The organism is Pseudomonas sp. NCHU5216 (assembly GCF_052156495.1).
Classification (GTDB): Bacteria; Pseudomonadota; Gammaproteobacteria; order Pseudomonadales; family Pseudomonadaceae; genus Aquipseudomonas.
The window spans coordinates 1-45,052 of the sequence record NZ_JBQLIX010000041.1 but is presented as its reverse complement, the minus strand read 5'-3'; the positions used below and the strand labels follow the sequence as shown (position 1 = coordinate 45,052).

The window sequence follows — 45,052 nt, the reverse complement described above, 5'->3', positions numbered from 1 at the left end:
TGGTTGCGGGAGCAGGATTTGAACCTACGACCTTCGGGTTATGAGCCCGACGAGCTACCAGACTGCTCCATCCCGCGTCTGTGGGGCGGCATTCTACAGTCAGTGGCGCATCTGTCAACCGTCGATTGCGATAAAAGTGTTTTCAAGTCAGGTGCTTAGCCTCAAACACCTGTTAGACTTCAGCGCTCCAGGCCAGGCCGGGCGAGGCTTTCGAGGGTGTCGTGCGCAAGATTATCCATATTGACTGCGACTGCTTTTACGCCGCAATCGAAATGCGCGACGACCCGAGCCTGGCCAATCGGCCGCTGGCGGTGGGTGGCTCGGCCGAGCGGCGTGGGGTGATCGCCACCTGCAACTACGAGGCGCGTGCCTATGGCGTGCGCTCGGCGATGTCGTCACGGCACGCTTTGAAGCTGTGCCCGGATCTGCTGATCGTCAAACCTCGTTTCGAGGTGTACCGCGCGGTTTCCCGCGACATTCACGGCATCTTTCGTCAGTTCACCGACCTGATCGAGCCGTTGTCGCTGGACGAGGCCTACCTCGACGTCAGCGAATCGCCACATTTCGCCGGCAGTGCGACGCGCATCGCTCAGGAGATTCGCCGACGTGTGGCGCAGGAGCTGCACATCACCGTGTCTGCCGGGGTGGCACCGAACAAGTTCCTGGCCAAGATTGCCAGTGACTGGCGCAAGCCCGATGGCCTGTTCGTGATCACTCCGGATCAGGTGGACGATTTCGTTGCTGCCTTGCCGGTGAGCAAGCTGCATGGGGTGGGCAAGGTCACCGCGCAGAAGCTGGCGCGCCTGGGCATACGCACCTGCCTGGATCTGCGTGACTGGAACAAGCTGGCGCTGGTGCGTGAATTCGGCAGCTTCGGCGAACGCCTGTGGAGCCTGGCGCGGGGTCTGGACGAGCGCTCGGTGAAGGTGGACAGCCGCCGCCAGTCGCTGAGCGTCGAGCACACCTACGACCAGGATCTGCCGGATCTGCAAAGCTGCCTGGACAAGTTGCCGACGCTACTGGAAGAGATGAACGAGCGCCTGCAGCGGCTGGATGCCAGCTACCGGCCGGACAAACCCTTCGTCAAGGTCAAGTTCCACGATTTCACCCAGACCACTCTGGAACAGGCCGGTGCCAGCCGTGACCTGGACAGCTATCGGCAGTTGCTCAGCCTGGCCCATGCCCGCGGCGACAAGCCGGTGCGTCTGCTTGGCGTCGGCGTGCGTCTGCATGACCTGCGGGGGCAGCAGGAGCAATTGGAGTTGTTCGGTTAGCAGGGACAGGGGGCCTCAAAGGCATAAGTGCGAATTTATGGGGTATCGCATTTTTAGGGGAGATACCGGACTGGCAAGCTTGTGTGTTGGGTTGCTGGTTGTCCGGGAGCTTGTTCCGAATTGCCGCGTTTTTGCTGATGTTTTTGGTTTCGCCCTCCCGTGCGAGTCACTTTTGCGGGCAAAAGTAACCAAAACCTCCGCCCTTTCATCCGGCCCCGGCTGCGCCGGGGTTCGCTCACTCCATCGCCGCTCCAGAGGCCCGCCACGGTGGGCCATCCCTGGCCCATCGCGGCTCTCGGCTTTGGCATCCTGCGTCGCTCTACCTCCTGCATCCATGCAGTCGTCGCGACATCCATGTCGCTCGACCTCTTCCACGACGATTGCGTTCGCCCTCCTGGGCGGGCTCTGCACGCGCCTGAAGTTTAGGTAACCCCCTGCCCCAACGGCGTACTGCTTCGCGAGTACGCCCTACGCCGATGCTTAGCAGCCGTAGGGCGGACTCAGGAGCGCCAGCGAACAGTCCGCCGGGCCATGCCCAGTTCGGCACCACAACCTACGCCCAATACTCCCAACGGCGTACTGCTTCCGAGCGGCCAGCGTACCGGTACGCCCTACGCGAATAAATTCACTTCTTCGGGGGGCAGCAGCGGGGGCAATCCATTGCGGATTGCCCCCAAGGTTTCAACGTATTTTGCCGCGACTTAGCTTTAGTTCTTCCTTGGCGAAGTCGTCGACGTCGATCACGCGGCGGCGTGCTGCTTCGGCGGCTTGCAAGCGTTCGCCCTGTTCGCTGTCGAGGATGCCGGCGGCTACCGCCGCGTCGATTGCATTCTGGCCCGGTGCCGGTTGCAGGCTGCCGTCCTTGAGCGCCTTGTGCAGGCGTTTGCGTGCATCCTGGCTGGCTTGCACCAGGTTGATGGCATGCTGCAGCGCGCCCACGGGATCCTGTTCGTCCTGCGGGCGGTAGCAGCCTTCGAGCACCGACTCCAGTGCCGGGTCGCCGGCCGGGCGGCCGATGATTTCGGCCACTTCGGCGTCCAGGGCATCGCTGGGGCCGCGATGGCGACGGCCCAGCGGGAATACCAGCACCTTGAGCAGGCAGCCGAACAGGCGGTTGGGGAAGTTACCGAGCAGCTCGGCCAGGGCGTTTTCGGCTTGGTAGAGGTTTTCCTCCATGGCCCAGCGCAGCAGCGGACGAACAGCTTCCGGGTAGTCCAGATCGTGGTAGCGCTTGAGCGCGGCGGAGCCCAGGTAGAGGTAGCTGAGCACGTCGCCAAGGCGAGCGGAGAGGCGCTCGCGGCGTTTCAGGTCGCCGCCGAGCAGCATCATGCTGCTGTCGGCGCACAGGGCGAAGGCGGCCGCCAGGCGGTTGAGGGCGCGGTAGTAGGGCTGGCTGAGGTCGTCGCCAGGCACGGCGCCCAGACGACCCAGGGTCAGGCCCAGCAGCAGGCTGCTGGCGGCATTGCCGACGGCGAAGCCGATGTGCCTCATCAGCAGCTCGTCGAACTCGGCCAGGGCCTGATCCTTGTCGTCACGGTCGGCCAGGGCCATTTCCTTGAGCACGTACGGATGGCAGCGGATGGCGCCCTGGCCGAAGATCATCAGGTTGCGCGAGAGGATGTTGGCGCCCTCGACCGTAATGAAGATGGGCGCACCTTGCCAGGAGCGGCCCAGGTAGTTGTTCGGGCCCATGATGATGCCCTTGCCGGCGTGCACGTCCATGGCGTGGCCAATGCACTCGCGGCCGCGCTCGGTGAGGTGGTACTTGAGGATCGCCGACAGCACCGAGGGCTTCTCGCCCAGGTCGACGGCATTGGCGGTAAGGATGCGCGCGCTGTCCATCAGCCAGGCGTTGCCGCCGATGCGTGCCATGGCTTCCTGGATGCCCTCGAAGGCGGCCAGCGGCACGTTGAACTGTTCACGTAGCTGGGCATATTGCCCGGTGGTGAGGCTGGTGAACTTGGCGGCGCCGGTGCCGACGGCGGGCAGCGAGATGGAACGGCCCACCGACAGGCAGTTCATCAGCATCATCCAGCCTTTGCCCAGGTATTCCTGGCCACCGATCAGGTAGTCGAGGGGGATGAACACGTCCTTGCCCCAGTTCGGCCCGTTCATGAAAGCGGCGCCCAGCGGCAGGTGGCGGCGGCCGATTTCCACACCGGGGGTATCGGTGGGGATCAGCGCCAGGCTGATGCCCAGCTCTTCCTTGTCGCCCAGCAGATGGTCGGGGTCATAGGCCTTGAAGGCCAGGCCGAGCAGGGTGGCCACGGGGCCCAGGGTGATGTAGCGCTTTTCCCAGTTCAGGCGCAGGCCGATGACTTCCTCGCCGTTCCACTGGCCCTTGCAGATGATGCCGTTGTCCGGCATGGCGCCGGCATCGGAGCCGGCCAACGGGCCGGTGAGGCCGAAGCAGGGGATGTCTTCACCGCTGGCCAGGCGTGGCAGGTAGTGCTGGCGCTGCTCATCGGTGCCGTAGTGCAGCAGCAGCTCGGCCGGGCCGAGGGAGTTGGGCACCATCACGGTGGAGGCCAGGTCGCCGCAGCGGGTGGCCAGTTTCATCGCCACCTGCGAGTGGGCATAGGCGGAGAAGCCCTTGCCGCCATATTCCTTGGGGATGATCAGGGCGAAGAAGCCGTGTTGCTTGATGTGCTGCCAGGCCTTTTCCGGCAGATCCATCTGTTGGCCGACCTGCCAGTCGCTGACCATGGCGCAGAGTTCTTCGGTGGGGCCGTCGATGAAAGCCTGTTCTTCTTCGGTGAGCTTGGCCTTGGGGTAGGCCAGCAGCTTGTCCCAGTCCGGTTTGCCGCTGAACAGCTCGCCATCCCACCACACCGTGCCGGCTTCGATGGCATCACGCTCGGTGGCCGACATGGGCGGCAGTACGCGCTGGAACCAGGTGAACAGGGGCTTGGTGAACCACTGCCGGCGTAGATCGCCGAGCAGGATGAAGACCGCCACGGTGCCGGTAACGACCCACAGCAGCAGTTGCAGCCAGCCGGGTACAGAACTGAACAGGGCCATGGCCAGCAGGTAGGCCGCGGTGATGCCGAGAGCCGGGCGGGCGGCAGTGCGACTATGGGCCAGGTAGGCGACCCCGATCAGTAGAACCAGCAACCAGATGACAGGCATGTGCATTTCTCCATGATTCGTGCGGGTGACGTCTTCGAGCATAGTCATGAATGACGTCGAAAAGTCCAGTCAGGATGCAATCGTCTGGGCTCTGTGCAAGTGACCGCCCCGCTTGGGGCGAGTTCGCCCCAACCTTTTGCCGGGTGTATCGACGCAGTCGATAATCAAGATTGGCGCGCCGGCCTTTTCTCGGCGCGTCCGGGTCGGTAGGGTGCATGCCAACGCCAGAGGGGGTGACACACGCGGTTGCAAACCGGCGCGCTCGCCCTCATCTATGAACATCACATCTTCGTGCGGGAAATCCCTTCTTCATGAGCAGCGCTCTGTCCATTCGCCAGTTGACCAAGACCTACGGCAACGGCTTCCAGGCTTTGCACGGCATCGATCTGGACGTCGCCGAAGGTGACTTCTTCGCCTTGCTCGGCCCCAATGGCGCCGGCAAGTCCACCACCATCGGCGTGCTCTCCACGCTGGTGAACAAGAGCAGCGGCACGGTCAATGTGTTCGGTCATGACCTCGACCGCGAACCCTACGCGCTCAAGCGTTGCCTGGGCGTAGTGCCGCAGGAGTTCAACTTCAACCAGTTCGAGAAGGTGTTCGACATCGTCGTCACTCAGGCTGGCTACTATGGTATTCCGCGTTCCATCGCCAAGGAGCGTGCCGAGCAGTACCTGACCCAGCTCGGCCTGTGGGACAAGCGCGACGTGGCCTCGCGCGAGCTGTCCGGTGGCATGAAGCGGCGTTTGATGATCGCCCGTGCCCTGGTGCATCAGCCGCGCCTGCTGATCCTCGATGAGCCCACCGCCGGGGTGGACATCGAACTGCGCCGTTCGATGTGGGGCTTTCTCACCGAGCTGAACCGGCAGGGCATCACCATCATCCTCACCACCCATTATCTGGAAGAGGCCGAGCAGCTCTGCCGCAACATCGGCATCATCGACCACGGCCGCATCGTCGAGCTGAGCAGCATGAAGGATCTGCTGAAGAAGCTGCACGTCGAGACTTTCCTGCTCGATCTCAAGGATTCCTACAACGAGGCGCCGAACCTGGCCGGTTACCCGGTGCGCCTGGTCGACCACCACACCCTGGAGGTGCAGGTGGAGAAGAGCCAGGGCCTCAATGCGCTGTTCCAGCAACTGGCGCAGCAGCAGGTGCAGGTGCTCAGCCTGCGCAACAAGACCAATCGCCTGGAGGAGCTGTTCGTCTCCCTGGTGGAAAAGAACCTGGCCAAGGTGGCGCAATGAATACCCAGTATCTGAACAGCGAATTCGCCGCCAACCTGGTGGCCCTGCGCACCATCGTCCATCGCGAAGTGCGCCGTTTCGTGCGTATCTGGCCGCAGACCCTGCTACCGCCAGCGATCACCATGGTCTTGTACTTCGTCATCTTCGGTAACCTGATCGGCCGGCAGATCGGCGACATGGGCGGCTTCAGCTACATGGAGTACATCGTGCCGGGGCTGATCATGATGTCGGTGATCACCAACAGCTACGGCAACGTGGTGTCGAGCTTCTTCGGCAGCAAGTTCCAGCGCAACGTCGAGGAACTGCTGGTGTCGCCGGTCTCGCCGCACACCATCCTCATCGGCTTCGTCATCGGCGGCGTGCTGCGTGGGCTGGCGGTAGGGGTGATCGTCACCTGCCTGTCGCTGTTCTTTACCCATCTGCAGGTGCATCACCTGGGCGTGACGGTGCTGGTGGTGCTGCTGACCGCGACCATCTTCTCCCTTGGCGGGTTCGTCAACGCGGTATTCGCGCGCAACTTCGACGACATCTCGATCATCCCCACCTTCGTCCTGACGCCGCTGACCTACCTGGGCGGGGTGTTCTATTCCATCACCCTGTTGCCGCCGTTCTGGCAGGCGGTGTCGCTGGGCAACCCCATCCTGCACATGGTCAATGCCTTCCGTTACGGCATCCTCGGCGTGTCCGACATCCGCATCGGCGTGGCCATTGGCTTCATGCTGCTGGCCACCGTGGTGCTCTACACCCTGTGCATCCGCCTGCTGGTCAGCGGTCGCGGCATGCGCCAGTGACGGCAGACTTTCGCTTCTGTAGGCGCGGGCTGATTCGCGATTTTCGCAGGCAAAGCTACGATCCGTCGGATAGCTGATCGTTTTCGTAGGAGCGAGCTCTGCTCGCGAATGGTTTGGCCGCCACAAGCCTCGCGAGCAGAGCTCGCTCCTACAGGTTGTCTGCAGGGTGCTTGATGCGTGCGGCGTGGCGGTCAACCCGCTAAACTCGCCGAGTTTTTTGCCAACCCGGACTCCCCGTCATGCAGCACCCCGCCGAACATTCCCCGCTGGGCAAGTCCAGCCAGTACATCGCCGAGTACAGCCCGGAGCTGCTGTTTGCCATCTCGCGCAGCACCAAGTGGGCGGAGCTGGGCCTCGATGGCGCCAACCTGCCGTACTGGGGCGTGGACTACTGGAACTGCTACGAGCTGTCCTGGTTGCTGCCTTCCGGCAAGCCGGTGGTGGCCATCGGCGAGTTCGCCATCCCTGCCGACTCGCCGAACATCATCGAGTCGAAATCCTTCAAGCTCTATCTCAATTCGCTGAACCAGACGGTTTTCGCCACCTGGGGCGAGGTGCAGAGCACCCTGGCGCGGGATCTCTCGGCTGTGGCCGGCAAGCCGGTGACGGTGCGTCTGCGTTCCTTGGTGGAGGTGGCGGATGAGGGTGTGGCGAGGTTGCCGGGGCAGTGCATCGACGCGCTGGACGTCAGCGTCAGCCAGTACGACCACCCGCAGCCGGAACTCTTGCGTTGCGACGCCGGGCGCGTGGTGGAGGAGAGCCTGCACAGCCATCTGCTCAAGTCCAACTGCCCGGTTACCGGTCAGCCTGACTGGGGCAGCCTGGTCGTGCAGTACCGCGGTGCGGCGCTGGATCACGCCAGCCTGCTGGCCTATCTGGTGAGCTTCCGCCAGCATGCCGACTTTCACGAACAGTGCGTGGAGCGCATCTTCCTCGACCTGCAGCGCCTGCTGCAGCCGCAGTCATTGACCGTCTACGCCCGTTATGTGCGCCGCGGCGGGCTGGACATCAACCCGTACCGCAGCACCGAGGCGATCACGCCGGAAAACGCCCGCCTGCCCCGCCAGTAGAGGCATGGCCCAGGGGTTTGGCTTGCAGCTTGAAGCTTGAAGCTTGAAGCTTGCCGCTCAAATTCCCATATTGGCCAGGCTTTGCATGATGTTGCGCAGTGTACCGGCGAGGGTGGGGTGGCTGGCCTCGAAACGTTCCACCGCCAGGTTGACGCCGTCGACCAGGGTGGCGTCGGGGGCTGCAGCGGCTTCGCGGGCCAGCTGCACTTCGATCTCCTGGGTCAGCAGGTAGAGCGATGCCCGCTCTTCTTCACTGAGCGGCGTGTCCTGGGCCAGGTGTTGGTGGAGGGCTTCCAATTGCTGCTGCAGATCGTTTGCTGGCATAGAGTGCTCCTTGTCCAATGGGCTTAGGCATTGACCCCAGGCGATGCCGGAAGGTTTCAGCCTGCCCTTCAAGGGTAATCCAAGCGCGGTAGCTTTGCCTGATTCGGGTCAAGCCTTCAGAGCCTTTGCATTGGCTCTCAGGGCTTTTCGCCCTTGCTCCGGCGTAGGCCGATGTCTTCCAGGCTGGCGCCGATTTCGCCCAGGTGATCCACCACCGAATGCACGCCCAGGCGATAGAGTTGCAGCGTGGCTTCGGCACGCAGGCGCTCCTGCTCGCTGGCCGACAACGCTTGCCAGTCGCTGGGGGCCTGGCCGCACAGCGGGCCACTCACAGCCAGACCGATGGTCCAGCAGCCGGCGTTGAGACCGGCCTGCAGCAGCAGGGGATGGCTGCCGATGAGGATGCAGCCGTCCAGACGCTCGACGCCCAGTTGGCTCAGCGCTTGCCAGCAACTGTCCGGCGCTGGCCAAGGCCTTGCCTGGCGCATCGACACGGATTTGATGGAGGTCGGCAAGTGTTCGGCCAGCAACAGGCTGGCATCGCCAGGCAGGGCATCGAGCCAGGCGCAAGGAATGTCGCTTTCATCCAGGCCTTGCAGCAGCTCTTGGCTGCCTGGGGTGAGTTGGGCATAGGTGCCAGCCGCTTCGCTGAGGGCCTGCTGCAGGGTCTGCAGTTGTGCGGTCGTCGGTGGCTGACCGAGCAGCTCGGCCAGAGCCCGTTCTGGCGTGCTTGCAGGGCTGGGCACTGTGTGCTCCGGGTAGAGGCGCTGCAGCGCGGTTGGCAGGGTGCGGGCGCCGAAGTCGACCAGGCAGCCGGAAAGCTCGAACAGCAGAGCGGTAGGGGGGGAATGTGGCATGAGAGCATCCGTGACAGTGGCCAGGATCACTCTAGCCCTGCCGGATGACTGAAATGTGACGGTCAGATGACTGCGAGCAGGGCGCGCAGATGTTCCGGCAGTGCGATGGGGCGGGCGCTTTCGTGATCGACCCACACCAGCTTGCAGTAGCCTTCGCCATAGAGCGTATGCGGGTCTTCCAGGGTGCTCAGGCGATGTTCGATGACCAGGCTGCTGCGCCCCACGGTGCCGGCGCGCAGTTCCACCAGCACGGTAGCCGGGTGTACCACGGGTTTCAGGTAGGTGTGCTGGGTTTGCAGCACCACCGGGCCTTGCGCCGCGCCACTCATGGGGATGCAGACACGCTCGAACCAGGCGACCCGGGCTTCTTCCAGGTATTGCATGTAAAGGATGTTATTGACGTGCCCATAGCTGTCCATGTCGCCCCAGCGCACGGGAATCGTGGCGGTGTGCAGTAGTGGCTTATCGCTCATCGGTATCTCCGCTATGCTGCCCAATCTGGGCTTCAGGTTTTATACTGCGCGGCTTTCGGGCCGCTGGTGCGGTTACCTTTTCCTCAAGGAGAGAATCAATGCATGTGAACGGTGCTCACTGGATCGCGCGCCTGGGCAGCCTGATGCTGCTGGTCGGTGCGCTGCTGCCTGGCATGGGCCAGGCCGCCACGGAAGAAGACCCCTGGGAAGGCTTCAACCGCGCCATGTTCCGCTTCAACGATACCCTCGACACCTATGCGCTCAAGCCTGTGGCGCAGGGGTATCAGGCCGTCACGCCGCAATTCCTCGAGGATGGGGTGCACAATGTCTTCGGCAATATCGGCGATGTCGGCAATCTGGCCAACAACCTTTTGCAGGGTAAGTTGCATGACGCCGGCGTCGATACCAGTCGTCTGATCTTCAACACCACTTTCGGCCTGCTGGGTTTCTTCGATGTGGCCAGGCACATGGGCTTGGCCAAGAGCGACGAGGATTTCGGCCAGACCCTGGGCGTCTGGGGCGTCGACAGTGGCCCGTATCTGGTCATTCCCTTCCTCGGCCCGAGCACCGTGCGTGATGCGGGGGGGCTTGTGCCGGAGGCCTTCCTGACGCCCTATCCCTACATGGATCACGTCCCCACCCGCAACGTGACGCGTGGCGTGGAGGTGATCGATACCCGCGCCAGCCTGCTGAAGGCCGAGCGCCTGATCAGTGGCGACAAGTACACCTTCATCCGCAACGCCTACTTGCAGACGCGCGAGTTCAAGGTCAAGGATGGGCAGGTCGAAGACGACTTCTGATTGCTGCGAACATGAAAAAGGCGGCTTCGAGCCGCCTTTTTCGTTGCCGGGAATTTCAGCTCATCGAGATGATGGCCAGGCCCAAGGATTGCCGGCCGTCACCCAGGTCGCTGACGCGCACCACCTCGGCCTCGGCATCCAGGCCTGCTAGCTCGTTGTGGTCGGATGGGATGTGCACACGCACCTTGTTGCCCATGGCGAGCTGCACTTCGGCCTCGATTTGCATGCCGGTACTCGACAGATCCAGGCACATTGCTGGTGTTTCACCGCCAGCATGGTGCAGCGTAACCGGTGTTTCCAGCCGCATGCGGATGAAGTCGCGCTTCTCGCTGTACGCTCGATCGTTCTGACTCATGGACGCTGCCCTCTGCTTGTGTTTTGTCCTACCGGCCCTTATAACCCCCGCCGATTTACCCTGTAAAGCCACCGAACGACGACCGGCACCGGCTTGAATCGCCCGGCGGATGGGAGTACCGTCTGCCCCTTGAAATTGCCCTGGCACCCCTTTCGCGGCGCTGCGCCTTGGCTGCAATCCTATTGCTCCGGCGCAGTTTGCCTGGATGACCCATGCTCAAAACCAGTGCCACTTTGCTGATCATCGACGACGACGATGTCGTGCGTGCAAGCCTCGCGGCCTATCTCGAAGACAGTGGTTTCGAGGTATTGCAGGCCAACAACGGCCTGCAGGGGCTGGAAGTGTTCCAGCAGGCCAAGCCCGATCTGATGATCTGCGACCTGCGCATGCCGCAGGTCGATGGTCTCGAACTCATTCGCCGCATCAACGCCATGGGCGTCGAGGTACCGGTCATCGTGGTATCCGGTGCCGGTGTGATGAGCGATGCGGTGGAGGCGCTGCGCCTCGGTGCGGCCGATTACCTGATCAAGCCCCTGGAAGACCTGGCCGTGCTCGAGCACTCGGTGCGCCGTGCGCTCGACCGCTATCGCCTGCGCCAGGAGAACCAGCGTTACCGCGAAGAGCTGGAAGCGGCCAACCGGGAGCTGCAGGCCAGCCTGCATCTGTTGCAGGAAGACCAGAACGCCGGGCGCCAGGTGCAGATGAACATGCTGCCGGTGACGCCCTGGCAGGTCGATGACCTGAACTTCGCCCACCAGATCATCCCGTCCTTGTACCTGTCCGGTGACTTCGTCGACTACTTCCGCATCGACGAACGGCGTATTGCCTTCTACCTCGCCGACGTTTCCGGGCATGGCGCTTCCTCGGCCTTCGTCACCGTGCTGCTCAAGTTCATGACCACGCGTCTGCTCTACGAGTGGCGCCGCGGCGGCACCTTGCCCGAGTTCAAGCCCTCCGATGTGCTCGGGCACATCAACCGTGGCCTGATCAACTGCAAGCTGGGCAAGCACGTGACCATGCTCGGCGGCGTGATCGACCAGGAGAAGGGCACGCTGACCTACAGCATCGGTGGGCATCTGCCGCTGCCGGTGTTGTTCGAGAAGGGCCAGGCGCGCTACCTGGAGGGCCGCGGCCTGCCGGTCGGGCTGTTCGAGGAAGCCGAGTACGGCGATCTGGTGATGGAGCTGCCCGAGGCCTTCAGCCTGACCTTGCTCTCCGACGGCATCCTCGATCTGTTACCGGGTGCTACGCTGAAAGAGAAGGAACTGGCGCTGCCTCAACTGGTTAGCCAGGCCGGCGGTACCCTGAGCGGGCTGCGTCAAGTTCTCGGTCTGGCCAATCTGGGCGAGATGCCGGATGATATCGCCTTGCTGGTGTTGAGCAGGAACCTTGCATGAACCCTGGGATGAGCCCCGGTCGTATCCAATTCGCTGAGCAGGATGGCACGTTCGTCCTCAAGTTCGTCGGGGAAGTTCGTCTGACGCTGTGCTCGGCACTGGATGCCACGATTGAAAAGATTTTTACCGCGCTGAATTTTTCGGCCATCGTCATCGACCTGACCGAAACCCGCAGTATCGATAGCACCACCCTTGGTCTGCTGGCCAAGCTGTCCATCCTGTCGCGGCAGAAAGTGGGCCTGCTGCCCACCGTGGTGACCACTCACGACGACATCACCCGGCTTTTGCAGTCCATGGGCTTCGATCAGGTATTCAATATCGTCGAAGGCCCTGCGCCCTGTCCGGAGTGCCTGGACGATCTGCCCTCGCAGGATCAGTCCGAAGACGTGGTGCGCGCCAAGGTGCTGGAAGCGCACCGTATCCTCATGGGCCTCAACGATTCCAACCGCGCCGCCTTCCACGATCTGGTCAACGCGCTGGAGCGGCACTGATCCTTCCCACGTAGGGTGCGCTGTGCGCACCGCTTCTTGTGCAGAGAGGAGTGGTGCGCACGGCGCACCCTACGGAGTTGAAAAAAGGGGCGTCAGCTTGGCTGACGCCCCTTTTTCGTTCAGGCCTTGGCGGTGAGCAGGGCTTCGAGTTTTTCCTGATCGCGGGCGAACTGGCGGATGCCTTCGGCCAGCTTTTCGGTGGCCATGGCGTCTTCGTTCAATGCCCAGCGGAAGGCGCTTTCATCCAGGCTCTGGCGCGGTTCGCCGGCCGCCCCCGGCGCGAGCTGGCGCTCGAGCGTGCCTTCGTCCTCGGCCAGTTTCTGCAACAGTTCGGGGCTGATGGTCAGGCGGTCGCAACCGGCCAGCGCTTCGATCTGGCCGATGTTGCGGAAGCTCGCGCCCATCACCACGGTATCGTAGCCATTGGCCTTGTAGTAGTCGTAGACGCGCGTGACCGATTGCACGCCTGGATCCTCGCTGCCGGCGAAGTCGCGGCCTTCGGCTTTCTTGTACCAGTCGTAGATGCGGCCAACGAACGGCGAGATGAGGAACACCCCGGCATCGGCGCAGGCCTGGGCCTGGGCGAAGGCGAACAGCAGGGTGAGGTTGGTCTGGATGCCGGCCTTCTCCAGTCGTTCGGCAGCGCGGATGCCTTCCCAGGTCGAGGCGATCTTGATCAGCACCCGCTCGCGGCCGATGCCGGCCTTCTCGTACAGGCCGATCAGGCGTTCCGCGCGGCTCAGGGTAGCGCTGGTATCGAACGACAGGCGCGCATCCACCTCGGTGGAGATACGCCCCGGAATGACCTTGAGAATTTCCTGGCCCACGGCCACGGCGAAATGGTCGCAGGCCAGGCCGAGGTCACCCTTGCCGGCGCCGACCGCCTGGCTCAGCAGGTCGGCGTAACGGGGCAGGGCAGCGGCCTTGAGCAGCAGCGAGGGATTGGTGGTGGCGTCCACCGGCTGCAGGCGGGCGATGGCGTCGAGATCGCCGGTATCGGCGACCACGGTGGTGAATTGCTTGAGTCGTTCCAGCTTGGAGGTCATGACGGAGCCTTGTCGTTGCGGATGCACTGACCATACCCGAGGCGCTGCGCGCGCTCAACGGTCAGCCTGCCGAGGAAATTCATCGATGCCGATGGGGTTTTGGGCCTGCTCGTTCGTCTTTCTACAAGACAGTGCATGAAATGCGCCTGGGTCGGCGGAGCCGACCTCCAACCTACAAGCCAGGAGCCCGAACATGTCGACCCAGACCCCGCCTTCTCGTTCCATCGCCAGCGTGCCGGACAACCAGCGCTGTCGGCAATGGCTGCAGGCCGCCGGGCTGCGCTTCAGCATGCCGCGCCTCAAGGTGGTGGAGATGCTGCATGGGGCCGGCGAGCAGGGGCTGCCCAGCCGCGAGCTGCATCGCCGCCTGAGCGAAGCGGGCGAGCCCTTGTCGCTGGTCAGCGTGCGCCAGGTGCTGCGGCGCATGCAGACGCACGGCCTGGTCGAGGCTACCGGACGTAGCCGCTACCGCCTGAGCCTCGCCTATCAGTGCCCGCGCAGCAGCTCGGCGGCCTGATCGAGCAGGCCCAGCGGATCCTGCACCTTGTTCAGGTCGGTCGACAGCAACTGACGAAAGCGCCGCGCGCCGGGAAAGCCCTGGGCCAGGCCCAGCACATGACGGCTGATATGGTGCAGGTTGCCGCCCTCGCGCAGGTGCTGCTCCACGTAAGGGCGCATGGCGAGCAGGGCGTCCAGGCGGGTGATGCCGTTGCCTGCCGCGCCGAACAGGCGCTGATCGACCTGCGCCAGCAGATAGGGGTTGTGGTAGGCCTCGCGGCCGAGCATCACGCCATCGAAGGTCTGCAGGTGCTGCTCGCATTCCTCCAGGGTCTTGATGCCGCCATTGAGGATGATCTCCAGATCGGGGAAGTCCTGCTTGAGCTGTGCCGCCACGTCGTAGCGCAGTGGCGGAATCTCGCGATTCTCCTTGGGCGACAGCCCTTCGAGGATGGCGATGCGCGCGTGCACGGTAAAGCTGCGGCAGCCGGCCTCGCGCACCTGGCCGACGAAATCGCACAGCTCGGCATAGCTGTCGCGGCCATTGATGCCGATGCGGTGCTTGACCGTCACCGGGATGTTCACGGCGTCCTGCATGGCCTTGACGCAGTCGGCCACCAGCGCCGGGTGGCCCATCAGGCAGGCACCGATCATGTTGTTCTGTACCCGGTCACTGGGGCAGCCGACGTTCAGGTTGACCTCGTCGTAGCCATGTTCCTCGGCCATCTTCGCGCAGGTCGCCAGATCCTGCGGGTTGCTGCCACCCAGTTGCAGCGCCAGCGGGTGTTCGCACTCGTTGTAACGCAGGAAGCGCTCACGGTCGCCATGGATCAGCGCGCCGGTGGTGACCATCTCGGTGTAGAGCAGGGCATGGCGCGACAACTGACGCAGGAAGTAACGGCAGTGGCGGTCTGTCCAGTCCATCATCGGCGCCACGGAAAAGCGGCGGGACAGGGCAGGGCGCGTGGTAACGGGGAGGAGGGCTGATTCTGGGAGCATTCTGGTAAGTCTGATGTAAGGCAGTCTTCGCCCGTTTTGCTTTCCTGCCTGTGTCAGGCCAGGTGGCGACGGTCAGGAAGGGCGTAGACCCGCATGAGGTGCGATGGCATGCAAGTCTAACAGGAAAGCCTGGCATTCGATCGGCAGCAGAGGGCCAGGGCCTCTAGGCTGCCGACCAGATGCACTCTCTTCACCCTGTGCTGATGGAGCTAGCACTCCTGTCGTTTTCGGCTGTCTCGTTGCTGCTGCCGCCCTGTGGGTAGATGCGCGCCACGCAGAAGGCACATAGCGCCAACACTGCCGGGCACAGGGCCAGTATGGCGAAGCTTCTGACCACCGGCAGACCACTGTTGAGTACATAGGCGCCCAGCAAGGGGCCGAGGATCGAGCCGATCTTGCCCACCGAGGCGGCCCAGCCCGCGCCATTGGCGCGAATCGCACTGGGGTAGAAGATCCCGGCGATACTGGTGATCCCGTAGTGGCTGCCTTTGACGAAGATCGCCCCGATCAGGCTGAGTGCGATGAAGGCGTTGCCCTGCAATCCAGTGATCCCCAGTACCAGCAGGAAGGGCAGCGACAGCAATGGGTAGACCATCACCGCATAAGGTCCCTTGCGGTCGACGAAGCGCATCAATACCAGGCCGGCCATGGCTCCGCTGAAGGATGCGAAGGAACTCACCCAGGAGGCTGTGCCGCGATCGAAGCCGGCGTAGGTGTAGACCAGCGGACTCCACGAGGCGAGAAAGTACATGGCCATGGAGCTGACCCCGAAGCCGATCCAGAGCATCGGGGTGACCCATTTCAGTTTTCCGGCGAATAGCTGGCTGACCCGAAACGAGCGCTGGCCGAGATCGACTTCGTCGCCAAGGCTGTAACGGTCATCCGCGCGCAGCTCCAGGTCGGGATCGAGACGCTTGAGAATGTTCGCGACCTGCTCCGGCTGTCGCTGTTTGCTAACCAGAAACCGCACTGACTCGGGCAGGGTGAACAGAAGCAGTACGGCAGAGGCCAGGGTGGCACCACCGCCGAGCAGGAACACGCTTTGCCAGCCGAGCCGCGGTGCCAGCCAGACGCTCAGCGGGCCAGCCATGGCGCCGCCCAGGCTGAAACCGACCATGATGACGGTCACCACCGTGGCGCGATAGCGCTTCGGCACGAACTCGATGTTCAGTGCCCAGCACAGGGGCAGCATGGCGCCGAGCGCGAAGCCATTGCAGAAACGCAGAACCAGCAATGCCTCATAGCTGCTGGCCAGCGCGAACAGCAGCGTCAGGAAGCCGAAGGAAAAGGCCGAGAGGATGATGGTCGGGCGGCGACCGATACGGTCGCCCAGATAACCGAAAAAGAAGCCGCCAAGCATCATGCCGAACAGGCCAATGGAAAACACATTGCCCAGTTGCAGCTTGCTCAGGCCGATGTCATCGGCCATGTAGGACGCGGTGTGCGACAGCATCAGCAGGTCGAAGCCATCGAGAAAGGTGATCAGTATCGAGACGGCAATCACCCTGTAATTGAAGCGCGTGAGTGTGCGGCCCTCGAGCAGGGCGGCGACATCGATGGTGCGTGGAGTTGTCATTGTTGTTCTCCGTAGGTGCCTGGCTCTGCGTGGGCGGAGCCAGGCGAATCGATCACCAGAATTTCAGGGTGTAGGCGACGATCAGGCGGTTCTCGTCCAGGCTCTGGGTCAGGCCGTTGCCAGAGCGGAAGGTGACGTTGCGCCAGCGCATGTTGACCCCCTTGAGCGGCCCGCTCTGGACGATGTAGGCGATGTCGGTGTCGCGTTCCCATTCGCGGCCGTTGCGTACCGCACCGCTGTGGATATCACTGCCGGCGACGTAGCGCGTCATGAAGGTCAGGCCGGGAATCCCCATGCCGGTGAAGTCGTACTCGTAGCGCAGTTGCCAGGATTTTTCGTTGATCTTGGTGAAGGGGTTGTAGGTCACCAGATTGGCGACGTAAGGCGTGCCGGTATCGATGACCGGGAATGCGCTGTCACCGGAAAGCTGTTGGAAGGCGGCAGCAAAACGGTGGAAGCCGACGCTGAGGGTGAACATGCCATTGACGTTGCGGTTATCGATCCTGCCTGCCTTGCTGGCGCCGATATCGCGGCTGTCGAAGTAGCGAAGATCGGTTTTCAGGCTGATGCCGTCGCTCAGTGGCAGGGTATGCACGAGCCCGGCGAACTGCTGGCGATAGATGTCGTCGAGTTCGCCGTGGTAGTAGCGCAGGGTCAGGTTCGGCTGCAGTTGGTAATCGCCGCCGAACAGATCCAGGTGCGAGCTGCGCTGGCCGGCATGGCTGATGTCATCGTTCCCCGATGAGTCGCGGCCATTGGCGTGGGTCAGGCGGCCAGCGGTGAAGGTCAGCTTGTCGATTTCCTGAGAGGTCAGCAGTGTGCCGGTGAAGGTCGAGGGCAGCAGGCGGGTGTCGCTGTAGTAGGCCAATGGCAATACCGGCAGCAGTGTGCCGACACGTAGCTCTGTTGCCGAGAAACGCATCTTGCCGGTCAGGCCCAGCTCACTGTAATCGTCTACCGGCTCCTGGCTGTTCGGCCCGAAGGGCAGCAGGCCCGTGCCTCGTCGTCCACGACCGGAGTCGAGCTTGATGCCCAGCTCGGCCAGCGCATCGACCCCAAAACCGATGCGTCCTTCGCTGTAACCCGAGTTGAATTGCGCGATGAAGCCTTGCGTCCATTCTTCGGCTTTTGCCTGGGCTGCACCGCTTTGGCGGAAGTCGCGGTTCAGATAGAAGTTGCGCGTGGTCAGACTGGCCGTGCTGTCTTCGATGAAGTCGGCGTTGGCTGGCAGCGCGATGCTGAGCAGAGCGCTGGTAGCGAGGCTCAGAGCGGGGGCTGAGCGCATCATGTTCCTGATCATTGTTTTTGGTCTCCAGGAGTTGTCGGGGTGAAACACGGGCATGAGCGCTCCCGCTCGCGCCATGGCGACGCGATGCGAGAGCGAACTTGGGTTTGCCGGAAGAGGCCGGCGCGGGACTCAGGTGTGCGAGGCTGCCGAGAGCGGCTGGGCAGGGGGATGCCTGTCGACGATGCGTCCGACGATGAAGGCGCACAGGGCCAGGATGGCCGGGCAGATCGCCAGGATCAGGAAGCTCTTGACCACCGGCAGGCCGCTGTTGAGCACATAGGCACCGAGCAATGGGCCGAGGATCGAACCGATCTTGGCGATCGACGTGGCCCAGCCGGCACCATTGGCACGGATGGCGCTGGGGTAGAAGATCCCTGCGATGCTGAGAATGCCGTAATGGCTACCTTTGACGAACACCGCGCCGACCATGCTGAGGATCAGGAACGCGCTGCCCTGCATACCCGTGATGCCGAGCACCAGCAGGAAGGGCAGGGCAAGCAGCGGGTAGATCATCACCGCATAGGGGCCACGGGTATCCACGAAGCGCATCATGACCAGGCCTGCCATGGCCCCCGTGAACGAGGCGATCGAGCTGACCCAGGAAGCCGTCGCGCGGTCGAACCCGGCGTAGGTGTAGACCAGCGGGCTCCAGGAGGCGAGGAAGTACATGGCCATGGAACTGGCCGAGTAACCGATCCAGATCATCGGCGTGATCCACTTCAGCTTGCCGAGAAACAACTGGCTGACGCGGAAGTTCTTGCTGCCCACGTCGACTTCGTCGAGCAACACGAAATGATCATCGGGGCGCACGTCAACGTCTGGATCCAGGCGCTTGAGAATGCCGGCGATCTTGGCCGGGTCACGCTGCTTGGTGGTCAGGAAGCGCACCGACTCAGGCAGGGTGAACAGCAGCAGGATGCTGGCCAGCAGGGTCAGAACGCAGCCGAAGACGAACACACCCTGCCAGCCGATGTGCGGCGCCAGCCATACCGTGAGCGGCCCGGCCATGGCACTGCCAAGGCTGAAGCCGACCATGATGATGGTGACCACCGTGGAGCGATAGCGCTTCGGCACGAACTCGATGTTCAGCGCCCAGCACAGCGGCAGCATGGCACCCAGCGCGAGACCGTTGAGAAAGCGCAGCACCATCAGTGACTCGTAGCTGTTGGCCAGCGCGAACAGCAGGGTCAGCACGCCGAAGGAAGCAGTGGAAAAGATGATGGTGGGGCGGCGCCCGATACGGTCGCCCAGGTAGCCGAAGAAGAAGCCGCCGAGCATCATGCCGAACAGGCCCACGGAGAAGATCTCGCCAAGCTGGAGCCTGTCCAGGCCGACTTCATCGGCGATGTAGGAGGCGGTATGCGACAGCACCAGCAGGTCGAAACCGTCCAGAAAGGTGATCAGCACCGATACGGCGATCACCACATAGTTGTAACGCGTCAGCTTGCGGCCCTCGATCAGGGCGGCGACATCGATTGTGCGTGGTTGTGACATTGTTATTCTCCACAGCGCTGCGATTTTGTTGTTTTTAAGGCCCGGCAGCCAGGCTGCCGGGCGTCAGCCGTTACTGCAGGTTGAAACTGAGGCGTTCGCTCAAGACCTCCGCCGGTACATCGCTGACCTTGCCGTGGCGACCCGCCAGATCCAGGGCATGTGCGGCAGCGGCCCCCATGGCGATGCAGGGGCCCATGACCCGGATGCTGGACAACGCAGCGGCATCGGCGTCCACGCAGCGCCCGGCCACCACCAGGTTTTCACTGCCTTCTGGCAGCAGGCTGCGCAGTGGCACGCTATGCACGTGATCATCGCCGAAAGGCTCCCACTGATAGCCGCTGGCATCGCCATGCAACTCCACGGGCCAGGAAGTCAGCGCGACCGCATCGGGGAAGCGCGTGGCAGCCCGCACCTCATCGCAGGTCAGATGATGCTGGCCGACGATCCAGCGGGTCTGGCGGATGCCCGGCAGCGCGTAGGCGCGAACCCGCGCCTGACCATAAACCTCGGGGTATTCGGCCTTGAGAAAGTCGATCACCTTGTCCACCTGCCGGCGCCCCTCGATGGCCACATGGGAGGCGGCCACCGGGTCGAGTGGCGTTTCGATGTGGGTCATGTTGAAGGCGGCCGTGCCGCGTCCGGGGAACTGGAAGAACAGGCCATCGTCGCGCTCGATGCCGTAGGCCCTGGCGCGTGCCTTGACCCGCTCGGTGAAGGCTTCGCGGCTGGGCAGATGGGTTTCGTCGATGTGCTCCATGACGAACATCTGCGTGCCGTAAATGGGGGTGTCGGGTTCGCGGCAGGCGAACCCTGCATTCCAGGTCAGGGCGGCATCGCCACTGGCATCGACGAAGCCGTCGGCCTCCACCTGAACATCGCCATAGCGCGTGGCTAGCTGTACCTGGCACAGGCGATTGCCTTCACGCACCACATCGCGCAGCACCGCCCCCAGCACCACGGTGATGCCGGCATCGAGAATCTGCTGGCCGATCCAGCGGCCCAGCGCCACCTCGTCGTAGTAAACCACGGTGGTCAGTGGCCCGACCTTATGGTGCAGGTCACCGCTGGCGCCGAGGTCGCGCAGGATGCCATCGGCGATGCCGTGGGTCAGTTGCCGACGATTCGGGCCATTGGAGAACAGGCCGCAGAAGGTGCCGATGATCGAGCCGACAGCCTGGCCGCCGAGCATCGGCAGGGCATCAAACAGGACGACGCGCTTGCCCAGGCGGGCCGCTTCGAGCGCGGCGGAAATTCCGGAAATCCCGGCGCCGGCGATACAGATGTCGGCCTTGAGGCGTTGCGCCTGCGGGGCCTGGTCACGGCGAACCGTGCGAATGATATGAGCCATGAATACCTACCTTGCACTGAAAAAAGAGCAGCCGAACCCGTCACCTGGGCAATGCCGGTGAACAAAGGCGATGAAGGGTTGCAGAGCCTTCAGGGTTCCGTGTTGGCGCGTCGAGGCGCCTGGTTTTCTCGCTGAGTGTCCAGGTGTCGTGGGATGACCTCGACGGTGCCGGCGTCGGCGTCTACCCGTACCCAGTCGCCGGTGCGGATGCGGCGTAGCGGATCGTCATCGAAATCGGTCAGTGCAGGGGCGTGTACCACCACCGCGCCAAGGGCCATCTTCGCCGTCATTTCGTTGAACAGCATGGCGCCAGGCGCCATGCCGGCGAGGCGGGCAATGTGAAACTGCGACGACCAGCCCGAAGAGCCCTTGGCCCCGGGAAACACCAGCACCTTGCCGGCAAAGCTGATGCCCTTGAGCTCATGCCGGGTCTCTATCACCGTGCCGCTGCGTGGGTCGATGCCACCCCAGCCGGAGATACGGTCACGGGTCACCAGGGCTTCGCCCTCGAAGATGCCGCCGACCACCCTGCGGCCCTTGAGCGTGAAGGAATCGGTCATTTCAGTACTCCTCTCCAACGCCCTTCGATGGCAGCCTGCACGCACTCGGCCGTGCTGCCGAACCAGGTTTCGATGCCCATGATCGCCGGCAGGTAATGCGCCTGCTTGGCCGAGTCCACTGCCGCCACCCGGGTGCCTTGAGGGATCACCCGACCGATGGCCGAGCAGGTATCGGTCATCAGGTGGCCGCCGGCGGCTTCGATGGTGGCCGTGTAGCCAGCCTGGTCGGCGAGCTGTTTGATCGAGGCGGCGGTGAAGATCCAGAGCTCGGTGTTGACGCTCAGGCGCTGGCCTTCGAGCAACTGACAGACTTCCCAGATCTGCTCCAGGCTGTAGTGCGGGCAGCCGAGCATGACGAAATCCACCTGTGCGTTACGTGCGGTGATATTGACCTGCTCATAAGCCCAGCGCCGCTGCGCTTCGCCGAAGCGCAACACCGACTCGATCCGGCGCGTGCCGAAGGCTTCCTCGCGGGTGCGGGCTTCCGGGGTGACACCGACCAGGTGATACATCTCCACGCCGCCGCTGGAGGCGGCCGCCGCGCCGAAGTGCTTGAGCCGTGCCAGATTGGGCTGATGGCGGATACCCTCGATCACCGGGATTCGATCCTGTACCTGCTCGCCCACCCAGTAGCCGAACAGGCCCCAGTCCGCCGTGCTGCTGAGGTCGATATCGAGCTGGATCAGGTGGCTGCCACGACGATTCTCATCGATATGCAGGCCCCAGTAGGGAATCTTGCCGGTGAGCATGGCCGCGCCGGTGCTTTCCCGGCCCTCGGCATTGGTACGCGCGCCGAGCACCGAGTTGATGTAGATCACCGCCGAGGATTCCATCCAGGCGCAATGCTCGCCTTTGACCGGCACGTTGCCGACCTGATAGGGCGTGCAGGTATTCAGCGGCTGCACGCCCAGGCCGCTGCTGTAGGCCTGGCCTTTTTCATAGATGCGCACCACATCCTCGCTGACACCCTGCCGCGCCGCCTGCCTGGGATCGATGCCCTGCTGCAGATGGCTGCTGAACACCTTGACCTTGGGGATGGGCACGACCTCGGCACTGTCCAGGTTGAACTCGCTGAACACCGCATCCATGCCGCCGTTGCGATCGCCATATTGGCGCAAAAAGGGGGTGGTGGCTCCGATGGTGCCGGCGACGTTGCGGGTGTCCACCAGGCATTCGGCGCCCAGGGCTTCGCCATAGCGCAGCAGCAGATCCATGGCCTTGCTCACGGCCGGGCCCTGAGCGCCATCGAGCATGGCCTTTTCATCGTCGCGCAGTCTCATCGGCCAGCCTCCTGCTCATCGCTGATATCCAGCGGCTTGATCAGAACGGCTCCATGCTCCATGCCGCTGACCGCACCGCGGTAGATGTCCAGCCAGCCGCCACCGAACTGCGCCGGTTGCGCCTTCCAGCGCTCGGCGCGTGCCTGCAGCTCGGTGGACGCGATACGGGCATCGAGGCGAGCCTCGTCCAGGTCGATGTCGATGATGTCGCCATCGACCAGCAATGCCAGCGGGCCACCGACGGCGGCTTCCGGCGCCACTTCCGCCACCACCAGGCCCTTGCACACCAGGCCGGAAAGATGACCGTCGGTGAGCATCGCCACCTGGTCGCCGAGGCCCGCGCCATCGATGGCGAACACCACGCGCGACGCGCCGCCGCCCATGGCTGGGCCACCACGGACGCCGGCGCCGCGCATCACCACCACATGGCCGGGTTTGATGCGCCCCTGCTGCAAGGCCGCGAGGGCATCGGCCGAGCGCTCGAAACAGATCGCCGGCCCGCTGAAGCGGCGCATCTTGCCGGGATCGATGCCGTACTTGACGATGCCCGCCTGGGGCGCGATGTTGCCGTGCAGCATGACGATCGCCGGTTGAGTGGCGAAGGGCCGTTGCAGCGGCCGAATCACCTGATCATCGGCGACGACGACGCCCTGCAGGTTGTCGCTGAGGCTCTTGCCGGTAACGGTCAGGGCGTCACCATGCAACAGCGGCTCCAGACTCTTGAGCAGGGCACGGCCGCCTCCCGCTGCTTCCATCTGTTCGATGCTGTGCTCGCCCACGGGCCTGACACCCACCAACACCGGCACACGCTTGCCCAGCTCGCGGAACAGGCCATAGATATCGACATCGATGCCGCCTTCGGCAGCGACCGCCTGCATGTGCTTGATGCAGTTCACCGAGCCGCCGGCGGCCAGTACCACGCTGACCGCATTGGCAAAGGCGCCGGGGCTGAGGATGTCGCGCGGCTTGAGGTCTTCTTCGACCATGGCCACGATGCGCTGCCCGGCCTGGCGCACGAAATCGAACATCTGCGGGCTGTTGGCGGCGATGGGCGAGCTGCCCGGCAAGGCCATGCCCAGCGCCTCGCAGACCAGATGCATGGAGTTGGCCGTGCCCATGCCCGAACACACACCAGGGCCTTTGATGGCGTTGCGCGCCATGCCCACCAGCTCGTCCACCGGCAGTTTGCCGGTGAGCGCATGCATGGAGCCGATGAAGACGTCCTCGATATCGACGTGCTGGCCGTTGTACTCACCACTGGGCTGGTAACCACAGACCACCACCAGCGTCGGTATGTTCAGGCGGGCGGCGGCCATCAGTTGGCCGGGCACCGTCTTGTCGCAGGAGGCCAGGCAGATCATGCCGTCGAGCTGGGCGCCCTCCACCGCCACCTCGATGTCGTTGGTGATCAGGTCACGTGCGGCCAGCATGTAGGCGCCGCCAGCACCGGCGCCGGTAATGAAGTCGCTCGGCGCGGCGGTACGAATCTCGAAGGGCAGGGCGCCGGCATCGCGGATCGCCTGCTTGAGCTCGGCGGCGATGCCATCCAGATGACTGAAGCAGATGGCCAGGTTGGACGAGGAGTTGACGATGGCGATTTTCGGTTTTTCCAGTTCGCTTTCGTCGATCCCCAATGCTTGCCACTGTGCGGCGCGTACGGCCCACAGGTAAGAGCCATAGGGGAAATTGCTTCGCAGCTTCTTGGGCATTGTGTGCTCCGTTGTTCTTATTCTTGCAGCCAGGCCGTGTTTCACGGATGTCTTGTGGCGAGTCTAGGAGGATGCCTAGAATCCGAAAACCTAATTTCGCTTATATGTGAAATCCAAAATATGGATATTAGAGACGTCGACCTGAACCTGCTGAAAGTCTTCGATGCGCTGCGCCGCAAGCAGAGCGTGACCCAGGCCGGTGACCTGATGGGGCTCAGTCAGCCGGCCATGAGCTTTGCCCTGTCCAAGCTGCGCACCCTGTTCGATGACCCCTTGTTCGTGCGCACCTCGCGGGGGATGCAGCCTACGGCCAGGGCCTTGCAGATCGCCGAGCCGGTGCAGCGCATTCTGGAGCTGGTCAGCAACGAGGTGCTGCCATCCTCTGGATTCGTCGCCGAGCATTCGGAGCGTCAACTGGTGCTGTGCATGTCCGACATCGGCGAGATGGTGTTCTTGCCCAAATTGATGCGGGTACTCGACGAGCGTGCACCAGGCTTGCGTATCCGCACGCTGGCGCTATCTCCCGAGCAGTTGGAGGAGGGACTGGACGCCGGTGACGTGGACGCGGCCATCGGTTACTTCCCGCGCCTGCTCAATTCGTCGATCCGCAATCGCGCCCTGTACAGCCACAGGTTCGTCTGCATCGTGCGGGAAGATCATCCGCACATCGCCGAAGGTTTGAGTGCGGAGCAGTACCAGGCGGCCGATCATGTCGCCGTGCAGGCCGATGGCCGTGGCATGGGCGTGCTGGATCGTGAACTGGCGCTGCGTGGCGTCACCCGGCGTATACGCTTCAGCCTGCCGCGCTTCATGGGCGTGCCGTTTCTGGTGGCCGAATCCGACATGATCGCCACGGTTCCTTTGGCGGTGGGGCGCCGCTTCGCCGAGATCGCCCGGGTTCGCCTGCTGCCTCTGCCCTGGGACATCACCGGCTACGACATCCATCTGCACTGGCACACCCGCTTCCATCACGATTCGGCCAACCGCTGGCTGCGGGAAACCCTGATCGAACTGCTCGCCGACTTTCCGTCGTTACGCACCCTCGAATAGCGAGCCAGGGCGAGCGCCTGGCGAATGTGCCAGCAGGCCTATCGCTCGGCGCTCAACTGGTACGGGGCCAGCAAGGTTCTTTCGTGGTCGGGGACGCGCATCGGTTTGCGCGTCTCGCCATCCAGGGTGACGATGGTGGTGCGGGCCTGCACGCAGCACTGATCGTTCTGCCACAGCTCCTGAACGAAGCGGATGGAGCTGTTGCCGATGCGTTCGACGGCGGTGCGCACCGTGACGGGCGCGCCCCAGTGCAGCTCCAGGCTGAAATCCACGTTCAGGTTGACCACCATGGTTGGCACCCGGGAGCCGAGCTCTTCACGAAACAACGCCGCGCGGCCGTCGGCCAGCCACACGGGAATCACGGTGTTGTTGATGTGGCCGCGCATGTCGGTCTCGCTGAAGCGAGGCTTGATCGAGGCGTTGAAGAAAGGACTCATGACCCTGCCCTGGATTGGCCTGAAGGATCCGGCTGCAAGCGCGTTGTCAGCCGGATGATAGAGGGCGTTGCTGGCGGCTTCAGAGCCGCTCGATGATCAGGGCCACGCCCTGGCCGACCCCGACGCACATGCTGCACAGCGCATAACGGCCCTGCTGGCGCTCCAACTGGTTCAGCGCGGTGGTGACCAGCCGCGCCCCGGAGGCGCCCAGCGGGTGGCCGATGGCGATGGCGCCGCCGTTGGGGTTGACCCGCGGGTCGTCGTCCTGCAGCCCCAGGCGGCGGCACACGGCGATGGCCTGCGCGGCGAAGGCCTCGTTGAACTCGATCACGTCCATCTGCCCGATGTTCAGGCCGCTCAGGCGCATGACCTTTTCCACCGCCGGTACCGGGCCCATGCCCATCAGGCGCGGGGCGACACCGGCAGTAGCCATGGCCACGACCCGGGCGCGTGGCTTGAGGCCGTGTCTGTCGACAGCTTCGCCATTGGCCATCAGCAGCGCACAGGCGCCATCGTTGATGCCCGAGGAGTTGCCGGCGGTCACCGTGCCATCGGGCTTGACCACGCCCTTCAGGCCGCCGAGCGCGTCGAGCGTGCTGTCCGGGCGCGGGTGCTCGTCCTGGCTGACGATGCGCTCCGGCTTGCGCGGCTGGGTGATGGTCACCGGCATGATTTCCCGCTCGAAAAAGCCCGCTTCCTGAGCGCGTTGCCAGCGTTGCTGGCTGCGCAGGGCAAAGGCGTCCTGATCGGCACGCGATACGCCTTCTTCCTCGGCCACGTTCTCGGCGGTCAGGGTCAGGGCATCGACGCCGTACAGCGCCTTCATCTTCGGGTTGACCAGGCGCCAGCCGATGGTGGTGTCTTCCAGTTGCTGGCCGCGGGCGAAGGCCTGCTCCGCCTTGGCCATCACATAAGGGGAGCGGCTCATGCTTTCGACGCCACCGGCGATCATCAACTGCGCCTCGCCGCAGCGCAGGGCACGGGCGGCGCTGCCCACCGCGTCGAGGCCGGAGCCGCACAGGCGGTTGAGGGTCGCACCGGGTACCGAGATCGGCAGGCCCGCCAGCAGCGCGGCCATGCGCGCGACGTTGCGGTTGTCTTCGCCGGCCTGGTTGGCGCAGCCGTAGATCACGTCATCGATCAGGCTCCAGTCCAGGCCAGGGTTGCGCGCCATCAGCTCGGCGATGGGCAGGGCGGCCAGGTCATCGCTGCGAACCGAGGCCAGGGCGCCATTGAAACGGCCGAACGGCGTGCGAATCGCATCGCAGATATAGGCTTCTGACATTTTCCTCACTCCTTCTCTGCTTGGGTGTCAGCGTCCAGCAGGGTGGCATCGCCGCGCTCCTGGCCTTTGCCGGAGGCTTCGACGAAGCCATCCAGGGCGGCATTCAGTTCGCTCGAACCCATGCTGCGGGCAATGAACACCGCCCCGCCGCGCCAGCGCGGGAAGCCGTAGCCGTGGACGAGAGCGATATCGATATCCTCGGGGCGCTGGCAGACCCCTTGCGCGAGCAACAGCAGGGCTTCGTTGATCAGTGCCAGCACGGCGCGCTGCTGGATTTCCTGATCACTGAAGGCTTTGGCTGCGATGCCTTGTTCACGGCGATAGCCGGCGATGAGCCCGGCGACTGCGCTATCGGTCTGTGGCTTGTTGTCTTCGCCATAGCGGTAGTAGCCCTTGGCCGTCTTGCGGCCGAGGCGACCGGCTTCGCAGAGCAGATCCGGGATGCCGACGTAGCGCCTCAGGTGCCGTGTGGCGGCGGTCTGCTGGCGCATCCGCCAGGCGATATCCAGGCCCGACATGTCGGCCACCTTGAACGGGCCCATGGCGAAGCCGTATTGCTCCAGAGCCGCGTCGATCTGCTCGGGGCTGGCGCCTTCTTCGAGCATGAACTCGCACTGGCGACGATAGGCCGCATACAGACGGTTGCCGACGAAGCCCCAGGCGTTGCCGACGACGATGGCCTTTTTCTTCAGGCGCTCGGCGAATTTCAGCGCCGCGCACAGCGCTTGCTCGCCGGTCGAACGGCCGCGCACCACTTCCAGCAGGGCCATGCGGTGTGCCGGGCTGAAGAAATGCAGGCCGAGTACGCGCTCGGGGTGAGGAATGCCTTCGGCGATCGCGTCGATGTCGAGATAGGAGGTGTTGGTCGCCAGCAGGGTGTCGCGGCTCACCTGTGCGGCGAGTTGCTGGAACAGCGCCTGCTTGGCCGCCATGTCTTCGATGATCGCTTCGATCACCAGGTCGGCTTTGGCGACGGTCTGGATGTCCTGAATGGCGGTGAGGCGGGCGAGGATGGCATCGCGCTTGTCGGCGCTCAGACGTTGGCGCTCCACATCGCGCGCCAACTCGTCTTCGATGCGCTTGACGCCTGCTGCGAGTGCTTGCGCATTGAGTTCGAGCAGATCCACCGTGCAGCCGGCCTGCAGTGCGCACAGGGCGATACCGCTGCCCATGGTGCCGGCACCGATGACCGCGACCCGCTCCAGCACCCGTGCTTCTGTCGGTTGCGCCGGGACATAGGGCTCGGCGCGCTCGGCGAAGAACAGGTAGCGCAGGGCCTGGGCCGCCTGGCTGCCGCGCAGGGCGAGAAAGGCCGCGCGCTCTTTGCCGATGGCCTGGGCGAAGCTCATCTCATCGGCAGCCAGAACCACTTCGGCGGCAACCGCTGCCGCCGGCAGACCGCGCGCGGCGGCGATCAGTTTCTGCGCTCGCGTGCGCAGGGCGGCCTTGTCCTCGGCGGCCACCGGGCGCGCGCTCAGTGGTCGTTTGCCGCCCTGGTATTGGCGGGCAAAGGCCAGGGCTTCGGCATGTTGCTCGGCTTCGTCGCTGGCGCTCAGCAGGTGATCCGCCAGGCCCAGTTCCAGGGCCTTGGCGGCCTTGATCGGTTTGCCGCTGACGATCATGTCCAGCGCCGTGCCCATTCCGACTGCGCGGGGCAGGCGCTGGGTGCCGCCGGCACCGGGGATGATGCCCACCGTGACTTCCGGCAGGCCCAGGTTGGCAGTGGCCGTGGCCAGGCGGGCATCGCAGGCCAGTGCCAGTTCCAGACCACCGCCCAGGGTATGGCCCTTGATCAGCGCGATCACCGGCAGGGGGCAGGCTTCCAGGGCCGCCGTCACCTGGGGCAGGGTGGGCTCGGTCGGTTCGTTCTCCAGCTCGCGCAGGTCGGCGCCGGCCATCAGGTTGCGTCCGGCACCGGTCAACAGCACCGCACGGGCTCGCGCCATATCCAGGCTCGCCAGCGCGTGGAGAATGCCTCGTCTGACTGCATCGGTGCTGCTGTTGACCGGCGGATTGTCGAGGGTGATCACGGCGATCTCGTCCTCGTAGGCCAGGTGAACCTGGCCGTTGCTCAGGGCTTCAGCCATAACGGCGTTCTCCGCTGACTTCTTCGTCGGCCTGCTGCAGCACCAGTACGGCGTCGGCCGCGACCACGCCCTGGCCTTCGGGCAGGACGAACAACGGGTTGATTTCAGACGTCACCAGGCGCTCGCCAAAGGCGGCGACCAGGGCGGAGAAATTGACGATGGCCTGGGCCAGTGCCTCGGTATCGCGGCGCTTGGAACCGCGATAGCCGTCGAGCAATGGCCAGGTGATCAGTTGCTGCATCATCGAGTGAGCCTGCTCCAGGGTCAGGCCACCCTGTTCGGGCAGCATGCGCAGCGCGGTGTCCTTGTACAGCTCGGCGGTGACGCCGCCGGCACCCAGCAGAATGGTGGTGCCCAGGGCGTCGCGGTTGGCGCCGAGAATCAGCTCGTGACCGCCAGCAACCATGGCTTCGACGAGGAAGCGATCCGGGCGATAGCCGACGTGGCCGGCCACTTCCGTGACCATCTTGTCGAAGCGTGCGCCGATGGTATCTGCAGTCTGGTGCAGGGCCACGCCGCCGATATCGCTCTTGTGCAGCAGCTTGGCGTCCAGCACCTTGAGCACCACCGGATGTTCCAGTTCGCGAGCGGCCTGCACGGCCTCCTCGCGGCTGGCGACCACGCGGCTCTGCGGCACGCGCAGCCCTACCTGGCTGAACAGCGCCTTGGCGGCGGCCTCATCGAGCGAGCCCTCGGCCTGCTCGACCATCGCCGGCAACTGGATGCGCGGCGCGGCTGCCAGGTTGGGCAGCGGCTGGGCGATGAGATCCAGCGCGCCGAGCACGGCGCTGCAGCTTTCCGGCGAGCCGAAGCCCGGAATGCCGGCGCTGTTCAGGCGCTTGAGGGTATCGGGCGCATAGGGGCTGACGTAGGCCAGCACGGGTTTGTCGTTGGTCTCCAGGCAGTCCTGGATGGCGCTGACCACCAGGTCAGGCATGGCCAGGCCGGAGGAGCCGATGATCACCACCAGCGCGTCGTAGCTGTCGCTGGCCAGCAGGGTGCGGATCGCCTGGCGCAGCAGGTCGGGTTGCAGGCCGGCCAGGGTCACGTCGATCGGGTTACGATCCAGTGCAGTGGGCGTGTCGCCCTGCAGGGCGCGCAGTTGTTCGGCGGTGGCGGCATCCGGGGCCGGGGTGTCGAAATGGTTCATGCCCAGGCTGTCGGCGATCAGCGTGCCAGCACCGCCGGTGGAGGTCAGGATGGCCACACGGCGGCCAGCCAGGCGGCGCCCGGCGACCAGTACGGCGGGGATGTCGAGGAATTCGTCGAAGGTGTTGGCACGGATCACCCCCAGCTCGCGGAAGAAGGCATCGTAGACGCGGTCTTCGCCGGCCAGCGCGCCGGTATGGGAGCTGGCGGCGGTGGCACCGGCTTCGGAGCGGCCGATCTTGAACACCACCAGCGGTTTGCCCGCCGCACGGGCGCGCAGTGCCACTTCACGGAAGCGTTGCGGGTTGCGCACGCTTTCCAGATAGAGGGCGATGACCTTGGTGTTGTCGTCATCCACCAGGTAGTCGATGAAGTCGCTGACTTCCAGATCCACCTCGTTGCTGGTGGAAATCAGCGAGGAGAGGCCGATGCCGCGACCGGCTGCGCGAGAGAGCAGGGCGCCGAGAATGCCGCCGCTTTGGGAGACCACGGCGACATGGCCGGTGGGCAGGTCGCTGATTTCCAGAGCACCGCTGGCGGACAGAGGAATGCGCGCGGACAGGTTGACCAGACCGATGGTATTGGGGCCCAGAATGCGCATCGAACCGGCGGCGGCTTTCAGCTCCTCCTGCAGGTTCAGACCGCCTTCACCCGCTTCGGCGAAGCCGCTGGCCAGGACGACAGCCGCCTTGCAGCCGAGCTTGGCCAGCGAGCGCACGGCATCGATGCTGCGCTTGGCGCTGAGCAGCACCAGACCGACGTCAGGCGCCTGCGGTAGCTCTTCGATGCTGGCGTAGCAGCGCAGCCCCTGGATCTCGCTGGCTTTCGGGTTGACCGGGTAGATGGCGCCCGCGAAGCCGTGCTTGAGCAGATAGGAAACCGGGCGGCCCGAGGTCTTGCTGGCATCCGCCGAGGCACCGATGACGGCAACGCTTTTCGGGTTGAGCAGGGCATCGAGCTGTTTCATTTGGCGGCCTCCTTGGCGTTGTCGAGGAAGGCCTGCACCGAGGCGCGGTGTTCCTGCGAGGTGTAGCAGATGCCCTGGGCCTTGCTGCCTTCGGCGAACACCTGGTGTTCGGCCATCTCGTAGCTGCGGTTGATGATGGACTTGGTCAGTGCGGTGGCGGTGCGCGAGCCGCGGCTCATCTCATCGGCCATGGCCATGGCGCTGCTCAGCAGGTCGTCGGCTTCGCAGAGGCGGTCTGCGATACCCAGTTCCAGCGCTTCTTCGGCGGCGACACGGCGGCCACTGAAGATCAGCGCCTTGGCCCGCGCCAGGCCGACCCGCCGTGGCAGGAAGTACAGGCCACCACCATCGGGGATCAGGCCACGGGCGATGTAGGCCCAGGTGAAGGTGGCCGGGCGCGCGGCGACGACGAAGTCGCAGGACAGCGCCAGATCGGCGCCCAGGCCAGCAGCGGCGCCATTGACGGCGGCGATGGTGGGGATGGGCAGGTTGAGCAGCAGGCTGGCGGCATAGTGCACGCCTTGCTGGCGCTCCCAGCCGTTGAAACCAACGACGGCCGGATCGGCCTCCATACGCGCCTTCATGCCGGCGATGTCACCGCCCGCGCAGAAACCCTTGCCGGTGCCGGTGATGATGAGCGCACGAACGCTGCGATCGCTACGCAACTTCTCCAGCAACTGGACCAGTTCGGCGCGCATGGCGTCGCTCATCGCATTGCGTTTTTCTGGTCGGTTGAGGGTCAGGACGGCAATGCCGTTTTCCTGTTGAAAGTTGATCAGAGTGTTCTGGCTCATTATTGGATCTCTTGTAATTAGATAAACCGATTCGAGTTATGCCTGGCACTAAGCAGGCTGATTGCGGCTGGGCGACTGCAGGCGTGAATTGAGCCTTTAGTTCGGTCGTCATCCTATTTGGCATTCTTCGATCAACCTGGCGGCTGTTCAAATGACTAAAGATGTCGATTGGTCTAACAAAACGTTGGGATGTCCTGCGAATCGTCAGGCAGCGGTTGGGGGCAGCGAACGTGACCTTGAGCCGCGAGGTGGTCAGGCTCCTGCTTCAAGGGCCCGTATTTGTTGGGTTTTCGCCTGTTTCGGCTGGGGCGGCGGTGGTGCATGACAAACAACCTGCTGCTCTAGGCCAAATAAATTCTCAGTTCAGGGCGGCCAGGCGTTCGGTCATAGTGAGGGCGCGGTAACAGATGGGTTGAATACTGCCGGTTATAAAGTCTACGCCCGAAGGATGCAGGACAAGTGCATGCTCGGATGCCTCAGGAAGTAGACGGCCCAATACAATAAAAACAGCCGCGCCACAGGTGGGCGCGGGAATCCGTGACAGCGGTCGCGGTGAGAGGAAGTAAAGATGAACACATCGAGTGTGTCGGCAGCTTCAGCGAAGGCGAAGAAGTCGATGACGGCTCCGTGCAATGCGGAGTCTCTGATCAAGGTTCCCGCGGGTGTTCTGGATATCCTTGCCGGACTCATCCTGCTGGGCGTGTTTGGTTGGTATGGCTGGGCTGCCCTGCAACTGCCCGCTTCTCTGAATCCCAATGCAATAGGCGTCGGCGAGTTTCCGACCATCATTGCCGTCGCTGCACTGGTATCCGTGGTGCTGATGCTCTGTCTCGGCTTGCTCCGGTGCATGCGACGGTCGCCCGAGGACGTGATCACGACCTGTCGTCCCCTGTCGGTCGTGCTGGCAATCCTGCTGTTGCTGGGCGTCGGCTCGTATCTGGACAAGCTGGGCCCCGTTATCGGGGTGGCTGCACTTTCCGCTCTGCTCATGCTGGTTGCCGGTGAACGTCGACCGCTCCAGATCACGGCTGTTTCGTTGGGTCTGAGCGCGGGCCTTTACGCCATCTTTGTACTGGCTCTCGGCGTCAGCTTTTCTTGAGGTGTCACCATGTTCGAAAATATATTGATCGGGTTTTCGGCCTTTGCCGACCCGTTGGTGCTGGTAGGCCTGATCGTCGGGGCGCTGTTGGGCTACATGATTGGCGCGCTGCCGGGCTTGGGCCCGAGTCTCGGTGTGGCCTTGTTGATTCCCTTCACCTACAGCCTCGATCCTCTGGTATCGATCGTGACGCTGATCTCCCTGTATGCGGCTGCTGAATATGGTGGGGCCATTTCTGCGATCCTGATCAATTCCCCCGGTACCGCTGCCGCCGTGGCGACATCCTGGGATGGCTTTCCGCTGACCCAGCAAGGCAAGGCTGGCGTGGCCTTGAACATATCGATCATTTCCTCGGGAGTGGGCATCTTCGTCAGTGCTTTGCTGTTGCTGCTGACAGCGGTACCTCTCTCGGAGTTTGCGCTCAACTTTGGACCTACCGCCTACTTTGGCCTGGCTCTGGTGGGCTTGAGCCTGGTCTCGACTCTGTCCAATGGTTCGCCTGTCAAAGGTGCCATCGCCATGTGCATTGGCCTCGCCCTGGCCACCGTCGGCCTCGACACCCAGACCGGCCTTCCCCGTTTCAGCCCGAACCCCGAGTTTTTCGAGGGCTTCCCGCTGGTGCCGGTGTTGCTTGGCCTGTTCGCGCTGTCCGAAGTGCTATTCATGATCGAGGCCGGGCCTTCCGCCAAGGTCAAGAGCCATCCCATGAATGGGATTCTGGCGGTGCCGCTGAAGACCTTCGGCAAGTTGAAGTTCAACCTGCTGCGTAGTTCCGTGATCGGTTATGTGATTGGCGTGGTGCCTGGGGCTGGAGCTTCCATTGCCTCCTTCGTGTCCTATGCCGTGTCGAAGAAAGCCTCGAAAACCCCCGAGCAATTCGGTAAGGGCAGTGTCGAGGGTATCGCGGCTTCGGAGTCGGCCAACAATGCGGCGGTATCCGGCGCGCTGGCGCCGCTCTTCGCCCTGGGGATTCCCGGCTCTCCGACCACCGCCATCATGATCGGCGCGCTGATGATCCATGGCATTCAGCCGGGACCGTTGTTGTTCACCACCAACCCGGAGATTCCCTACACCGTCATCGCGGCGCTGTGGGTCAGCGTGCCGGTAATGATCATCATTGGTCTGGCTGGGGCCAAGTACTGGGCGAAGGTGGCGGACATCCCGCGTCCGGCGGTCGCTGCCACGGTATCGGCCATCTGCCTGATGGGGGCTTACGCCTCCGAGAACTCGATGTTCCCATTGTATGTCACCTTGGCCTTCGGTGTGCTCGGTTATGTCCTGCGCAAGCTGGATATTCCGCTCGCGCCCATCATTCTGGCGCTGGTGCTTGGGGAGATGCTCGAAACCAACTTCCGCCGGGCGCTGGTCATTTCCAATGGTGATTACTCGGTGTTCTACAGCAGCCCGCTGACCCTGGTTCTGCTGGCGGTTGCAGTGCTTTCGTTCGCCATGCCGGCGTTGAAGTTCGTGCGTGGCAAGTTCACTCGTCGGCTCGCCTGATGGTGGCCTCCATGGGGCTGGACGTTTCTTCGGGCAGGGCGGTCGCTCTGCAGAGTCTGGCCGGAGCAGGGGCCTGACAAGCCCCTGCGCGATTCGGTGAGGAGTCAGGCGCCGAATGAAATGAAAGGCGCCTGTGCTCGATGCCTCTGACAGAGCAGGCCACGGGACTTCATGGCCCGAAAACTCAAGTCAGTCATGGTTTGTCGTTGCGGGCCGTTTCGTGTCCGGCATGTGCTTTCGCAGGTGGAGGCGCGGCGCTCCAGGCGGCGCCGGATGATTGTTGATGATGCCGGTTGACGGTTAAGGATGTCGTGATGGCTATGGATCTTTCTGGCGTGGCTCGGTTGCTGCTTCTGTACGGACTGTGTTTCGCCATGGGACGGGTGTTTGTGGCAATCGGTATGCCGTTGCCCTATATGATCGGCCCGCTGTTGCTGACGGCCTTCCTGTACGTTACGGGCGTGATGAAAACGGCCATTTCGGCCAAAACCCGGCCCTATGGACAAATGATCATTGCCTCCACCGTGGGGCTGGCATTCACCGCTGATGCCTTGGCCGTCATTGTCGAAATGGGGCCTGAGATCGTGGGCCTGGCCGTGCTGACTGGTTTGTGCGCGCTGTTCGTGTCACTGCTGCTCAAGCGCTTCAGTCGTCTCGACTATTCCACCGCGTTGCTCTGCACCATCCCCACCAGCCCGGTAGAGGCCGCGGTGATCGCTGAACGGTTCGGCCTCGACAAGGGGGTGGTGGTGCTGTCGCAGACCATCCGCATCGCCAGCGTCGTGGTGATTATCCCCATTGCGTTGTACGTAGCCGACGGCTGGCCGGGAAATGCCGGCCGAACCCTTGGCGCGGTCGGCGCGTTCGATGTCGCTGGCGTTGCGCTCCTTGCCATCTCTGCCCTGGCCGGTGCCCTGCTGTTCAAATGGCTGAGGCTGCCGAATCCCTATTTCTTCGGAGCCTTGCTGATTTCTGCTGCAGCCTCCAGCAGTGGCTTGCACGTGGCGCCTTATCCTTCGCTGGTGCTGGCCATCGCCCAGGTGGTGCTGGGTACCTGGCTGGGTTCGGTGTTTACCAAGGAGCTGTTTCTGGAGATGAAGCTCACGCTCACCATCATCCTGTCCATGCTCCTTTTCCTGTTCATGAGCAGCATGATGGCCGTGGCTTTCGCGGGGCTGACCGGGCTGCCCTGGGAGGTCATGGTGCTCAGCGCGGCGCCCGGCGGGGTCACTGAAATGGCACTGACCGCGCAGTTTCTTGGCTACAGCGTGGCCATTATCGTGTCCTTCCAGATCGTGCGCATCTGCATATTCATGCCAGGGATCCACTGGTTCATTGCAGCGGCACGGCGCTTCGAGTCAAGGGGCGCGTCCTGAGCGTCAGAGGGCGGTCATGACTCTTGTGGGTTCAGCTCGCGCCTGATGGTCTCGGTCAGCTCGAGCAGCGGCTGCGCATAGCGCGCGATCACCGCGTCGATGCTTTCGCGGGTCGACAGGCTGATGTTCAGCGCGTGAGCGCGATAGCTGGGGAGGTTCAGGGGAGCGGCTATCGACACCACTTGCGGTTGCCAGGAAGCGGCGCAATAGCCATGACGTTCGACACTGTGCATGGCCGCTTCGATCTCCAGGCTCAGCTCCGCCCAGCGCGAGGCGCAGCGGCGTGCCTGGAAACGTTCCAGCAGTGCTTGGCGGTGAACCTCATCCTGCATGGCCAGGCAGGCGCGACCCAGTGCGGTCAGCTCCATGGGCAGGCGCTGGCCCGTGCCGACGGTGCGCGGCGTTTTACGCGCGCTCAGCCTGATCGACTCCAGGTAGACCATCTCATCGTCATCGGCGGCGGCCAGGCCAACGTTTACCTGGAGTTGTCGGGCGACCTGGCGCATCAAGGGTTCCGCTATTCGCACCAGAGAACTGCCCTGATGCAGGGTGTGGGCCAGGCTGAGCAGGGAGGCGGCGAGTCGATAGGCACCACTGATCGGGTCGTAATCGAGGAAGCCGCTGCGAACCAGCGTTTGCGTCAGGCGGCTGACGGTCGACTTGGACAGGCCCGTTCTGTCGCTCAGCTCCCCATTGCTCAGGTACTCGCAGCCCGGACGAAAGGCCCGCAACAGGCCCAGGCCACGTTCCAGGGAGCGATTCGGGGTCGACTTGCCCTGGCCGGGAAGGCCCGAAGGCGTCGTTGTGTCGGTGGCCTCTTCCAGTGCGTGAAGTTGAGGGCTGAACATCGCCTTGGCTCTCTGAGTGCTCGGTTACATGGCATGAACTCGAATCTGAGCCCATCGAATTCTGCGAATGATCGTCGTCGGATCGTCCTTAGGCTAACGCAACAAGCCGCAAGCCAGTGTCAGTATGGTCTTGATGTTCCATGCAATGGAATAGCGCGGTTGAACATCAGGGGTGCGCTTGCATAATCGATGGGCGTTTCATTCAAGACTCATAACAACAAGTAGGTCTCTATGAACATTCCTTCTCTTGCTGCTGCACTGGCGCATGCCTCGATACCCGTGAATGACATGACGCTCCGGCGTTGCGACGCACTGCATGGTCGTTCAGGTCGAATACGCGGCATGCAATCCCACTCTGGATGAATGACTGCAAATAGCGCCATCGCTATTTGAATCGAACCCGCTTGGGTCACCTCTTGTTGTCTATCCCGCTTGCGCAGAGTCGATGCGTCGGGTTTCGGCTTGCCTGGTGATGCCCAAGTCCGGCTTCGCCCACCCTCGACCGGCTCCGCCCTGGTTGCGGCGTCCGGCCCTTCGTCAGGTATTTACGATGAACACGATGAAACTCATGCCCCTGTGCGTGGCAGGGACGGGGCTTGCCCTCATGCTGCCTTCGGCCTTCGCGGAAGGTTTTTTTGAGGACAGCAAAGCCTCGCTGGATCTGCGCAATTTCTACATGAACCGCGACTTCAGGGAGGGAAGCGGGCAGTCACAGCGCGAAGAGTGGGCGCAAGGCTTCATCCTGCGCTACCAATCCGGCTATACCCCCGGCGCCATCGGTGTCGGCTTCGACGCCATCGGCATGCTTGGTATCAAGCTCGATTCCGGCCGCGGTCGGGCCGGCACTGGGCTGCTGCCGGTGGAAGACGACAAGGACGTGTCGGACGACTACTCGAAGGCTGGCGGCACGCTCAAGCTGCGCGCCTCCAACAGCGAGTTCAAGCTGGGCACGCTGCTGCCCAAGTGGCCGACCTTGCAGGCCAACGATGGCCGTCTGCTGCCGCAGACCTTCGAGGGCATGCAACTGCAGGTGCGCGAACTGAAAGATCTGGAGCTCACCGGTGCGCAAATCCAGCGCGTCGTGCAACGCGACCAGACGAGTGATGAAGGCCTGGCGCTGAACAGCAAGAACCGTCGCTTCAGCGGCTCTCTGGATGGCGGTGACTTCGAGCTGCTCGGGCTCAGCTACAAGGTGCTGGAAAACACCGACTTCAGTTACCAGTACGCTCGCTTCGAGAATATCTATCGCCAGCAGTTCGTGGGGCTCAGCGATCGCCGCAAGGGCGAGTGGGGCGCGTTCAATACGGATATCCGCCTGTTCCTGAGCGACGATGAAGGCAACGCCAATGGTGGTGACATCGATAACCGCGCGATCAGCGCCATGGGTACCTACAAGCTGAACGGCCATTCGCTGGGGGTTGGCTATCAGGTGATGTCGGGGGACTCGGCCTTTCCCTATGTCGCGGGCGCCAACCCTTATCTGGTCAACTTCGTCCAGGTCGGCGATTTCGCCGAGAAGGACGAGCGCTCCTGGCAACTGCGCTACGATTACGATCTGGCCAAGGTGGGCATTCCGGGCCTGACCTTCATGACCCGATACTTGCGCGGCAGTGGTGCGGATGTGCGAGGGGCTGATGGTGGCGGTGAGCGCGAACTGGATGTCGAACTGCAGTACGTGTTCCAGAGCGGTAGCTTCAAAGGCTTGGGTGTGCGCCTGCGTAGCGCCACCTATAGATCAGACTTCGCTCGTGATGCCAACGACGCTCGCGTTATCATCAGTTATCCGCTCAGCCTGCTCTGAGCTCAGATGCACCAGTCGCGCGGCCACTGCCTGGCTGCCGCTGGTGCTTTTTCGTTTGATCACGGTGGCCCAATGAAATATCCCCTGCCTCCCTTGAACCCCTTGAGAGCCTTCGAGGCTGCGGCCCGGCTATGTAGCCTGACCAGTGCCGCAGAAGAGATGAACGTCTCGCAGGTTGCCGTCAGTCGCCAGGTACGGGTGCTCGAAGAGTATTTCGGGGTGGCCCTGTTTCGACGCTTGCACAGAGGCATCGAACTGACGCGTGAAGGCAAGGAGCTGTACGAGGGGATCACGCGCGCTTTCCAGGACATCAGCAGTGCGGCGCGCAAGGTCTCGCGCAGGGGGCGGCGGGATATTCTGTCGATACAGTCCTACACCACGTTTTCGCAGCGCTGGCTGATTCCCCGGCTGGCCAACTTTCACGATGCCCATGAATCGATTGAAATCAGGCTCTCCTCTTCGTTGGCACCCGTGGATTTCGAGACGCAGAACATCGATGCCTCGATTCGCTCCGGGCGCGGCGACTGGCCCGACTTGCATGCGGAGAAACTCGTCGATATCGAGCTGATTCCCATATGCTCACCGACCTTTATGGCTTCGACGAAGCTGGAGTCGCCCCAGGATCTGGCCCGCATGCGCTTGCTGCACTCCATGGCACGGCCGAACGACTGGGCCAGTTGGCTGGCATCGGTGGGTATCCGAGTCGATGCCGATACCGGCGTTCGCTTCGATAATTCGGCACTGGCCTATGAGGCTGCGTCGATGAACATGGGCGTGGCCATCGCCGTCCGGGCATTCGTCGAGCGGCAGATCAAGAATGGCAGTTTCATCGCGCCGTTCGAGCACGGCTGCAAGACCGGTGAAGGCTATTACCTGACCTGGCCACGCAAGATGAAGCCATCGGAACCCTTGCTGAAGTTTCTTGCCTGGATGCGTGAGCTGCTGGCGCAGACGGATTGATCATGCCTGCCGTGCCAGGAGCGGACGACTACCGCTCTGGCAGGGCGGCTCGGCAGGCCTGTGGGCTGCGCTGATTGCCTGTCTCGTATCGGCTGGCGTCGCCGCCCGGGTGAACCCTTGCCGAACCCTTTTCGCCGTCGCGCCTGCGGCGCCGGGATCGTGCTGCCTGCAGCCAGATACTTTGCCCAACGTTAAGGCCTGCTTTGGCTGACAAATCATCAGTACCGACGCGGATGGTTTTTTGGGAGCCTTGATTTAGGGGTTAGCCCCGTAGCGAATTACAAAAATAACATCGTCGGAGATCGTCAGAAGATGCTAAGCAAAGTTGGAAAGAAGGCCCGTCACTGCCTGGGTGCAAGCGTACTGGCAGCCGTGACAATGCTCGGTGCGGTTGATGCCGCGCTCGCTGAAGGCGAGTGGCGCCCCACCGGTCCCGTCAACATGGTCATGCACACGGCGGCTGGCGGTACGGCGGATGTTTTCATCCGGACGCTGGCCAAAACCCTGGAGCCGGAGATCGGCCAGAAGGTGATTGTGATCAACGCGCCGGGTGGCGGCGGTGCCGCGCAGATGACGCGGATTCGCGCAGCCCGCCCGGACGGCCTGACGCTCGGGGTCAATACTCTCTCTCACTTCACCAGCATGTTGACCAACCTCAAGGGTACCTACTCCATCGATGATTTTTCCTGGATCGCCTCGACCCAGGAAGATGCGATCCTGCTGTTCGTGAGATCCGATTCCGACATCAAGAATATCGATGATCTGGTGGCCAAGGCCAAAGCGAACCATGGCCAGGTCAACATTGGTGGTTTTGGCCCGGCAGGCTCGATGCAGAGCATCGGTATCTCGATGCTGGAGAAAGCGGCCGGCGTCAAGTTCAACTGGGTGGCCTTCAACTCCACACCGGATATCACCGCGGCCCTGTTGGGTGGCCACGTCGATGTCGGGGTGTCCAATCTCGGCGCGGTCAGCTCCTTCTTCGATGCCGATCGCATCCATGGGCTTGGCGTACTGGGGGATAAGCGACTCACCGGTCTGCCCGATGTACCCACCTTCGCCGAGCAGGGCTATGAGGTCGACACCAGCTGGCTGCAGGTTCGTGGAATATTCGGCCCGGCGAACATGCCCAAGGAACTGCAGCAGCAGATTGCCGATGCCATCCACAAGGCGATGCGTTCGGAGGAATACCAGAACTACGCGCGCAACGCCGGTGTGGTGGATTCCTGGATGGGGCCAGACGAGTACACGAAGTTCGTCAAGCGTGTAACGGAAGTGGCGGAAGTCCAGCTCAAGGAAGCCGGTTACATCCAGTGAAATAGCTCGGCCAGCGAGATGGCAGGTCAAGGCTCTGGCGAACGCCAGGTCATGCCAGGCCGGCGACTGCGAATGGGGCTGTTTCCCCTTCGTTGACGGCAGGTCGGGCACCGCCATCTCCGCGCTTGGCCGGCAGCAGACGTCCGTGCTTACAGGGTAAGGAATTCATGTCCAAAGCATTCGAGGGAATTCGCGTCGTCGACACGACGCATGTACTCGCTGGCCCCTTCGCCAGTTATCAGATGGCGGTGCTGGGCGCCGAGGTGATCAAGGTCGAGTCGCCCGATGATCCCGACCAGGCACGCATGCAGGGCTCCGATCGTGCCTTGAACGATATGGGCATGGGCACTGCGTTCATGGCTCAGGCCTCGAACAAGAAGACCCTGGCGCTGGATCTCAAGACTGCCGAGGGGCGCGAGGCGATGAAGCGGCTTATCGCCACCGCCGATGTGTTCGTGGAGAACTATCGCCCCGGTGCCTTCGATGAGCTGGGGCTGGGTTACGAGGAAATGTCGAAACTCAACCCCAGGCTGATCTACTGCTCCATCTCGGCCTTCGGCTCGAACGGCCCGCGCCGCGAGCAGACCGCCTACGACAACGTGATCCAGGCTTTTTCCGGGATGATGGCGATGACCGGCCATGGCGATGGCAGACCCCTGAAGTCAGGTGCTCCGGTGGTGGACTACGCCACCGGCACTTCGGCTGCCTATGCCATCGCCACTGCGCTCTTTCAGCGTGAACGCAATGGTGGCAAGGGGCAGTTCATCGACGTCTCCATGCTCGATGTCGCGCTGATACTGACCAGCTCGCACCTCACGGGCTTGCTCTGGAACGGCAAGCATCCGGAGCAGAAGGGCAACACCTTCCCCTTCGCCACCATTGGTTGCTATCAGGCCAGCGATGCTCCGTTGATGATCGGCGCCTCGAACCTGGTGCAGCAACGTCGTTTGTGGACGGCGCTTGGCCGTGAGGACATGATCAAGACCGACAACAACCAGCGCCTCGATGCGCATGCCGAAGAGGCACAGGTGTTGACGAAAATCATCGGCACCATGTCGGCGGACTACTGGGAGCAGTTCCTGCAGAGCAGGCGCATTCCTGCTGCGCGCATTCGCCGGCTGGAGGAAGCCATTGCCGATGAACAGGTGGCTGGCAGGCAGGTGCTGCAGAAACACGCAGCCTCGGGCAGCGTCGTCGATGGGCTGAGGGTTCCGGTAGCTGCGTTCAACCTGTCGGACAGCCCGCCACGGATCACCCTGGCGCCGCAACCCGTCGGCGCTCAGAGCGCCGAAATCCTCGCCGAGCTGGGCTACGGGCAGCAGGAGATCGAAACGCTGCGCGCGGCCGGTGTCGTCAATTGATCTTCAGGAACCGACATGAGCAATCCCATCCTGGTGCTGGCCGAGGCTGCGGCCGGCTGGCACCACCGCGATCTGGACGACGACCTGCGCTGGGCTACCCGGCGGGTCGTCCTCGACTGGTTCGCCACGACCCTGCCGGGCTGCCCATTGCCTCCGGCCACTTTGCTGGCCGAGGCCCTGGCTGCCTGCCGTGGCACGGGCAACGCCATCTGCTACGTGGACGGCCAGGCCGCCTCGGCACGGCATGCGGCGCTGCTCAATGCCTGCGCCAGCCATACGGTGGAGTTCGACGATATCTTCAAGGACGGTGGCTATCACCCCGGCAGCCCGACCGTTTCCGCAGCCCTGGCCGTCGCTCAGGATAGGGGCGCATCGCTGGAGCAACTGCATCGCGCGATCATCGCCGGCTATGAGGTGGGCTGCCGGGTTTCCCTGGCCATTCAGCCCAGCCATTATCGTTACTGGCATACCACTTCCACGGTTGGAAGCATCGGTGCCGCCGTGGCGACCGCGATGCTTCTCGGGGCGGATGCCGAGCGAGTCGCCCATGCCATCGCGCTCTCGAGCAGTTTCGCCGGGGGGCACCAGCAGAACCTGCAGGGCGAGGGCATGGCCAAGGCCTTGCATCCTGGCCATGCCGCCGATGCCGGCATCCTCGCCGGCATGGCGGCAGCCCATGGCGTGACGGCGTCCCTCGACAGCCTGCATGGCGAAAAGGGTTTCGCGGCTGCCACCAGCGTCTCCAGCGGTGACTGGGCCGCAGCGCTCGAGGGCCTGGGAGCGTGGACGCCCATCATGCACATGACGGTGAAGAACCATGGCTGTTGCGGGCATATCTTTCCGGCCCTCGATGGCCTGAGGCTGTTGCAGGCGCGCGAGGGCTTCGCGGCCGAGGCCATCGAGTCGATCCATGTGGCGGGCTACGGCGCCACCTATCAGATGTGCAACCGGGCCAATCCCGGCTCGGCCCAGGAGGCGCGCTTCAGCCTGCAATACTGCGTCGCAGCGCAGGTGGTGCTCGGTGCGGTTCGTCTGGCCGCATTCGCCCCCGAGGTGCTGGCGCACTCGGAGATTCGCGCCTTGATGGCCAGGGTGAGCGTCAGCGTGGATCAGGAACTGGCGGCGGCTTATCCGAAAAAGCGCATGACCAGATTGTTCGTCAAGCTCAAGGATGGGCGCCAGTTCGAGCACTTCCAGCAAACCCGCAAGGGCGACCCTGAAGATCCACTCTCGGACGCGGAGCTGGTGGCCAAGTACGATGAGCTGGCCGGCAGCGTTCTCTCTCCGTCGCAACTGGATACGCTACGCCAGACCATCCTGCACGGGGACGCACTGCCAGGACTTGTCCGCCTGGATACCCGAACGAGCCTGCCACGGCCCTGATGGGGCAGGGTCGGCAAGTCAGTCGCTGCCTCCGCCCCTTGTCATGCAATCGTCTTGCAAGCGTCACGATCACTTCACCGCTTCGCCTCAAGCTGTCCAAAACAGCCGGAGGCCGTTCATGACCAGCGCCCAGCTCGCCAAGCCCAGTCGTAAGCAACGTGTTCGTACCCTGTGGATCTCGGACGTGCACCTTGGTACCCGTGATTGCCAGGCCGAGCACCTGGCCGCCTTCCTCAAGCGCTATCACGCCGACCGCATCTACCTGGTCGGCGATATCATTGATGGCTGGAAGCTGCGCGGTGGCATCTACTGGCCGCAGGCCCACACCAACGTGATTCGCCGCCTGCTGACCATGAGCAAGCGCGGCACCGAGGTGGTCTACGTCACCGGCAACCACGACGAATTCCTGCGCCGCTATTCCAGCCTGCTGCTGGGCAACATCCAGTTGGTGGACGAGGCGGTGCACGTCACCGCCGATGGCCGTCGGCTGCTGGTGATCCATGGCGACCAGTTCGACGTGATCACCCGTTACCACCGCTGGCTGGCCTTCCTCGGCGATTCGGCCTACGAGTTCACCCTGACCCTCAACCGCTGGCTCAACCACTGGCGGCGCCGCTACGGTTACGGTTACTGGTCGCTGTCGGCCTACCTCAAGCACAAGGTCAAGACGGCGGTGAACTTCATCAGCGACTTCGAGGAAGCCATCGCCCACGAGTGCGTCAAGCGCGGCCTCGACGGTGTGGTCTGTGGGCACATTCACCATGCCGAGATCCGTCAGGTCGGCGAGGTGGAGTACCTCAACTGCGGCGACTGGGTGGAATCCTGCACGGCGCTGATCGAGCACTGGGATGGGCAGATCGAACTCTACCGGCTGGCCGAGGAACAGGCGCGGCAGGCCGCCGATGAGCGGGCGGCGGCACTGCTCGAGACGGGCGCGTGAGAATACTGATCGTCAGCGACGCCTGGTCACCGCAGGTCAACGGCGTGGTCACCAGCCTGGCAGCGCTGGTGCGTGAGCTGCGCGGCCTGGGTCATCAGGTCAAGCTGCTGTCGCCGGCCGACTTCCGCGCCGTGCCGTGCCCGACCTACCCGGAAATCCCCTTGGTATGGAACCTCTGGCAGGTTGGCCCGGCTATTCGTGACTTCCAGCCCGACTGTGTGCATATCGCCACCGAAGGCCCTCTTGGCTGGGCCGCGCGGCGCTGGTTGAACAAGCGTGGGCTGGCGTTTTCCTCGGCCATCCACACCCGCTTTCCCGAGTACGTCAGCACTCGCTGGCCGTGGATCGCGCCGCGTTGGGGCTATGCCTTTCTGCGTGCCTTCCACCGGCCCAGCCAGGCCGTGCTGGTGACCACCGAACGCCTGCGCGAGGAATTCGCCGGCTGGGAGCTGCGCCATCTGCAACTGTGGCGCAAGGGCGTGGATACCTCGCTGTTCCGGCCAGATGCGGAACGTCCATACCCAGAGCATCCGGTGTTTCTCTATGTCGGACGTATTGCGCCAGAAAAGAACCTGCAGGCCTTTCTCGATCTGGATTTGCCGGGCGAGAAGCGTGTGGTGGGGGATGGCCCGCAGCGCGATGAGCTGCAGCGTCAATATCCGCAGGTGCGCTTTCTCGGTTATCGCCATGGCCAGGCA

Annotated in this window: 39 protein-coding genes and 1 tRNA gene; 19 read left to right on the top strand and 21 right to left on the bottom strand. The window is 63.4% G+C overall.

Features of this window, described 5'->3' with window-relative positions:
• Positions 1-77 (bottom strand) — tRNA-Met (locus ACSVIK_RS21885).
• 144 nt (positions 78-221) lie between these two features.
• On the opposite strand from ACSVIK_RS21885, the gene dinB reads away from it, so the two are divergent.
• The gene (gene dinB, locus ACSVIK_RS21880; RefSeq protein WP_442446302.1) at positions 222-1,274 is read left to right on the top strand and encodes a DNA polymerase IV; all 1,053 of its coding nucleotides are present in this window, start codon (positions 222-224) and stop codon (positions 1,272-1,274) included.
• 681 nt (positions 1,275-1,955) lie between these two features.
• Here dinB and ACSVIK_RS21875 read toward each other — a convergent pair.
• Positions 1,956-4,403 (bottom strand): acyl-CoA dehydrogenase, encoded by a 2,448-nt coding sequence (locus ACSVIK_RS21875; protein ID WP_442446301.1) that lies wholly within the window; start codon positions 4,401-4,403, stop codon positions 1,956-1,958.
• Positions 4,404-4,714: 311 nt separating this feature from the next.
• Between ACSVIK_RS21875 and ACSVIK_RS21870 the strand changes: the two genes are divergently transcribed.
• The 3 genes from ACSVIK_RS21870 to queF all read left to right on the top strand — a co-directional run bounded on the left by ACSVIK_RS21870 (position 4,715) and on the right by queF (position 7,508).
• Positions 4,715-5,647: an ABC transporter ATP-binding protein gene (locus ACSVIK_RS21870; RefSeq protein ID WP_442446300.1), complete on the top strand. Its 933-nt coding sequence runs from the start codon at positions 4,715-4,717 to the stop codon at positions 5,645-5,647.
• A gap of 11 nt (positions 5,648-5,658) precedes the next feature.
• Positions 5,659-6,438, top strand: a complete 780-nt coding sequence (locus ACSVIK_RS21865; protein WP_442446305.1) for an ABC transporter permease — start codon at positions 5,659-5,661, stop codon at positions 6,436-6,438.
• A 239-nt stretch (positions 6,439-6,677) separates the two neighbouring features.
• The gene (gene queF, locus ACSVIK_RS21860; RefSeq protein WP_442446299.1) at positions 6,678-7,508 is read left to right on the top strand and encodes an NADPH-dependent 7-cyano-7-deazaguanine reductase QueF; all 831 of its coding nucleotides are present in this window, start codon (positions 6,678-6,680) and stop codon (positions 7,506-7,508) included.
• A gap of 57 nt (positions 7,509-7,565) precedes the next feature.
• Here the strand turns inward: queF and ACSVIK_RS21855 are convergent, their stop codons facing one another.
• From ACSVIK_RS21855 to ACSVIK_RS21845, 3 genes are all read right to left on the bottom strand, one after another.
• A complete protein-coding gene (locus tag ACSVIK_RS21855; protein WP_106736019.1) occupies positions 7,566-7,832 on the bottom strand; it encodes a DUF4404 family protein in 267 nt (88 codons plus the stop codon).
• A 137-nt stretch (positions 7,833-7,969) separates the two neighbouring features.
• The gene (locus ACSVIK_RS21850; RefSeq protein ID WP_442446298.1) at positions 7,970-8,689 is read right to left on the bottom strand and encodes an HAD family phosphatase; all 720 of its coding nucleotides are present in this window, start codon (positions 8,687-8,689) and stop codon (positions 7,970-7,972) included.
• 62 nt (positions 8,690-8,751) lie between these two features.
• Positions 8,752-9,162 carry an acyl-CoA thioesterase gene (locus tag ACSVIK_RS21845; RefSeq protein ID WP_442446297.1) on the bottom strand — a complete coding sequence of 137 codons (411 nt, stop codon included), beginning with the start codon at positions 9,160-9,162 and terminating at the stop codon, positions 8,752-8,754.
• A 98-nt stretch (positions 9,163-9,260) separates the two neighbouring features.
• On the opposite strand from ACSVIK_RS21845, the gene ACSVIK_RS21840 reads away from it, so the two are divergent.
• Entirely contained in the window at positions 9,261-9,962 is a 702-nt protein-coding gene (locus ACSVIK_RS21840; RefSeq protein WP_442446296.1) for an MlaA family lipoprotein, read from the top strand.
• 55 nt (positions 9,963-10,017) lie between these two features.
• Here the strand turns inward: ACSVIK_RS21840 and ACSVIK_RS21835 are convergent, their stop codons facing one another.
• Complete coding sequence (locus ACSVIK_RS21835; protein ID WP_442446295.1) at positions 10,018-10,317, bottom strand: PilZ domain-containing protein; 300 nt, start codon at positions 10,315-10,317, stop codon at positions 10,018-10,020.
• A gap of 212 nt (positions 10,318-10,529) precedes the next feature.
• On the opposite strand from ACSVIK_RS21835, the gene rssB reads away from it, so the two are divergent.
• Together rssB and rssC are read left to right on the top strand one after the other, a co-directional pair.
• Positions 10,530-11,714, top strand: a complete 1,185-nt coding sequence (rssB, locus tag ACSVIK_RS21830) for a two-component system response regulator RssB (RefSeq protein ID WP_442446294.1) — start codon at positions 10,530-10,532, stop codon at positions 11,712-11,714.
• Positions 11,715-11,722: 8 nt separating this feature from the next.
• Complete coding sequence (rssC, locus tag ACSVIK_RS21825) at positions 11,723-12,205, top strand: anti-sigma factor antagonist RssC (RefSeq protein WP_442446304.1); 483 nt, start codon at positions 11,723-11,725, stop codon at positions 12,203-12,205.
• A gap of 119 nt (positions 12,206-12,324) precedes the next feature.
• On the opposite strand, the gene tal is transcribed toward rssC, so the two are convergent.
• Positions 12,325-13,251: a transaldolase gene (gene tal, locus ACSVIK_RS21820; RefSeq protein ID WP_442446293.1), complete on the bottom strand. Its 927-nt coding sequence runs from the start codon at positions 13,249-13,251 to the stop codon at positions 12,325-12,327.
• Between the two features lie 193 nt (positions 13,252-13,444).
• Here tal and ACSVIK_RS21815 point away from each other — a divergent pair, with 193 nt between their 5' ends.
• Positions 13,445-13,768 (top strand): transcriptional repressor, encoded by a 324-nt coding sequence (locus ACSVIK_RS21815; RefSeq protein WP_442446292.1) that lies wholly within the window; start codon positions 13,445-13,447, stop codon positions 13,766-13,768.
• On the opposite strand, the gene dusA is transcribed toward ACSVIK_RS21815, so the two are convergent.
• From dusA to ACSVIK_RS21775, 8 genes are all read right to left on the bottom strand, one after another.
• A complete protein-coding gene (dusA, locus tag ACSVIK_RS21810; protein WP_442446291.1) occupies positions 13,738-14,748 on the bottom strand; it encodes a tRNA dihydrouridine(20/20a) synthase DusA in 1,011 nt (336 codons plus the stop codon). The genes ACSVIK_RS21815 and dusA overlap by 31 nt on opposite strands.
• 190 nt (positions 14,749-14,938) lie before the next feature.
• Positions 14,939-16,324, bottom strand: coding sequence for an MFS transporter (locus tag ACSVIK_RS21805; RefSeq protein ID WP_442446290.1), 1,386 nt, complete (start codon positions 16,322-16,324; stop codon positions 14,939-14,941).
• A gap of 52 nt (positions 16,325-16,376) precedes the next feature.
• Positions 16,377-17,609, bottom strand: coding sequence for an OprD family porin (locus ACSVIK_RS21800; protein WP_442446303.1), 1,233 nt, complete (start codon positions 17,607-17,609; stop codon positions 16,377-16,379).
• A gap of 132 nt (positions 17,610-17,741) precedes the next feature.
• Complete coding sequence (locus tag ACSVIK_RS21795; RefSeq protein ID WP_442446289.1) at positions 17,742-19,106, bottom strand: MFS transporter; 1,365 nt, start codon at positions 19,104-19,106, stop codon at positions 17,742-17,744.
• A gap of 70 nt (positions 19,107-19,176) precedes the next feature.
• Complete coding sequence (locus tag ACSVIK_RS21790; RefSeq protein WP_442446288.1) at positions 19,177-20,454, bottom strand: FAD-dependent oxidoreductase; 1,278 nt, start codon at positions 20,452-20,454, stop codon at positions 19,177-19,179.
• 89 nt (positions 20,455-20,543) lie between these two features.
• On the bottom strand, positions 20,544-21,014 hold the full coding sequence (locus ACSVIK_RS21785; RefSeq protein ID WP_442446287.1) for an aconitase X swivel domain-containing protein: 471 nt from the start codon (positions 21,012-21,014) through the stop codon (positions 20,544-20,546).
• Positions 21,011-22,294, bottom strand: coding sequence for an aconitase X (locus ACSVIK_RS21780; protein ID WP_442446286.1), 1,284 nt, complete (start codon positions 22,292-22,294; stop codon positions 21,011-21,013). Before ACSVIK_RS21780 ends, ACSVIK_RS21785 begins: the two co-directional genes overlap by 4 nt.
• Positions 22,291-24,003: a dihydroxy-acid dehydratase domain-containing protein gene (locus tag ACSVIK_RS21775; RefSeq protein ID WP_442446285.1), complete on the bottom strand. Its 1,713-nt coding sequence runs from the start codon at positions 24,001-24,003 to the stop codon at positions 22,291-22,293. Before ACSVIK_RS21775 ends, ACSVIK_RS21780 begins: the two co-directional genes overlap by 4 nt.
• A gap of 120 nt (positions 24,004-24,123) precedes the next feature.
• Between ACSVIK_RS21775 and ACSVIK_RS21770 the strand changes: the two genes are divergently transcribed.
• Positions 24,124-25,053, top strand: a complete 930-nt coding sequence (locus tag ACSVIK_RS21770) for a LysR family transcriptional regulator (protein ID WP_442446284.1) — start codon at positions 24,124-24,126, stop codon at positions 25,051-25,053.
• 38 nt (positions 25,054-25,091) lie between these two features.
• Here the strand turns inward: ACSVIK_RS21770 and ACSVIK_RS21765 are convergent, their stop codons facing one another.
• From ACSVIK_RS21765 to ACSVIK_RS21745, 5 genes are all read right to left on the bottom strand, one after another.
• A complete protein-coding gene (locus ACSVIK_RS21765) occupies positions 25,092-25,490 on the bottom strand; it encodes an acyl-CoA thioesterase (RefSeq protein WP_442446283.1) in 399 nt (132 codons plus the stop codon).
• A gap of 79 nt (positions 25,491-25,569) precedes the next feature.
• Entirely contained in the window at positions 25,570-26,775 is a 1,206-nt protein-coding gene (gene pcaF, locus ACSVIK_RS21760) for a 3-oxoadipyl-CoA thiolase (protein ID WP_442446282.1), read from the bottom strand.
• Positions 26,776-26,780: 5 nt separating this feature from the next.
• On the bottom strand, positions 26,781-28,862 hold the full coding sequence (locus tag ACSVIK_RS21755) for a 3-hydroxyacyl-CoA dehydrogenase NAD-binding domain-containing protein (protein ID WP_442446281.1): 2,082 nt from the start codon (positions 28,860-28,862) through the stop codon (positions 26,781-26,783).
• On the bottom strand, positions 28,855-30,978 hold the full coding sequence (locus tag ACSVIK_RS21750; RefSeq protein WP_442446280.1) for an acetate--CoA ligase family protein: 2,124 nt from the start codon (positions 30,976-30,978) through the stop codon (positions 28,855-28,857). The genes ACSVIK_RS21755 and ACSVIK_RS21750 overlap by 8 nt, the downstream gene beginning before the upstream one ends.
• Complete coding sequence (locus ACSVIK_RS21745) at positions 30,975-31,772, bottom strand: enoyl-CoA hydratase/isomerase family protein (protein ID WP_442446279.1); 798 nt, start codon at positions 31,770-31,772, stop codon at positions 30,975-30,977. Before ACSVIK_RS21745 ends, ACSVIK_RS21750 begins: the two co-directional genes overlap by 4 nt.
• Before the next feature lie 568 nt (positions 31,773-32,340).
• On the opposite strand from ACSVIK_RS21745, the gene ACSVIK_RS21740 reads away from it, so the two are divergent.
• The 3 genes from ACSVIK_RS21740 to ACSVIK_RS21730 all read left to right on the top strand — a co-directional run bounded on the left by ACSVIK_RS21740 (position 32,341) and on the right by ACSVIK_RS21730 (position 35,747).
• Positions 32,341-32,871 carry a tripartite tricarboxylate transporter TctB family protein gene (locus ACSVIK_RS21740; protein WP_442446278.1) on the top strand — a complete coding sequence of 177 codons (531 nt, stop codon included), beginning with the start codon at positions 32,341-32,343 and terminating at the stop codon, positions 32,869-32,871.
• A 9-nt stretch (positions 32,872-32,880) separates the two neighbouring features.
• Complete coding sequence (locus ACSVIK_RS21735; RefSeq protein ID WP_442446277.1) at positions 32,881-34,371, top strand: tripartite tricarboxylate transporter permease; 1,491 nt, start codon at positions 32,881-32,883, stop codon at positions 34,369-34,371.
• Positions 34,372-34,685: 314 nt separating this feature from the next.
• Complete coding sequence (locus ACSVIK_RS21730) at positions 34,686-35,747, top strand: AbrB family transcriptional regulator (RefSeq protein ID WP_442446276.1); 1,062 nt, start codon at positions 34,686-34,688, stop codon at positions 35,745-35,747.
• 14 nt (positions 35,748-35,761) lie between these two features.
• On the opposite strand, the gene ACSVIK_RS21725 is transcribed toward ACSVIK_RS21730, so the two are convergent.
• Positions 35,762-36,595 (bottom strand): IclR family transcriptional regulator, encoded by an 834-nt coding sequence (locus ACSVIK_RS21725; protein ID WP_442446275.1) that lies wholly within the window; start codon positions 36,593-36,595, stop codon positions 35,762-35,764.
• A 550-nt stretch (positions 36,596-37,145) separates the two neighbouring features.
• On the opposite strand from ACSVIK_RS21725, the gene ACSVIK_RS21720 reads away from it, so the two are divergent.
• From ACSVIK_RS21720 to ACSVIK_RS21690, 7 genes are all read left to right on the top strand, one after another.
• The gene (locus ACSVIK_RS21720) at positions 37,146-38,396 is read left to right on the top strand and encodes an OprD family porin (protein WP_442446274.1); all 1,251 of its coding nucleotides are present in this window, start codon (positions 37,146-37,148) and stop codon (positions 38,394-38,396) included.
• Between the two features lie 72 nt (positions 38,397-38,468).
• Entirely contained in the window at positions 38,469-39,356 is an 888-nt protein-coding gene (locus ACSVIK_RS21715) for a LysR substrate-binding domain-containing protein (protein ID WP_442446273.1), read from the top strand.
• A gap of 312 nt (positions 39,357-39,668) precedes the next feature.
• Positions 39,669-40,670 (top strand): tripartite tricarboxylate transporter substrate binding protein, encoded by a 1,002-nt coding sequence (locus ACSVIK_RS21710; protein ID WP_442446272.1) that lies wholly within the window; start codon positions 39,669-39,671, stop codon positions 40,668-40,670.
• A 167-nt stretch (positions 40,671-40,837) separates the two neighbouring features.
• A complete protein-coding gene (locus ACSVIK_RS21705) occupies positions 40,838-42,031 on the top strand; it encodes a CaiB/BaiF CoA transferase family protein (protein ID WP_442446271.1) in 1,194 nt (397 codons plus the stop codon).
• A 15-nt stretch (positions 42,032-42,046) separates the two neighbouring features.
• Positions 42,047-43,414, top strand: a complete 1,368-nt coding sequence (locus ACSVIK_RS21700) for an MmgE/PrpD family protein (protein WP_442446270.1) — start codon at positions 42,047-42,049, stop codon at positions 43,412-43,414.
• A 118-nt stretch (positions 43,415-43,532) separates the two neighbouring features.
• Positions 43,533-44,354 (top strand): UDP-2,3-diacylglucosamine diphosphatase, encoded by an 822-nt coding sequence (locus tag ACSVIK_RS21695; RefSeq protein ID WP_442446269.1) that lies wholly within the window; start codon positions 43,533-43,535, stop codon positions 44,352-44,354.
• On the top strand, positions 44,351-45,052 hold a 702-nt coding region (locus ACSVIK_RS21690), incomplete at its 3' end, for a glycosyltransferase (protein ID WP_442446268.1). The genes ACSVIK_RS21695 and ACSVIK_RS21690, both read left to right, overlap by 4 nt.

Excerpts from the sequence above, each read along its gene's own strand:
- ACSVIK_RS21875 (WP_442446301.1), bottom strand. The coding sequence starts at position 4,403 with ATGCCTGTCATCTGGTTGCTGGTTCTACTGATCGGGGTCGCCTACCTG.
- ACSVIK_RS21870 (WP_442446300.1), top strand. The coding sequence starts at position 4,715 with ATGAGCAGCGCTCTGTCCATTCGCCAGTTGACCAAGACCTACGGCAAC.
- queF (WP_442446299.1), top strand. The coding sequence starts at position 6,678 with ATGCAGCACCCCGCCGAACATTCCCCGCTGGGCAAGTCCAGCCAGTAC.
- ACSVIK_RS21855 (WP_106736019.1), bottom strand. The coding sequence starts at position 7,832 with ATGCCAGCAAACGATCTGCAGCAGCAATTGGAAGCCCTCCACCAACAC.
- ACSVIK_RS21850 (WP_442446298.1), bottom strand. The coding sequence starts at position 8,689 with ATGCCACATTCCCCCCCTACCGCTCTGCTGTTCGAGCTTTCCGGCTGC.
- ACSVIK_RS21845 (WP_442446297.1), bottom strand. The coding sequence starts at position 9,162 with ATGAGCGATAAGCCACTACTGCACACCGCCACGATTCCCGTGCGCTGG.
- ACSVIK_RS21840 (WP_442446296.1), top strand. The coding sequence starts at position 9,261 with ATGCATGTGAACGGTGCTCACTGGATCGCGCGCCTGGGCAGCCTGATG.
- ACSVIK_RS21835 (WP_442446295.1), bottom strand. The coding sequence starts at position 10,317 with ATGAGTCAGAACGATCGAGCGTACAGCGAGAAGCGCGACTTCATCCGC.
- rssB (WP_442446294.1), top strand. The coding sequence starts at position 10,530 with ATGCTCAAAACCAGTGCCACTTTGCTGATCATCGACGACGACGATGTC.
- rssC (WP_442446304.1), top strand. The coding sequence starts at position 11,723 with ATGAGCCCCGGTCGTATCCAATTCGCTGAGCAGGATGGCACGTTCGTC.
- tal (WP_442446293.1), bottom strand. The coding sequence starts at position 13,251 with ATGACCTCCAAGCTGGAACGACTCAAGCAATTCACCACCGTGGTCGCC.
- ACSVIK_RS21815 (WP_442446292.1), top strand. The coding sequence starts at position 13,445 with ATGTCGACCCAGACCCCGCCTTCTCGTTCCATCGCCAGCGTGCCGGAC.
- dusA (WP_442446291.1), bottom strand. The coding sequence starts at position 14,748 with ATGCTCCCAGAATCAGCCCTCCTCCCCGTTACCACGCGCCCTGCCCTG.
- ACSVIK_RS21805 (WP_442446290.1), bottom strand. The coding sequence starts at position 16,324 with ATGACAACTCCACGCACCATCGATGTCGCCGCCCTGCTCGAGGGCCGC.
- ACSVIK_RS21800 (WP_442446303.1), bottom strand. The coding sequence starts at position 17,609 with ATGCGCTCAGCCCCCGCTCTGAGCCTCGCTACCAGCGCTCTGCTCAGC.
- ACSVIK_RS21795 (WP_442446289.1), bottom strand. The coding sequence starts at position 19,106 with ATGTCACAACCACGCACAATCGATGTCGCCGCCCTGATCGAGGGCCGC.
- ACSVIK_RS21790 (WP_442446288.1), bottom strand. The coding sequence starts at position 20,454 with ATGGCTCATATCATTCGCACGGTTCGCCGTGACCAGGCCCCGCAGGCG.
- ACSVIK_RS21785 (WP_442446287.1), bottom strand. The coding sequence starts at position 21,014 with ATGACCGATTCCTTCACGCTCAAGGGCCGCAGGGTGGTCGGCGGCATC.
- ACSVIK_RS21780 (WP_442446286.1), bottom strand. The coding sequence starts at position 22,294 with ATGAGACTGCGCGACGATGAAAAGGCCATGCTCGATGGCGCTCAGGGC.
- ACSVIK_RS21775 (WP_442446285.1), bottom strand. The coding sequence starts at position 24,003 with ATGCCCAAGAAGCTGCGAAGCAATTTCCCCTATGGCTCTTACCTGTGG.
- ACSVIK_RS21770 (WP_442446284.1), top strand. The coding sequence starts at position 24,124 with ATGGATATTAGAGACGTCGACCTGAACCTGCTGAAAGTCTTCGATGCG.
- ACSVIK_RS21765 (WP_442446283.1), bottom strand. The coding sequence starts at position 25,490 with ATGAGTCCTTTCTTCAACGCCTCGATCAAGCCTCGCTTCAGCGAGACC.
- pcaF (WP_442446282.1), bottom strand. The coding sequence starts at position 26,775 with ATGTCAGAAGCCTATATCTGCGATGCGATTCGCACGCCGTTCGGCCGT.
- ACSVIK_RS21755 (WP_442446281.1), bottom strand. The coding sequence starts at position 28,862 with ATGGCTGAAGCCCTGAGCAACGGCCAGGTTCACCTGGCCTACGAGGAC.
- ACSVIK_RS21750 (WP_442446280.1), bottom strand. The coding sequence starts at position 30,978 with ATGAAACAGCTCGATGCCCTGCTCAACCCGAAAAGCGTTGCCGTCATC.
- ACSVIK_RS21745 (WP_442446279.1), bottom strand. The coding sequence starts at position 31,772 with ATGAGCCAGAACACTCTGATCAACTTTCAACAGGAAAACGGCATTGCC.
- ACSVIK_RS21740 (WP_442446278.1), top strand. The coding sequence starts at position 32,341 with ATGAACACATCGAGTGTGTCGGCAGCTTCAGCGAAGGCGAAGAAGTCG.
- ACSVIK_RS21735 (WP_442446277.1), top strand. The coding sequence starts at position 32,881 with ATGTTCGAAAATATATTGATCGGGTTTTCGGCCTTTGCCGACCCGTTG.
- ACSVIK_RS21730 (WP_442446276.1), top strand. The coding sequence starts at position 34,686 with ATGGCTATGGATCTTTCTGGCGTGGCTCGGTTGCTGCTTCTGTACGGA.
- ACSVIK_RS21725 (WP_442446275.1), bottom strand. The coding sequence starts at position 36,595 with ATGTTCAGCCCTCAACTTCACGCACTGGAAGAGGCCACCGACACAACG.
- ACSVIK_RS21720 (WP_442446274.1), top strand. The coding sequence starts at position 37,146 with ATGAACACGATGAAACTCATGCCCCTGTGCGTGGCAGGGACGGGGCTT.
- ACSVIK_RS21715 (WP_442446273.1), top strand. The coding sequence starts at position 38,469 with ATGAAATATCCCCTGCCTCCCTTGAACCCCTTGAGAGCCTTCGAGGCT.
- ACSVIK_RS21710 (WP_442446272.1), top strand. The coding sequence starts at position 39,669 with ATGCTAAGCAAAGTTGGAAAGAAGGCCCGTCACTGCCTGGGTGCAAGC.
- ACSVIK_RS21705 (WP_442446271.1), top strand. The coding sequence starts at position 40,838 with ATGTCCAAAGCATTCGAGGGAATTCGCGTCGTCGACACGACGCATGTA.
- ACSVIK_RS21700 (WP_442446270.1), top strand. The coding sequence starts at position 42,047 with ATGAGCAATCCCATCCTGGTGCTGGCCGAGGCTGCGGCCGGCTGGCAC.
- ACSVIK_RS21695 (WP_442446269.1), top strand. The coding sequence starts at position 43,533 with ATGACCAGCGCCCAGCTCGCCAAGCCCAGTCGTAAGCAACGTGTTCGT.